The following is a 56020-nucleotide window of genomic DNA, read 5'->3' as shown; positions in this document are numbered from 1 at the left end:
AGCGGCTCGTCCATCCCGACGATCGCGGAGCGCACGCTGTCGAGGACGCGGCGCCCGAGATCGGCGATGTCTTCGGCGGCCGGGGTGGATCGGACAGGCTCGGAAAGCATCAACGCTCCTGGTTCAGTGGGGAAGGAAGGCGGTCGATCGCGCTCATGACGCGTTCGAGGTCGGTACGTGTGACCTCGGGGCGGGCGAAGGTCTCTCGGATGCCCGCGCCGAGCAGGGCGTCCACCGCGTCGCTCTGCCCGGGATCGTCGAGGTCGACTCCCAGGCGGGCGAGGCGGTGGCGCAGGACGCGCTGCACGCGGCGCACGATCAGCAGCCCGGCTTCACCCGTGCGGGCGTTGATGTTCCAACTCAGCCGCGAGACCTCCGACCCGCGGGGCCGTCGCTCGGGGCGCGGCGGCGGCCAGGCGTGATCGTCGAGGTGCACCGCGCGGCTGAGCAGTCCGACCGCGACGATCAGCAGCACCCACGCCACGGCGAAGGCGATCGGAACCCCGAGTGCGCCGAGACCCGCCACGATCCCCGCGCCGGCCACGACGCCCAGCACGAGCAGCAGCACCCGCTTCACGCTCATCGCCACTCCCGTTCGATCCGCTCCAGCAGACGCCGCGCCTCGGCTCGATCCGCCTCGGTCGCGCTGTAGCCGCCGAAGCGCACGCGTTCGTACAGCGCGAGCAGCCGCCGCGCGTCCTCGGCGATGGCGGACCGCCGGGCGATGATCCGCACGGCGAACTCCCCCGGCGTCTCGCTGACGCCGCGCACGACACCCGAGTCGGCGGCGGCCTCCTCGACGCCCCACCAGGCGGCGACGATGGCGTCGCCGGGCTCCGCGGGGTCATGGATGCGCCGCAGCGCCGCTGCGATGCCCCGCTGGATCACCGCCGCGTCCGGCTGTGCTTCGGCAGTCGCTGCCGTGGCGTTCGTCGGAGTGACCGCCGCTCCCTCTCGCTCACGCAGAGCGCGGCTCTGCCAGGCACGGCGGAGCGCCCGCACCACAGCGACCACGAGCAGCGCCAGCAGGGCGGCCGCGACGAGCCAGAGGATGAGCACGATTAGCTGGCCCGCGGCTGCGGGATCGGCGTCGCCGGGTGGTTCCGGAAGCGGTTCGCCGGTCGCGCTCGGCTCCGGGACGGGTTCGGTGCTGCGCGTCGCCTGGGGCAGCGGGACCGCCCGGAACCGCGGGACGCCTTGCACGCCGGCGAGCACCATGATCAGCGTCGACACCAGGACCACCCCGGCCGCGACGACCAACCCGCGCGCGAGGCCGGTCCGCTCCGGTCGGGAGCGGAGCGGGGGTGTCATTCCCCCACCCTAGAGCCGCCCGGCACGCGAACGGGGCCCCCGCATCCGTGGATGTCGGGGGCCCCGTCGCGTGATGGCCGGCTACTTCACGGTCACGATCACCGTCTCGCTCGTCGACGGCTTGACCGTGTCGCTGCCGCCGTACACGACGTACAGCGGGTGGGTGCCTTTGCCGAGCTTGGGCAGCTTCACCTGGACGACGCCGCCGTTGCCGGCGGTCAAGGTGACCGTGGCGATCGCATCGTCGCCGTCGTAGATCGTCGCCTCGCCGAGGGCGGGTGTGCCGTCCTCGGTGGTCACGGTCGTCGTGTACTGGATGACGCCGTTGCCCTTCGAGTTCGCGAACGTCTTGTTCGGCACACCGACGGTCGTGCTGTCGGCTTTGTCGACCGCGACCGGGACGACGACCGACGTGCCCGTCTGCGCACCCGTCAGCGTCAGCTGCACCGTCGTGCCACGGACGGCAGTGGTCGGAAGCGTCACCGACACGGCGGCCGTGCCGTAGTTGTCGTACACGGCGGTGCCGATCGTGTTGTCGACCGGGAACGAGCCGAGGGCCACTCCGTCCAGCGAGACCGCGATCTCGCTGTCCTTGACGTCGGCGGCCGTCGACATCGCCCACGACTTCACCCCGAAGGCGACGGTCGCGCCCGGGTCGTACGCGCTGGGTGCATCCGCCGGGAACGCGACCTCGACCGCGTGCTGGGCGTAGTCGACCGGCAGCGGCGTCGATGCGGCGAAGGTCGCCATGTAGTCGACCATCGCGGCGAGGTCGACCTTGCCGGTGTCCCGCTGGCTCGTGCCTTTCGCCAGCTCGAAGAAGTTGTCGCCGCCCGTCGAGAGGAACGAGTTCACGGTGACCGAGTAGGTCGCCGCGGTGTCGATCGGCTCGCCGTTCAGCCACATGCCCGTCACCGTGCCCTTCGGTGCGGTGTACGAGATGGTCGACTCGTCGACGTCGGCGGTCTTCGGGTCGTCCTTCTGGAACTCGGTGACGTCCTTCTGGCTGTACGTGTACGTGAAGCCCTCGGAGACACCCAGCCGCAGGAACGGACGCGTGGCCACCTTGTTGAGGCTGTCACGCTGCCACTGCTGCTCGAGCACCGTCTTGATCTGCGCGCCGGTGAGCTGCATGTTCACCAGTGTGTTCGCGAACGGCTGGACGACCGCGGCCTGCTGGTAGGTCAGGGTCGCCGGGTAGCCCGCGGCGTTGCTGCCGACCATGTCCTGACGAAGACCGCCGGGGTTCATGAACGCGATCTGCGCGGAGCCGGACTCCGGCGCCTCCGTCGCCCAGCGCTGGACTTCGGCCACCAGGTTGCCGAGCGTGGACTCGCCGCCGCGGTTCTCCACCGTCTTGGCAGGGTCCTTCGAGTCGACGGCGACCGCGCGGTTGAAGGCGCCGGCGATCGTGCCCAGCGGCACGGCGCCGAGCACCTTCGCCTGGTCGGCCGCGGCCTTGGCGATCGCTGCGACGGTCGGGTCGGCGGGGTAGAGCGGGTCCCAGCGCGTCGTCGGCGTCGTGGCCGGCGGCACCGGAGGAACGGTCACCCCGACCTCCAGCGGGAGGATCTTCTGGGTCTTCGCCGTGACGTCGCCGGCCTCGTCGACCGAGAAGATCAGCTGGTTGAGATTGGTGCCGTACTGACCGGCGGACACGACGGGGCGCTCGGTGACCGCGCGACCCTGCGACTGCCAGGCAGCGACGGGGAACGAGCAGTTGTATGCCAGGTGCGTGTGCCCCGACACGATCGCGTCGACATCGGGCGAGACGTTGTTGACGATGTCGGCCCACGTACCGGAGTCGTCCATCGTCCCGCAGTCGGTCGAGGTGGCGCCCTCGTGGACGAGCATCACGACGATGTCCGCACCCTCGGCGACCAGGTCGGCCGCCTCGGTGTTGACCGAGGTCACGATGTCTTCGACCGTGATGTCGGCGATCCCGCCGGGGCTGACGAGCGTGGGCAGGTCCTCGGTGACAGCGCCGACGAATCCGACCTGCACCCCGCCGACGTCCTTGACCCACGTCGCAGGAACGGCCGGGTCGCCCGTCGTCTTCATCTTGAGGTTGGCGGCGATGTACTGCCACTGCGCGCCGCCGAACGGGTTCGTGGTGGCGTCGTACGGCGCCATCACGCGGTTCACGAGGTCGTTGTAGCCCTGGTCGAGCTCGTGGTTGCCGACCGCCGAGACGTCGAGTCCCGCGGCGTTCAACGCGTCGATCGTGGGCTTGTCATGCTGGATGAAGGATTCGAACGTCGATGCGCCGATGAGGTCGCCCGCTGCGGCGAACACCGTGTTCGGGTTTGCTGCGCGCAGCTGCTCGACGGCGCCTGCCAGCACCGCCGCGCCCGCCTCGCCGTTGCTCGTGTTGTCGAGGATGCGGCCGTGGAAGTCGTTGGTCGCGAGGATCTGGACGTCGGTCGTGGCGGCATAGGCCGCCGGGACGGCGAGGCCGCCCGTTGTCAGTGCGGCGACCGTGAGAGCCGAGGCACCGAGCGCGAAGCGACGGCGGAGAGACGGGGGTGCGGAACGCGGACCAGAGCGCATGGGTCGTGCTTCTTTCTCGTATGCGATGCATGACAGTGCGCCGGGTCGGGCCGGGTTCGGGAGGACCGCATCGCACCGAGTTCGAGACTAAGAGAATCCTGGGCGTTCGCCTAGCACCAAGATGAACGGTCCTGCAACGGTTCGGAAACGACCTCTCGCGCGGCGGCCGAGGTCAGCGCGCTCCGGCGAACGGACGCAGCGCGTCGCGCAGGGCGAGGAGCGCGCGCGCATCAGTCCCGACACTCGCCATCACCTTGCCCGGCACCTCGAGAGCCTGCTCACGCAGCCTGCGGCCGGCGTCGGTGAGCCCGACATCGAGCACGCGCTCGTCGTGCTCGCGACGCGAGCGGGTGACGAGATCCTGCGCCTCCAGCCGCTTGACCAGGGGCGAGAGGGTGGCCGGCTCGAGCGCCAGCTCGGTGGCGAGCTCCCGCAGCGACCGGGGCGATCGCTCCCAGAGCGCCAGCATCACCAGATACTGCGGGTGCGTGAGCCCGAGCGGCTCCAGGATCGGCCGGTACAGACCCACGACGTTGCGCGCAGCGGTCACCAGCGCGAAGCACACCTGGTTGTCGAGTGCGAGCAGGTCGTCGCGGGTGAAGTCGGCATCCGTCACGCCGACATCCTATCTGCACGAATCGTTAGTACACTAAATAACATGCCTGAATCGGATGCCGCACCCGCCGCCCGCCGCCCGCTCCGTGCACGCGTGCGCGAAGCCGGTGGGTGGTACGCCTATCTCAACGCCAACCTGATCCGGGTCGCAGGGCCGGCCGCCGTCGGACCCTACGAGACGGCTCCGCCGCCCACTGCTGCCGAACGCGCCGAACGGGCGTGCCCGCTGTGCGGCGCGCCGATCGCACAGCACACGTTCGATCGGTCGGGCCCGAAGCCGCTCATGCACTGCCCCTGATCAGCACTGATCACGGCAGTCCGAGCGCGCGCCGGGTCAGGCGTGACCGGCGCGCTCCATGGCGCGCAGCTCCTTCTTGAGGTCCTGCACCTCGTCGCGCAGCCGCGCCGCGAGCTCGAACTTCAGTTCGCCGGCCGCCGCGAGCATCTGCTGGCTGAGATCGGCGATCGTCGCCTCCAGCTGCTCGGCGCCCTCGGCCGCGATCCCCTCACGTCGCAGCTGCGGCGTCGGGCTCTTGCCCATCCCGGACTTCGTCTTCGCCGCCGCCTTGCCACGCAGCATCCGATCCGTGTCCGAGGCCTCGCGGGCGAGCACCTCGGTGATGTCGGCGATGCGCTTGCGCAGCGGCTGCGGGTCGATGCCGTGGGCCGTGTTGTAGGCGATCTGCTTCTCGCGGCGCCGGTCGGTCTCTTCGATCGCCTTAGCCATCGAGTCGGTGATCGTGTCGGCGTACATGTGCACCTGACCCGACACGTTGCGCGCCGCGCGGCCGATCGTCTGGATCAGCGAGGTGCCGCTGCGGAGGAAGCCCTCCTTGTCGGCGTCGAGGATCGACACCAGCGACACCTCGGGAAGGTCCAGACCCTCGCGGAGGAGGTTGATGCCGACGAGGACGTCGTACACGCCGGCACGCAGCTCGCTGAGCAGTTCGACGCGGCGCAGCGTGTCGACGTCGGAGTGGAGGTAGCGCACGCGCACGCCGTGCTCGCCGAGGAAGTCGGTGAGCTCTTCGGCCATCTTCTTCGTCAGCGTCGTGACCAGCACGCGCTCGTCGCGGGACGCGCGCAGGCGGATCTCTTCCAGCAGGTCGTCGATCTGACCCTTCGAGGGCTTCACCACGATCTCGGGGTCGATGAGGCCGGTCGGACGGATGATCTGCTCGACGACGCCGTCGGCGATGCCCATCTCGTAGCGTCCCGGCGTCGCGGAGAGGTAGACCGTCTGGCCGACGCGGTTCTTGAACTCGTCCCACCGCAGCGGCCGGTTGTCGAGCGCGCTCGGCAGGCGGAAGCCGTGCTCGACGAGCGTCCGCTTGCGGGAGGCATCCCCCTCGTACATCGCGCCGATCTGCGGGACCGTGACGTGCGACTCGTCGATCACCATGAGGAAGTCGTCGGGGAAGAAGTCGAGCAGCGTATGGGGCGGCTCGCCCGGAGCCCGGCCGTCCATATGGCGGGAGTAGTTCTCGATGCCCGAGCAGAAGCCGAGCTGCTGCAGCATCTCGAGGTCGAACGTGGTGCGCATGCGCAGCCGCTGAGCCTCGAGCAGCTTGTTCTGCGACTCCAGCTCCTTCAGCCGCTCGGCGAGCTCGTCCTCGATGGTGCCGATCGCCCGTTGCACCGTCTCGGTGCCGGCGACGTAGTGCGATGCCGGGAAGATCGGGACGCTGTCGAGCCGCTGCACCACATCGCCCGTGAGCGGATGCAGCATGAACAGCGCCTCGATCTCGTCGCCGAACATCTCGATGCGGATGGCGTACTCCTCGTACACCGGGATGATCTCGATGGTGTCGCCGCGGACGCGGAAATTGCCGCGTGAGAAGTCCACATCGTTGCGGTTGTACTGCATCGCGATGAACTTGCGGATCAGCGCGTCGCGGTCGTACACCTCCCCCACCTGCAGGGCGACCATCGCGCGCAGATACTCGTCGGGGGCGCCCAGGCCGTAGATGCACGAGACGGTGCTCACCACGATGACGTCGCGGCGGCTGAGCAGCGAGTTGGTCGTCGAGTGCCGCAGTCGCTCGACCTCGGCGTTGACCGAGGAGTCCTTCTCGATGAACGTATCGGTCTGCGGGACGTAGGCCTCAGGCTGGTAGTAGTCGTAGTAGCTGACGAAGTACTCCACCGCGTTGTGGGGCATGAGCTCGCGGAACTCATTGGCCAGCTGAGCGGCGAGCGTCTTGTTGTGCGCCAGCACGAGGGTCGGCCGCTGCACGGCCTCGACGAGCCAGGCCGTGGTCGCGGACTTGCCCGTTCCGGTCGCGCCGAGCAATACGACGTCGGTCTCGCCCGCGTTGATGCGCGCCGCCAGCTGGGCGATCGCCTGCGGCTGGTCGCCCGAGGGGACGAATTCGCTCACGACCTCGAACGGCCGCACGGATCGAGTGGTCTGCACCGTTCCAGCGTAGGCGGCGCCTCCGACATCGGGGCGGCGTTCGCGACGAGCGGATGCCGCGACCCGCGAACGCGCGGCGTTCAGCCTCCGAAGCCCCCGCCTCCGCCGTCGAACCCTCCGCCGCCGAAGCCCCCGCCGTCCATGCCTCCGAAGGAGCCGCCGTCGAATCCGCCTCCGCCGGCGTCGTAGCCGCCGCCTGCACCGCCGTCGAACCCCGAAGCACCCGGATCGTAGGTGTCGCCCACCCACGCGGGCTCCGAGCCGATGGCGAGCGAACCGGCACCGACCGTGTAGTACGCCGCCACGGAGCTCGAGAGCAGGAACTGGTTGGCGACGATCGTCATGACGCCGGCGTTCAGCAGCATCGCCTGCACGTCGACGCGGTCTCGGGGATCACCCGGGTCGCCGTCGTCGCCCGCGACCGCGACCGCCGTACGTGCAGGATCCTCGGCGGCGCGGGCCGCGGCATCCGTCTGCGCCCTCGCCGCACGCGCCGCACGATGCTCGTCGGCTCGGCGGACGAGACGCGCGATCACTGTGGGGTCCTCCGCCGCGGCGTCGCGCTCGGAATCGGCCAGGAACGGACGCAGCTGCTCGAACAGCTCGCGGCGACGCTGCGGCGGCAGATCCTTGAACGCCGAGGCGTGCGCGCTCTCGATCACCGATGCCGGAAGCGTGTTGAGGAGATAGACGTAGCGCGCGATGCGCTCTTCGTCCGAGCCGGCACGGTACGGGGCGGCGCGACGGCGCCGGAACCACGAGAGCACACCCACGCGACACCTCCATCGGTCTGCCTCCAGGGTAGCCCGCACTGCCCGTGTGCGGGCCGACGGCGGGCCCGCCGGTCAGGGCCGCGTCGCGCGCCCGGCCACGTGCTCGTCGAGGCGGTCCCAGAGCTCGTCCACCTGGCGGATCGTCTGATCGAGGCTGCCCGAGGTGTCGATCACCACGTCCGCGATCCGCAGCCGCGCCTCGTCGGGCACCTGAGACGCGATGCGCGCCGCCGCATCGGCGGGACTCAGCCCTCGCAGCTCGACGAGGCGCTGGGCGCGCACGTCGGCGGGCGCGTGCGCCACGACGATGAGGTGCCACGGGTCGTCCACGCGCGCCTCGACGAGCAGGGGCACGTCGTACACGACGACCGCATCGGGGTCGGCCGCGAAAGCCTCGGCGAAGCGGCGAGCGGACTCGGCCCGCACAGCGGGGTGCACGATCGCATTGAGCCGGGCGATCGCGGCAGGATCTCCGAACACCCGGGTTCCGAGGGCGGCGCGATCCAGCGACCCGTCGGGGCGCAGCATCCGCTCGCCGAACGCGTCGACGATCGCCGCCAGCACCGGTGCACCGGGCGCCTGCACCTCGCGCACGAGCTGGTCCGCGTCGACGACGACGGCCCCGCGCTCGGCCAGGCGGCGGGCGATCGTGGACTTTCCCGAGGCGATGCCTCCGGTGAGGGCGACGAGCGGCATGCAACGAGCATGCCATGCAGAGTCCTTGACGGCTTCCTGAGGCGGGCCTGAGCCCGCGCTGAGGCCGCGGCGATAGCCTCGGGTCACCCGAAGGACAGTCCACCCGTGCAGCTGGGGAAGGGCGCAAGTGAACGCGACACGCGACACGGCGTACAACCGCTCCGCGTCCTGCTGCACGCATCGCGCCCGTCATCCTCGAGATGGCGGGAGCAGGCGGATCGTCCAGAGGTGCGGACCGGCAGCCCGCGTGGGGACGACGGCAGCCATTGTCCGTGCACCGAGGACGCGCGCAGGGCGGGATATGGGGAAATCTCCCGCCCTCCGCGCGTCCCGCATGTTCGCCGAGGCATCGCCCGTGGGCGACCTCGACGCTCGGGCGCCACGCCCGTCCGGACGCCTCGCGTGACCGGCGGCGCGCCGCCTTTCCCATTCCGCGGCGCGTTCTGGGATATCCTGACCGACGTCCAGGACCCGTCGACACCCCCGGGTCCGGAGGGTGCATCGGTGGAAGAAGCGCGCGTCGCCGTCGTGATCGAGGACGAAGAGGACATCCGTTCGCTCCTGTCGACGGTCCTCGCCCAGGCGGGGTTCGAGGTGCACGGCGCGGCCAACGGCGCCGACGGCGTGGAGCTGGTGCGTGCGCACAGGCCCATCGTGACGACGCTCGACGTCAACATGCCCGGCATCGACGGTTTCGAGACCGCCAAGCGCATCCGGGCGATCAGCTCGACCTACATCGTGATGCTGAGCGCCCGCAGCGAGGAGATCGACGCGCTGCAGGGACTCGAGGCCGGCGCCGACGACTACGTCGCCAAGCCGTTCCGCCCGCGCGAGCTCCGTGCCCGGATCGACGCCATGCTGCGTCGACCGCGCCATGTCGCGGTTCCCGATGGCGAGGCGCCGGTGGCGTCCGGCCCCGCCGACGAGGTGTGGCTCGAGCACCACGGCCTGCGGCTGAACGCCGCCGCCCACCTGATCACCGTCGACGGCAACGACGTCGAGCTGACGCGCAGCGAGTTCGACATCCTCGCCGATCTGCTCGTCGCCGGCCGTCGGGTGCGCGCGAAATCGGATCTCGCGCTGATGCTGCGTGGCGACCAGTACGCCGTCAGCGACTTCGTCTCCGACAGCGATGCGCGCGCCATCGAGGTGCACATGGCGAATCTGCGCCGCAAGCTCGGCGAATCGCCTGCCCAGCCGCGCTGGATCGAGACGGTGCGCGGCGTCGGCTACCGACTCACCGCGTGACGCGTCGGCCGGCGGTGCGGGAAGCCGGCCCTCCGCGCCCCGGCGCTACTCGCCGTCGTCGAGCAGCACCGACGTCTCTACGTCGACGGCCGCACGGCTGGCCGCCTCCCGCGCCGCGCGGATGAGCGCCGCCGGGTCGTAGCCGGCGGTCTCGCTGAGCGCGACGCCGACGCCGACCACCGGGATCACTCCCCCGCCGACCTTGCCGAGGTCGTCGAAGAGGCCGCGGTAGAGGGCGCCGGCCTGACGTCGCGCCTCCTGTGCGGAGGCGACGGCGGCGCCGACGACCAGACCGGTGGGCCCGTCCTGCCCCACGACGGCATTCGTCGGCGCGTGCTGGCGCACGCCGGTGCGCCAGGTGGCCGACACGGATCCCGCCACGTCGCTCCCGAAGGCGGTCGAGATGGGGTCCAGGTCGTCCAGGCGGATCGCCGTCACCGCGACCGTTTCGTTGCGTCGCGCCGCGCGCCGACAGGTGCCCTCGAGGACGACCGCGAACGTTTCGGCGCTCACGATGCCCTGCTCGTCGTCGACCCGCTGCGCGTCGCGCAGGTAGCCGCGCATCGGCGCCCGGCTCGCCCGCAGCACCGAGGTGACGACCACGGCCACGATCGTCAGCGTCACCGTGAGGAAGCTCGTGCTGACGGTGCCGAAGGCCGCCTGGAACAGGGCGCTGTCGGGGCCGGACGTCACGAATGCGGTCGTGCGCGACACGTAGAACAGCGACTGGAACCCGAGCACCGCGCCGAGCACCCAGGCGGTCCGGGATTCGCGCATGTCGCCGCGCAGGCTCTCGACCGAGCCGGCGGCGGCGAAGGCCAGCAGCGGGATGAACATCCACAGCGCCCCTGCCCAGTCGCCGCCGTCCGGGCCCTCGACCGCCACGCCGACCGCCGCCCCCACGACGGCGACCGCCACCACGATCGACGACCATCGCATGCGCCGCCGGTTGAAGCGGCGGCATCCCAGCCACATGCATCCGGTACCGGCGACGAAGGCGGCGTTGCCGACGGCGATGGCCCACCAGACGTCGGACTGCACCCAGACGGTGTACGCCAGGGTCGTCAGCATCGCCGAGAGGAACGCGATCGACCAGATTCGTCCGGCCCCCTCGTCACGGCGCAGCAGCGTCTCGACGATGAACAGGACGCCGCTCACGTTGACCACCAGTGCGGTCATGATGAGCACGCTCGCCAGATCCAGCGTCATGGCGCGTCTCCTTCCGGGGCGATCGCGGGCAGCTTCACGATGAAGGTCGAGCCGATCCCGGGGGCGCTGTGCAGGGCGAGCTCGCCGCCGTGGGCGCGCACGATGTCACGGGTGATCGAGAGCCCGAGACCGGTGCCCGCCCGCCGATCCGTCCCCGCCTTGTAGAAGCGCTGGAAGAGGCGTGAGCGATCGGCGTCCGAGATGCCCACCCCGGTGTCGCGCACCAGGATCCAGCTCGACGTGCCGTCGGTCGTCGTGCCGACGAAGACGGTGCCGCCATCCTTGTTGTAGGCGATGGCGTTCGAGACCAGATTGTCGACCACCTGCCGCAGCCGGAGCGGATCCGCCCACGCAGTCGCCGGCTCCAGGCCCGTCTTGTCGATGGTGATCGCGCGCGCGGCGGCGCGCGGCAGCGCATCGGCCGCGGCGGCGGCCACGACTTCGCGCGCGTCGACCTGCTGTGGGGCGAGGGATGCCTCGACCGACGACGGCGACGAGCTCGACGCGGCGAGGATGTCGGCGACGATGCGCAGCAGCCGCTCGGCGTTGCGCTCGGCGATATCGAGGCTGGCGCGCACCGCATCGGGCGTGTCGGGATCTTCGATCGCGAGGTCGAGGTAGCCGAGGATCGCCGTCAGCGGGGTGCGCAGCTCGTGCGACACAGAGGCCACCAGCTCGTCGCGCGCGCGCAGCGCCGTCAGCTCCGCCGTGACATCGCGTGAGACGACCACCGCACCCGCGTCGGCGCCGTCGGGATCGGTGAGCCGGCGGGCGGTGATGGTGAGCGCGCGGCGCGGACCCGGCTCGGCCCCGAACCAGACCACCTGGTCGTCGAACGACTCGCCTCGGCGCGCCCGCTCGAGCGGGAGTTCGTCGGGCGGCAGCGGAGAACTGCCGTCGTCGCGGAAGGCGGGAACCTCGGCGCTGTCGTCCTCGGGCTCCGCGCCCAGCTGCAGCCGGCCGTGCGCCCCATTCGTGACCGCCACCCGCCCGGCCGGACTGATGCGGACGACGCCGAAGTCCACGGCATCCAGTACCTCCGTCACCACCTGCTCCTGCCGCCGCGTGCGCGCCAGGACGCTCTGCAGCAGCTGCGACTGCTTGGCCAGCAGCATCCGCTGCGCATCCGACCGGCGGGCATTGAGGTGGCTCGTGGCGGCGACGGCGATCAGCACGAGCGGCAGCAGCAACGTGCGGTAGGTCACCTCGGTGGCGCTGAGCGCGGTCAGCACGCTGACGATCCCGGCGATCGCGACGATCACGCCGAACAGACCGAGGAGGCCGAACCCGCCCGCGAGCCAGGTCGTGGGAAAGATCCAGAGGAGGCCCAGCACCGTGTCGGGCGCCGCGATCTGCATGAGCGTGATCGCGAGGATGTCCACCGCGGGCACGACCGCGACCCAGCCGTACGGGAGTCGGCTCCAGGGGACGACGAGCGTCGCGGCGGTGACGACGACGACGATGACGACGCCGCCGAAGAACAGCAGCGGCTCGCCGCCGAACGGTCCGACCGCCACCAGCACGCCCAGCACGAACACCACCGCCGCAAGCAGCAGCTGGTTGAGCATCGCGGTCCGCCCGCGGGTGCGGTCGGCGGCCTCGGGCGCGGTCACGCCGTGGCGGGGGCGCGCCGCGGGCGCACCCGAGTCGCCCGGCATCGCGGCGGTCATACCGCGACGGTAACGGATGCCACGGCCCCGGGTGGGCAGGGCGCGCTCGGCGTCGTCGATCACCCCTGTGCCGCGAGCGCCTCACTCCGCCACCGGGCGTGGAGCTGCCACGGATCGTCGACGCCCGCCGCGAGCACCGCGATGTGCGCCATGAGCGCTTCCGAACGGCGGAACCACTCCGTGCGCGGATAGCGGTCGGCGGCGAACTGCACGTGTCGTCGGTGCTCGAGCCCGCGGCCGCCGCGCTCGAACGCCAGCAGCTCGTCGTGCCAGAGCGCTCCCAGGCGCTGCCGCGGGTTGGCGCTCGTGCCGATCTTCACCCGGTCGGCGTACCCGAGGTAGTAGACCACGTCCACTCGCGGCGGCGCGATCTCGGCATCGGGGATCTCGCCGTGCCGCCACTCGCACACCGCACAGAGCCACCCCGACGGGTAGTGCACGCCGAGCCGGGATCCGCAGAGACGGCACGGCGACGGCAGCACGTCGGTGAGCCCGTCGTGCGCGGCGCCCCAGTCCGCCGCCGCAGCCAGGTGCCTTTCGCAGAGCGGGATCGGAGCGTCTTCGGGCACCGGGCCGCGGCATCCGTCATCGTCCACCACGCAGTGCACGGGGAGTCGGTTCGCAGGCACACCGCGAGAGTACCCGCCACCACCGACGCGCCGGCCGGCGGGAACGCCGCGGATACGCCGGGGGTACGCGAAAGGGCCGCCGCCCGCCGACCTTGCGGTCGGGGGCGGCGGCCCGTTCGGAACCAGCGGTTCAGAGAACCGGCGGACTCAGCTCAGATCAGCGACCCGAGAGCTTCTCGCGCAGAGCGGCGAGGGCCTCGTCGTCCGCGAGCGTGCCACCGGAGCCGCTGTCGGACGAGTACGAGGACGAGCCGCTGTCGGCCGGGGCGGCTGCCTCGGCCTCGAGAGCCTTCGTGACGGCGGCCTTGTGGGCCTCCCAGCGAGCGTGGGCAGCGGCGTACTCCTGCTCCCACTTCTCGCGCTGCTCGTCGAAGCCTTCGAGCCACGCGTTGGTCTCGGGGTCGAAGCCCTCGGGGTACTTGTACTCCCCGTTCTCGTCGTACTCCGTGACCATGCCGTACAGCGCCGGGTCGAACTCGGTGCCGTTGGGGTCGACCGACTCGTTCGCCTGCTTCAGCGAGAGCGAGATGCGGCGACGCTCGAGGTCGATGTCGATGATCTTGACGAAGACCTCTTCGCCGACCGACACGACCTGCTCAGCGAGCTCGACGTGCTTGCCCGACAGCTCCGAGATGTGCACGAGGCCCTCGATGCCGTCCGCGACGCGCACGAACGCGCCGAACGGGACGAGCTTGGTGACCTTGCCCGGAGCGACCTGTCCGATCGCGTGCGTGCGGGCGAAGACCTGCCACGGGTCCTCCTGCGTCGCCTTGAGCGACAGCGAGACGCGCTCGCGGTCCAGGTCGACCTCGAGGATCTCGACGGTGACTTCCTGACCGACCTCGACGACCTCGGACGCGTGCTCGATGTGCTTCCACGAGAGCTCGGAGACGTGCACGAGGCCGTCCACGCCGCCCAGGTCGACGAACGCACCGAAGTTGACGATCGACGAGACCGTGCCCTTGCGGACCTGGCCCTTGTGCAGGTTGTTGAGGAACGTGGTGCGCGACTCGGACTGCGTCTGCTCGAGCAGGGCGCGGCGCGACAGCACGACGTTGTTGCGGTTCTTGTCGAGCTCGAGGATCTTCGCCTCGATCTCCTGGCCGAGATACGGCGTCAGGTCGCGGACGCGGCGCAGCTCGATGAGCGAAGCCGGGAGGAAGCCGCGAAGGCCGATGTCGACGATCAGACCACCCTTGACGACCTCGATCACGGAGCCGGTGACCACACCGTCGTTCTCCTTGATCTTCTCGACGTCGCCCCAGGCACGCTCGTACTGCGCGCGCTTCTTGGACAGGATGAGGCGGCCTTCCTTGTCCTCCTTCTGGAGAACGAGGGCTTCGACCTCGTCGCCGACCTTGACGACCTCGTTGGGGTCGACGTCGTGCTTGATGGAGAGCTCGCGCGAGGGGATGACGCCCTCGGTCTTGTAACCGACGTCGAGGAGCACCTCGTCGCGGTCGATCTTGACCACGGTGCCCTCGATGAGGTCGCCGTCGTTGAAGAACTTCAGGGTCTTCTCGACCGCGGCCAGGAAGTCCTCGGCAGATCCGATGTCGTTGATCGCGACCTGCTTGGTGGCCGGGGCGGTCGTTGCGGTAGTCATGTAGTGGGTTGTCCTTGTTGGGGTGGTGTCGGGCTCCGGCTTTCAGCGGCTTCCATCGCGCAAGGGCGAACGGATGCCTCGAGCCGAGGCGAAGCGGATTTTTTCTGCGATGTCACCCGGATCCTGCGGATCCGGAAGGCCGGTGCGAACCGGGACCTGAGCGTGGCGAAACAGCCACACGAGTGACACTCCAGGGTAACAGAACGCGCGGGTCGCCCGCGATGTTCCCGCGGGACCCGGAATCGGCGCCATTGCGGGCCGCGCCGCGGGTGCCGCACGGCCCTGGCCGGGACGCTGCGCAGTGCGCTCAGCGGGGCAGCTGGATCGGCGCGGTGTTCGTGCGGTCGGGATCGAAGGGCGCCTCGCCGTCCGACGCGGGCTCCCCCCGCAGCTGTGCGAGCCGCTCGTCCTCGCGGCGCTGGGCGTCAGCGAGCCAGTCCCATCCGGACGAGGTCGCCACCGGCCGCACCTCCGGCACCGGCGCCGTGGGGTTGTCGTCCCGGCGCACCTCGGTCGTGGTGACGGACACCTCCGGCTGGGGGGCCATCGGCGGCACGATGTGCGCGCCGCCGAACTGATCCGCCCGTCCTGCCGCGCCGCGGAGGCCGGCCTGCTGGATGACCCGCTGGATCGTGAGTCCGCGCTCGTCCGGATCGCCCACGTAGCGGATCTCGCGGAGCCCCTGCTCCTGCGCCGCCGACTCGAAGACGAAGTGGCCGTATCCGAAGATCCGTCCCACGACCGGCTTGTAGACGGAGATGTCGAGGATGCGCGCGAGGGGCATGGTCGCGATGCGCTGGGAGAGGATGCCGTGCACGCGGAACACGCGCATGTTGGTGATCACGAAGCGGTCGGTGTGCTGTTCGAAGTACCGCCAGATCGCGTGGCCGGTCACCGCGGCGCCGAGGAGCGCCGGCACCCACCACGCCTGGGCGGGCACGAAGAACGCGAAGAGGAGGACGACGATGCCGCCGAACATCTCGAGCACCGCCGATACCGTGGCGGCCCAGTGCTTGCGGACTTCGTCGACGACGTGCTCGCCCTGATCGGTGATCAGGTGCTTGTCGATCCGCGGATCGAACATGCTCAGCCCGCGGCGAGAGCCATGAAGAAGTCGACCACGGCGGCGCCGGCGCCCCAGACGGCGCCGATGGCGCCCTGCACCGCATTCGCCGCATCGTGCGGGCGGGTGATGAGGTAGAACGCCGCGAACGCGATGACGAGCACGACGACGATGCGCTTCACGAGCTTCACGGTCCGGGGTTCCCTTCGACTTCTGCTGTTCTACCGCACGGGGGGCGATGTGTGCGCAGGCGCGCGGGCGCGTCGCCATCCTGCGGCGGCTGGATCGCCGCCCGCGCGTCGACCAGCGACGCGCCTTGAGGGTAACCCGAGGGTCCTCCCTCAGCGGTGGCACCATGGAGCCATGTGGATCGGGTGGATGGAGTTCGACCTGCTGCTCGGCGACACCCGCTCGTTGAAGGAGAAGCGCAGCGTGCTGCGACCGATCATCGCCGAGCTCAGCCGGCGCACCGAGGTGGCGGCCGCCGAGGTCGGCGAGCACGATCTGCACCGGCGGGCGGGCATCGGCGTGTCGATCGTCGCCGCGGACGCGACGCACGTGCGCGACGTGCTGGACCACGCCGAACGGCTCGTCGCGGAGCGTCCGGAGGTCACCCTTCTGTCGGTGCGGCGCGGGCTGCACTCGAGCGACGACTGAGGCTCAGCCCGCGATCGCGTGGCCGATCGGCTCGCCGCCGCCGCCGAACCTGATCGTGCGCCCGATGGTGCTGTCGTCGGCGATCGTCGCGGCGATCACCGCCGCCACGTCCGCGCGCGATACCGCCCCGTCGTCCACCGGATCGAGCGCGATGCGGCCGCTCGGCGGATCGAGGGTGAGCGTGCCGGGCGCCAGGATCGTCCAGTCCAGCGCGCTGCCGGCGAGATGCGCGTCGGCCGCCCACTTGGCGTCGGCGTACGGGAAGAACGACGAGTCCGCGGCGACACCGTGGTCGGCGCGCGAGCCGATCCACGACACCATGACGTAGCGCAGCGCGCCGGCTGCGGCCGCCGCGTCCATCGAGCGCACGGCGGCGTCGCGGTCCACGGCGTACGTGCGCGAGGGGCTGCCGCCGCCCGCGCCGGCCGACCACACCACGACGTCGTTGCCCGCGATGAGGTTCGTCAGCTGGTCGAGATCGAGGATCTCGACGTCGGCGACCACCGGCTGCGCCCCGGTCGCGGCGACCTCCGCCTCCTGTGCGGATTCGCGGATGACGGCGGTCACGGTGTGGCCCTGCGCGACGAGCAGGGGCTCGAGGAGCAGGGCGACCTTGCCGTGTCCGCCGAAGATCAGGATGCGCGCCATGGGGGCTCCTTCCGTCGCACGACCCACGCTAGCCGCGGTCGGGTCGCCGCGCATCAGGCGACCAGCTCGTCCAGCGTGTCCGCGGCGACCGGTTCGGGAGCGACTGGGGCATCTGGGGCGAGTGCCGACGACGATGCGCGCTGGTCGGCCATGATCGCGCGGACGGCGTCGCGACCGGCGCGATTGGCACCGACCGTCGACTGCGAGGGGCCGTAGCCGATGAGGAAGAGGCGCGGCTCGTCGATCGAGCGCCCGTTCTCCACGCGGAAGCCGCCCTCCGGCGTGCGCAGGCGCAGCGGGGCCAGGTGGTCGAGAGCGGGCCGGAACCCGGTCGCCCACAGGATCGCATCGGCCGGCTCGAACGAGCCGTCCGGCATCCGCACGCCGTCCTCCTCGATCGAGGCGAACATCGGATGCCGCACCAGCACCCCGCGCGCCTGGGCAGCCCGCGCCCAGGGCGTCCAGTGCATGCCGGTCACCGAGATGACGCTCCCCGGGGGCAGGCCGCGGCGCACGCGGTCCTCGACGCCCGCGATCGCGGCCACGCGCGCCGGGATGTCGAAGTCGGCCTCGACCCACTCCGGCTCCCGCCGCGTCACCCAGAACGTCTCGGCGACGTGGGAGATCTCATCGAGCAGCTGCACGGCCGAGACGCCGGCGCCGACGACGACGACGCGCTGTCCGCGGAATTCCTCCGCCGAGCCGTAGTCGGCGACGTGCAGCTGCCGGCCGCGGAAGCGCTCCTGTCCGGGATAGTGCGGCCAGAACGGCCTGGTCCATGTGCCGGTGGCATTGATGACGAACCGCGCCGACCAGCGTCCTCGATCGGACTCGACCAGCAGCCTCCCGTGCGGGTCGTCGTCGGCACGGCGCACTGCTGTGACGTTCACGGGCCTGAGCACGTCCAGCGCGAAGAGCGCCTCGTAGTCGGCGAAGTACGACGGCAGGATGTCGCGGCTCGCCGCACGCGGATCGGCCGGCGGAACAGCGAACCCGGGCAGTTCGTGGATGCCGTTGACCGTGGCCATCCTGAGGGACGGCCACCGGTGCTGCCATGCGCCGCCGGCACGGGGCGCAGCATCCAGGACCAGGAACGTCGGCTCCGCGCCGGTCGCCCGCCGCAGCGGCACGAAGCCGCGGCGCTGCAGGTGGTAGGCGGCCGAGAGGCCCGCCTGTCCCCCGCCGATCACGATGACGTCGACGGCTGCGGGCTCCATGCCGGCCTCAACAGCGTCCGGCCCGCGGGGATTCCCGCGGGCCGGACGCGACGATCGCACGATCGCCGCCGTGTGCGCAGAGCTCAGTTGAGGGCGCGCGTGGATGCCGGGATCACGCCGTCGCGGTAGAGGTCGGCGGCGACGTCCTGCAGCGCGGTGAGCGCGACGCGCTGCGGCAGCGGGCCGTAGGAGACACGAGCGACGCCGAGAGCCTCGTACTCCCCCGCGGTCAGCGCACCGGGCAGACCGATGACGCTGATCTTGCGCTCGCCGATGCCCTCGACCAGGCGCCGGGTGATGTCGGCATCGAGGATGCCCGGCACGAACACCAGGTCGGCGCCGGCGGCCAGGTACGCGCGGCCGCGTTCGATGGCGTCGGCGATCGATTCCTCGACAGGGCGCTTGCCCGCCCGGACGAAGGCGTCGGTGCGGGCGTTCAGGACGAAGGGCACGCCTTCGGCGGCGCCGGCGGCGACGATCGCATCGACGTCCGCCACCGCCTCGTCCAGCGGCCGCAGCCGGTCCTCGACGTTCGCACCCACGACACCCTTGCCGATCGCCCGCCGCACCGTCTCACCGGCGTCGCCGTACCCGCCGTCGAGGTCGCTCGTGACGGGAAGATCGCCCGCGGCCTCCACGATCCGGCCCAGCATGTCCAGGGTGATGTCGAGGGGGATCTCGCCGTCGGGATAGCCGAACGTCGCGGCGATCGCGTGGCCCGCCGTCGCGATGGCGCGGGTCTCGGGAAGGGCGGCGACGGCGCGGGCCGACACGGCGTCCCAGACGTTCACGACGCGGAGGATCTCGGGCGCGGCGTGCAGCCGGGCGAGGGTCTGTGCTTTCTCAGCCTGAGTGGTCATGCCTGTCACGCTATCGGCGCGGCACATGGCCGAGGGCCGCTCAGGACGGGCGGATCTCGCCGTCCAGGTACCACCAGCGTCCGCTTCGTCGCAGGAACCGGCTGCGTTCATGCAGTGCGCCCGTTTCGCCTCCGTGGCGCCAGGTCGCCCGGAACTCCACCACCCCGCGCGTGTCGCCCTCCGCGCCCGCATCGACATCCACGATCTCGAGTCCCGTCCATCGCTGGGCGGCGTCCAGGACCAGCTCGTCCGGGCGCGTCCCTGGATGCCATGTCTCCTCCAGGTACCGCTCGTCGCCGACGACGAACGCCGTGTAGCGCGACCGCATCAGCGCCTCAGCGGTCGACGGCGGGGATCCGCGCAGCGCGGGGGCGCAGCATCCGTCGAAGCGCGCCCCGCTGCCGCACGGGCAGGCATCACCGTCCGCGACGCGCGGGAAGCCCTCCGGCGCGGCGCGCGAGGCCGCGGCACCGAACGACACGTCAGACGCCGGCCTTCTCCGCGCACGTCACGCAGCGGGTCGCGAACGGGCGTGCACGCAGACGCGCGATGGGGATGCCGCGGCCGCAGTCCACGCAGATGCCGTAAGTGCCGTCCTCCCAGCGACGGACGGCCTCGTCGATCTCGACGATCTCGCGGCGCGCGGCCTCTTCGAGCGCAATCGCGCGGGACCATTCGCCCGACAGCGTCACGCCCTCGGGATCGTGCTCGTCGTCGGCGACGTCGCCGCGACGGTCGGCGCGCAGTTCGGCCAGGTTCTCGTCGATGGCCACGACGCGCGCCGTCGCGGCGTCGTGCAGCTCGTCCAGGAGCGCTCGCAGCTCGGTGCGGCTCGCGGCGGTGGTCATCGCATGAGGATACGCCCGCGTGTCAACACCCCGCGGTAGCCGGCACCGGGATGTCGGGGCCGACCACTTCGTTGCAGCACAGCGGCTGCACGGCCGGCGTGGGGCGTTCATGCGGGCCGGCGATAGGGATCTCCCAGGTGTGGTGCGGAACCTTGGTCCATCGCGCAGCGAGCTCCCGATCTCGCTCGCGTACCCAGGGCGACGGTTCGCCGGGACCACTCCTCGTGCCCTCCCCGAAGGGCACGAGGGGCGGTCCCACCGGACCCGCCCGGAGCCGGCGATCCGCAACCCCCGGGCGCGATCGCCGGCTCGCTCGTCGGCCCGCTCGCAGGACTGTGGATAACTCGGTCGGCGGGTCGGCACCACCGGTTACCTTGGGGGCGTGAGGACTCGGATCACGGCAGCGGCGCTCAGCGCCCTCCTGGTGCTGGCGCTCGCGGGCTGCACCACGCCGGAGCCGCCGGAGCCGACACCGACGCCCGCGTTCTCCTCCGAGGAGGAGGCGTTCGCGGCCGCGGAGGCGACCTACCGGGCATACGTGGACGCGCTGAACCAGTGGCACGCGGACCCGATGGCCGACCCCGTACCGACCGACTTCCTGGTCGGCTCAGCCCTGGACTCAGAACTCGAGACTCAGCGCCTGCTTGAAGAGCAGAATCGCGCCATCGTCGGAACCGCAACTGTCTCAAGGTTCGTTGGAAAGGAAACGTCAGCGGATTTCGGTGACGTCACCGCAATGGTCTGCCTGGATGTCGGGGCGTCGCGGGTTGTCGATGACGAGGGTACCGATGTGACGCCGAGCGACCGCCCCAGCCTGTTGGGATTGAGTGTGGAGTTCGTGGACGTTGAGGGTGGTTTGGCCATTTCCAGCAGTGCCGTGGCGGACGACCAGACATGTTGATTCTTACGGCACTCACTGCACTGGCGATCACGCTCATGCCGATGGGCGGAACTGGTCACGCCACGGGATGCACTGCTTCACAGTTGCAAGCTGGCCTCTGTTCCTATGCGACGGAGGATGAAGTCGTCGTTTCCGGCAATGAAACGCGGGAGGGAGCCACCGGAAATGCCAGCGCGCCGGACCCAAGAAATGGCGTCAATCATCCAGCCCCACCCCCCTCACCCCGCGACTGCGGCCCGATGAACCGCTGCGGCGGCTTCACCGTCGCCACCGATGCCGCGCCCGACGTGACGCTCGCCGACCTCGCCTCCTTCCGTCCGACACCTCCGACGCTCGCGGGCGAGCCGGCCGGGTTCGGCGTCGTCGGCATGCCGACGAACCTGCTGGCGGCGGCATCCGAAGAGCGCATTCCGGGCACGGTCCTCGGCTGGGACGTCACGGTGCGCTTCGTCCCGGTGGCGTACGTGTTCGACAACGGCGACGGCACGACCACGCGCGCGGCCACCGGCGGGTCGTCGTGGACGGCTCTCGGGCAGGGGCAGTTCACCCCCACGCCCACCAGCCACGCCTACCGCGACCGCGGCACCTACCCGGTGTCGGTCACCGTCGAGTACGCGGCATCCGTCGACTTCGGCAGCGGAACGTGGCGACCGGTGGCCGGCGTGGTCCGCGCCCAGGCGGCGGGCTACGACGTGCGCGTCGTCGAGGTGCGCACCGCGCTGGTCGATCGGACCTGCGTCGAGGATCCGACCGGCCCCGGCTGCTGAGCCTCCCCCGCGACGACGCGGCGCACCCGGTGCAGCAGACGCGCGACGCCGCGCAGCGGCACGCCCACCGCATACGCGAGGGCGCCGGCCGCCGAGGTGTCGGCGCGCCCGAGGGCGATCCGCCGCTCCCATGCGTCGCGCAGCGCGCCGCCGCGCCGCACGAAGCCGGTCCGCCGGGGCAGCCGGCCGGCCGACCGCTGGGCCGCGAGATCCGCCACCTGGTCGGTCCAGTCGTCGTCCTCGGGCGGGTGGAAGTAGTTCTCGTCGAGCCACTCCGGATCCGGATGCCGGAACCGGCGCGCGACGACGTCCGCCTCGCCCGCGAGCAGATCGGCGTCGGCGAGGGTCTCGTTGATGAGCTGCGGCGAGACGCCGTACGTGTCGAGCGCGATGACGGGGATGCCGCGGGCGATCGCCTCGATCGCGGCGGTGGAGCTGACCGTGACGAGGCCCTCCGCGGTCGCGAGCGCCTTCCGCATCGGCGCCGTCGAGGTGACGAGGTTCGGTGGCAGCGTGCCGAGTGAGGCGAGCAGCTCGGGGTAGCCGTCCTGCTCCACGTGCGTCTGATGCTCGCCGGTCGCGGCGCGGAGCTTGACCACGACGCGCCGCGACGGGTCCGCCTCCGCGGCGCGCACCAGCATCCGCGCCACGGCCAGGCGGTCCGCTCGCTCCGCCGGGACCTTCGCCTGCGCGGCGAACACGAGGTCGCCGCCGTCTTCGGCGCTCGCCGCGGTGCCCGACCCCGCCAACCGGGCGCCCCGCGCGAAGGGCAGGGTGGCCAGGGCGTAGCGGTGCGCGTACCCGGTGCGCGCCGACAGCGCCCGGAACTCCCGCACCTCGCGCCGAGAATGCACGACGAACAGGTCGCACTGCAGCCGGTAGACGACGGCCCGGCGCGTCGCCGGGATCGAGATGCCGGGCAGTCCCGTCACGACGACCGGCCGCTCCGGCACGGCGGCGATGTCGCGGGCGAGCACGCGCACCAGTGGTCCGCGCGCCCCGATGACGACGACGTCGGCCCGCAGCTCCGTCAGCCGTGCGATCAGCCGGCTGTACGCGATCCGCTCCACCCGATCCCGCGGCAGGCCGCTGCCGCTGAGCGCCGAGGCGAGCTGGCCGTCGCTCACCACCAGGGGCGTCTCGAGCACCAGCAGCGCGGCATCCCACCGCTCCCCCGTGCCGCCGGCCATCAGCCCGCCGAGGAGCGCCGCCGACCACTTCACATACGAGTCGGTGTCGGCGATCGCGACGACGCGCAGCCTGCCGTCGCCGTCCGCAGGCGGCCTCACGCGGGAACGCGGCGCAGCTTCGCCATGGGCGCGAGCTCACCGGGGTACACGCGCTTGACGCCGTCGCCCAGCGCCGCCTCGATGACGCGGATGTCGCGCACCAGGTGCTGAAGCCCTGCCGGCTCGAGCGATGCGGCGTGGTCCGAGCCCCACATCGTGCGGTCGAGGGTGACGTGCCGCTCCACCGCCACGGCGCCGAGTGCGACGGCGGCGAGCGAGATCTGCAGGCCCCGTTCGTGGCCCGAATAGCCCACCGGCACCCCGGGGTAGCGATCGCGCAGGGCCGGGATCATGCGGATGTTCGCCTCCTCCGGCTCCATCGGGTACGTCGAGGTGGCATGCATCAGCACGAGGCGATCGGTGCCCAGCACCTCGATGGCCGCATCGATCTGCTCGCTCGTCGACATGCCGGTCGACAGGATGACCGGCTTGCCCGTGTCCCGCAGCGCCTCGAGCAGCTGGACGTCGGTCAGCGACGCCGAGGCGACCTTGTGGGCGACGACGCCGAGGTCCTCGAGGAAGGCGACGCTCGGCACGTCCCAGGGCGACGCGAACCATTCGAGTCCGCGCAGCAGCGCGTGGTCGGAGATCTCGATGTACTGATCGCGGTCGAACTCGACACGGTGGCGGTACTCGAGGTAGGTCATGCGTCCCCAGGGGGTGTCGCGCGGGATGTCGCGCATGTGCTCGGGGGTGGCGATCTCGGGCGTGCGCTTCTGGAACTTCACGGCGTCGGCACCGGCGTCCGCGGCGACGTCGATGAGCCGCTTGGCGAGCTCGACGTCGCCGTTGTGGTTCAGCCCGATCTCGGCGATGACGTACGCGGGGCGTCCGCCGCCGATGACGCGGGATCCGATGGTGACGGTCATGAGGCCTCCAGTGGTGCGGTGGGGTGATCGGTTGCTGCGCCTCGCCCGGCCGGTTCGCCGGCTCGCGGCGCCCCCGTGGCCGCCGACGAGGCCCCGGCGAGCACGCGTTCCGCGAGATCGCGCACGGCGCCCTCGCCTCCTGGGCTGTCGAGCACGGTGCGTGCGGCGGACAGGACGAGCGGGTGGGCATCGGGCACCGCGACGGGCCACCCGACGAGCTCGAGGCAGGCGAGGTCGTTGACGTCGTTGCCGAGGTAGGCGATGCGCGACAGCGGGATGCCGCGATCCGCGGCCCATTCGCGCAGCACCGCGGCCTTGTCGGCGGCGGCCTGCCGCACATCGACGCCCAGCTTGCGCGCACGCGCGGCGACCACGGGGTTGGACTCCGTCGAGAGGATGAGGAAGGGGATGCCGGCGGCCCGCAGCAGCGAGACCCCCATGCCGTCCGATCGGCTCACCGTCACCGACTCGAGGCCGTTCTGGTCCACGCGCACGGTGTCATCGGTGTGGACGCCGTCGAAGTCCGTCACCACTGCGTCCACGGAGATCGCGCGGTCACGCGCGCCCCCGTCGACGAGCGGAGCGAGGCGCCGTGCGAGCTCCAGCTCGTGCGGGCTGTCGATCTCGATCGCCGTGCGGGGGTCGACCTCGGCGATGCCGACGCTGCCGAAGAACCGGTGCTCGGCCGCGCGGAAGCCCGCGGCACGCACGACGTAGAACGCGCCGGTCTCGAGATAGTGCGGCTCGCGGTCCTGCCGGCGCGGGCGCACATCGATCTCGTGGTTGACAGGCTCGGCGGCCCCGCCGAGTCCCTTCTCCCACAGGAACCCGTATGTCTCGACCGCCGAGAAGACGCTGTCGCGGCGTCGCGAGCGCACGAGCTGCACCGCGGCGGTGAGTGCCTCGACGTCGATGAACGGCGAGGTGGCCTGCAGGAAGGCGACCACGCTCACGTCGAGCTTGCGCGCTTCGAGGGTCTCGAGCGCGTGCAGCAGTGCCGTCTCGCTGCGCGCCTCGTCGCCCGAGAGGTCCACGGGCCGATCGACGACCTCCGCGCCCCATTCGGCGGCGACCGCCGCGATCTCGGCGTCGTCGGTCGTCACCACGACCCTGTCGAGCGCGGGGCACCGGCGGGCGGCCTCGATCGCGCGTGCGACGAGCGGCACTCCGCCGACCCGCTGCAGGTTCTTGCGCGGGATGCCCTTCGAGCCGCCGCGCGCCGGGATGATCGCCACCACCTCGCTCATGCGGCTGCCGTCCGTGCCGAGGGGCGTGCCCGCCCGTTCCGCCCGACGACATCGGTGAACACCGTCGCGCCGGTCCCCGCGAGCACCAGCGGGAGGGTCGTCGTGGTGCTGGACGGCAGCGTGCGCACGTCGAGCGGATGCCGCGCCCCGGCCAGCACGAGTTCCACCGGCAGCCCGGTCTGGTGGATCCGCAGCCCGGGCACCGTCGCGACCGCATCCAGCTGCTCCGCCGTCTCGCGGCGGTGCGGGAGGTACACGGCACCGCCGGCCGCGGCATCCGTCACCCACCGCATGTAGTCGACCAGCATCATGCGCCCGTCGACCGGCAGTGCGCTGCCGAGCACGATCCGCCGGCCCAGCGTGGCCGCGGCGGGCGCGGAGGCACGCGTCCACGAGAAGTCATGGCGACGGATGCCGAACCCGCGGTCGACGAGAGCCTCGAGGCGGTCGGGGCCCAGGTCGAACGCGGTGAACATCTCGACGTTCCGGGCCGTGGCCCGGCGGTGGACGAGTTCGGCCGCGAAGGGGGCGACGAGCGTGGTCAGACCCCGCTCTGCGACGTGCGGGCGGGCGTAGGCGCGGCGACCGAGGAGCGCGTCGGCGTAGGCGATCGCGTACGCCCCGTCGTCGAGGAACGTGATGCGGTGCGGCCGGAGTACGGCGGCGGCGAGGCGGAACTGGCCCGAGAACCCGTCCCCCACGAGCCAGTGGCCATGCCGGGCGAGCAGGTTCCACGGGATGCCGAGGTAGGGCTCGAGCTCGCCGAAGCGCGCGCCGCGTGCGAGCAGCTCGTCGGCCGTCGCGGAGATCTGCGGCGTCAGGCGCCCGGCGACGGGCACGGTGGTCCGGTGGGCGGCGGCCCACTCTGCGGCGCCGATCAGCTGCAGGGGCGACTCCACCCAGGCCAGCACGTCTTCGCGACCCATGACGCCTCCTCTCCCAGCCGTGCCGCCACGGACGGCTCACTGCTGTCTCCCCACGGTGGGCGCGATACGTGAACGCGACGGGTCCCGCCGTGCGACCGGCATCCGTCGCGCAGGTGAACGGCGGGTGTCGCGTTCCGCCGCCGCGCGGGTCGGAGCCGCATGCCAGGATGAACGCGTGACCGACCGCCTGATGCTGCTCGATTCCGCATCCCTCTACTTCCGCGCGTTCTACGGCGTGCCCGACACGGTCCGCGCCCCCGACGGCACGCCCGTCAACGCGGTCCGCGGATTCCTCGACATCATCACGCGGCTCGTGACGACGTACCGGCCGACGCACCTCGTGGCGTGCTGGGACGACGACTGGCGGCCGCAATGGCGCGTCGACCTCATCCCCACCTACAAGACGCACCGCGTCGCCGAAGTGGTGGCCGTCGGCCCCGACGTCGAGGAGGTGCCCGATCCGCTCGAGGTGCAGGTGCCCGTCATCCGCGAGGCGCTCGACACACTGGGCATCCGCATCGTCGGCGCCGCCGAGCACGAGGCCGACGACGTCATCGGCACGCTGGCGAGCACCGCCACCATGCCCGTCGACATCATCACCGGCGACCGGGACCTGTTCCAGCTCGTCGACGACGCGCGCGACGTGCGGGTGATCTACACCGCGCGCGGCATGAGCAACCTCGAGGTGCTGACCGACGCATCGGTCGTCGCCAAGTACGGTGTGCTGCCGTCGCAGTACGCCGACTTCGCGACCCTGCGGGGCGACTCGTCCGACGGCCTCCCGGGCGTCGCCGGCATCGGCGAGAAGACGGCGGCCGGCCTGCTGGCGACGTTCGGCGATCTCTCCGGGATCATCGCGGCGGCCGAGCAGGGCGAGGGGATGACGGCGGGCGTTCGGTCGAAGGTGCTCGCCGGGCTGCCGTATCTCGCCGTCGCGCCGCAGGTGGTGGCCGTCGTCCGCGACCTGCCGCTGGAGGTGCCCGATGCCCGCCTGCGTCCGCTCGCGGACCAGGCGAAGACGGATGCCGCGGCCCTCGCCGAGCGGTGGGCGCTCGGCACGGCGATGACCCGCATCATCGACGCGCTCGACGCCGTCTGACCGCGTCGCCGTCCCACCCCGTCTCCGTCTGGCCCCGTCGCCGTCCAACCCGGTCATCGTCTGACGCCCGCGCAGGCCCACCCGGTCGCCGTACTCCCGCGGGAGTACGGCGAGGGCTCCCGCGGTCAGATTCCTCACAGAGGCCCGCGGCGTAGCATCGGGCGCATGATCCGGCCCGCGCGCGACGACCCCGCGACGCGGCCTCCCCTCGGCCACCCCGAGGGCCGCACCGTGCCGGCGGACGACGCCTGGCCGCGGTACCGGCCGCCCGCCGCGGTCGTCCTGCTGGTCCCGGTGTTCGTCTCCTTCTTCGTGCAGGTGCCGGGCACCATCGCCCTGTCGTGGTGGCAGCGCGTCCCGCTCGCCTCGGCTGTGACGAGCGTCGTGCTGGCCGCGGCATCCGCTCTGGTCCTCCTGGCGGCGCGTCGCCTGCCGGGTCCGACTGTCGCCGCCGTCGCGGTGCTCGCCGGCGCCGACCTCCTGATCGCGCCGTTCGGCGGGCCACCGCCGGTCGCGCTCGTGTTCGCGATCGTCGGTGCTGTCGTACGCGGCGCCCGCGTGTGGGCGCTCGTGTCGGTCGGTGCCGTGTGGCTCGCGGTGGTGGTGGGCGCCGAGTTCGTCGGGGTCGACTGGCACCCCGCTCGCATCGCGCTCGCGACGGTCGGCCTCGCCCTGTGCTTCGTGATCGGCGAGGGAGTACGCGCCCGCCGGCGGGGCGCCGAGGAGCGCCGCACGCAGCTCGCGGCCCGCCGCCGCACCGTCGAGCAGGAGGAGCGCACGCGCATCGCTCGCGAGCTGCACGACGTGCTCGCCCACTCGCTGAGCCAGATCGCGGTGCAGTCCGGTGTGGGACTGCACCTGTTCGATCGGGAGCCCGAGCGTGCGCGCGAGGCGCTCGCGAACATCCGCGGCCTGAGCGCGACCGGACTCGACGAGGTCCGCGGTGTGCTCGCGTTCCTGCGGGGAGACGAGACCGGCGCGCCTGACACCGCGCCGCTCACGCCGCAGCCCCAGCTCGCGCAGCTGCCCGCTCTGGTCGCCGCCCGCAGGGGACTCGGGCTCGAGGTGGTGCTCGACGACCGCCTGGGCGGCGACGCGCCGCCCAGTGCGGTGCAGACCACCGCGTACCGCATCGCGCAGGAGGCGCTCACGAACGTCGTGCGCCACTCCGCGGCGTCGAACGCGACGGTAACCGTGGAACGCGAGACCGTGGAGCGCGAGACCGTGGAGCGCGAGACCGTGGAGCCGGAGGGCGTCGCACACGACGGCATCGCCCATGACGGGGGCGACCTCGTGCTCACCGTCACGGACGACGGCGCCGGCATCCCCGCGACCGCTGCCGAGCGCGGCGGTCTGCGGGGAATGCGCGAGCGCGCCGAGCTCGCGGGCGGGCGGCTGACGGTCGAGAGCGGCCCGCGCGGCACCACTGTCGTGGCCCGTCTTCCGTGGCGGGGTGCGGCATGATCCGCGTCGCCTTGGCCGACGACCACCAGCTCGTGCGGGGCGGCTTCCGCGCCCTGCTCGACTCCGAACCCGACATCGAGGTCGTCGCCGAGGCATCCAGTGGACAGCAGCTCTTGACGGCTCTCCGCGACACTCCCGTCGACGTCGCCCTTGTCGACATCCGCATGCCCGACGGCGACGGGCTGTGGGCGGCAGAGCGGATCGCCGCGGACCCCGCGCTGGCAGGCGTTCGCGTGGTCATCGTGACGACGTTCGAGCTCGACGAGTACGTGGTCCGCGCGGTGCTCGCCGGAGCGAGCGGATTCCTCGTGAAAGACACTGAGCCCGCGGAGCTCATCCGGGCCGTCCGGGCCGTCGCCGCCGGCGATGCACTGCTCTCCCCCGGCGTCACCCGGACGCTGCTCGATCGCGTGGCGCCCCAGTTGCGCGCGGTCGCCGATCCGCAGCTCCTCGCGCCGCTCACCGAGCGCGAGGTGGAGGTGCTGCGACTGGTCGCCGAGGGACTGACCAACGACGAGATCGGCGCCCGCCTTTTCCTCTCGCCCCTCACGGCGAAGACCCACGTCTCGCGAATCATGCAGAAGCTCGGCGCACGCGATCGGGTGCGCCTCGTGATCGTCGCGTACGAGTCCGGTCTGGTCGGCTCCGGGCCGGCATAGAGCACGGGTACTCCCGCAAGAGCAGTCGGAATCACTCCCCTGGGCAGATTCGCGGATGCCGCGTCCCGCGTTGACTCGAGGCATCCGGTCGCCCATCCGGCGCGGCCGGCCCGAGAGAGGAACCCCGCATGTCCACTGCACTCGCCACCGCACTCGATGCCGGCTCAGGGATCGTCGCCGCGCACCCCATCGGCCCCTGGGGCTTCGGATGGTGGTTCCTGCTGATCCCGCTGTTCTGGATCGGGCTCATCGCCCTCCTGTTCGGCCTCTTCGGGCGTCGCTGGCGCCGCAATGCCGCCGAGAACGGCTACGGCCCCTACGGGCGGACGCCGGCGCGCCGGGCCGAGACCACCCTCGCCGAGCGCTTCGCGCAGGGCGACATCGACGAGACCGAGTACCGCGCGCGACTGGAGGTGCTCCGCGCCAACGCGGCGCAGTGACGCCGACCGGGCGCGGCGGCGACGGCCCGGATCGCTCGGGCGGTCAGCTGTCGCGTCCGGTCCACTCTCGCAGCCGCGACAGCGGCCAGGTCGTCACGATCCGCTCCGGTGGCACTCCCAGCCGCTCGGCCCGCTCCGCGCCGTAGTCGAGCAGCGACAGCTGCCCGGGCGCATGCGCGTCCGAATCGATCGAGAAGAGGCATCCGATCTCCAGCGCGAGGGCCATCAGCTCATCGGGCGGGTCCTGACGCTCGGGCCGGGAGTTGATCTCGACCGCCACGCCGTGCGCTTCGCACGCCTCGAACACGGCCCGCGCGTCGAACGTCGACGGCGGCCTCGTGCCGCGAGAGCCCTCGACGAGCCGTCCGGTGACGTGGCCGAGCACGTCGGTGTGCGGATCCGACACCGCCGCCACCAGCCGTCGCGTCATCGGCCCGCGCTCCATCCGCAGCTTCGAGTGGGCGGAGGCCACGACCACGTCCAGCCGATCGAGCATGTCGGGCTCCTGGTCCAGCGACCCGTCCTCCAGGATGTCGACCTCGATCCCCGACAGCAGCGTGAAGCCGTCGCCGCTCATTCCGGCGACCACATCGAGCTGCGCGCCCAGCCGTTCCGACGAGAGCCCGTTCGCCACGCGCAGCCGCGGCGAGTGGTCGGTGAGCGCGAGGTACTCGTGGCCGAGCGCACGGGCGGCCTCGACCATGAGGTCGATGGAGGTCAGGCCGTCGGACCAGTCGCTGTGGGCATGCAGGTCTCCCCGCAGGAGGGGGCGCAGCGTCGAGGCGCGCTGCACACCGGCGCGCTCGCGCAGATCGACCAGGTAGCCCGGAACGTCGCCCGCCAGCGCCTGCTGGATCACCGCGAACGTGGATTCTCCGATGCCCTTGCGCCGGCGCAGCGCGGCGGAATCGCGCAGCTCTGCGTCACTGAGCCCCGCGATGGCGTCCGCGGCCGCCCGGAAGGCCTTCGACTTGTACCGCGACGATCGCTCCCGCTCGAGAAGCGTCGCGATCTCGGTGAGGGCGTCGTGGGGGTTCACGGGGTGTGTGGCCGCCTGGTCAGACGACGTTCGCCCTCTTGATCACCACCGGCACGCTCGCGAGGCGGTGGATCGCCCAGCCGAAGAGGATGGCGAGCACGCCCATACCGGCCGCGAACAGCGCGACGCCGTACGCGACGACCGAGGTGAACAGCGAGGCGCGCAGGAAGGATGCCTGCATCACCGTCGCACGCACCGGGTCGTCCTGGTCGAGCTCGGCGTAGGTCTTGCCGCCGGATGCCTCGAGGGCGTGGTGGTTGATGATGTCGGCCTGCACGAACGCGGTGAACGGGCCGGTCACCTGCTGACCCTGGAATGCGGCCGCGTCGTCGGGGATCGTGATGTTCTCGGCCGTCAGCTGATTCGTGACGCCGATCCATGCGATCACGCCGACGAGGATCAGCAGGATGCCGCCCACGATCCCGAGGATGCCGATCGCCTTCACGAGGCCGACCTTCTTCTCGGGGGGCTCGATCACGTCGGCGGTGCGGGGCTCTTCCACGCTCATGGGTTCTCCTCGTTCACGGGTGCGTCGTGGCACACGCTATCGGCGCCCGCCGGTCCGGCGGAAGAGAGCGCGCCGTGCGACGCCGAGCCGGCCTCAGCCCGCGAGCGCCTTCGTCGCCTGCACCCAGCGCTCGAGGGTGGCGGTGGCCGCACCCGAGTCGATCGCCGCGGCGGCGTCGTCGCGCGCCTCGGCGAGGCGCTCGAGAATCGGCCGCTGCACCTCCGCGGCGTTGCGGAACAGCCGGTAGGCGACGATCCCCGCCGCCGCGTTCAGCAGCACGATGTCGCGCACCGCCCCCTGCTCGCCGCCGAGCACACGGTGCACGACAGCGGCATTGTGGGCGGGGTCACCGCCGAGGAGGTCGTCGATGTCGGCCAGCGGAATGCCGAGATCGCGGGGGTCGAGGTCGTGCTCATGGATGTCGCCGCGGCTCACCTCCCACAGCCGGCTGTGTCCGGTCGTGGTGAGCTCGTCGAGGCCGTCGTCGCCGCGGAAGACCAGCGCTGTCGCACCACGCGTCTGGAACACGCCGGTGATGAGCGGCACCCTGTCCAGGTGCGCGACGCCCACGGCGTTCGCCTCCGCGCGGGCAGGGTTGCACAGCGGTCCGAGGAAATTGAACACCGTCGGCACGCCGAGTTCGCTCCGCGTCGCGCCGGCGTGCTTGAAGCCGGGGTGGAACGCCGCGGCGAACGCGAACGTGATGCCCGCCCGCGAGAGGGTCTCGGCCACCGCGTCCGGTGACAGGGCGAGGTCGATGCCGAGCGCGCCCAGCACGTCCGACGAGCCCGACGACGAGCTGGCGGCCCGGTTGCCGTGCTTGACGACGGGGATTCCGGATGCCGCGGCCACGAGCGCCGCCATCGTCGAGACGTTGACCGTGCCGAAGCGATCGCCCCCGGTGCCGACGATGTCGAGCACCGCGGCGTCCACGGGGAGCGGCAGCGCCGCCTCGAGGATCGCGTCGCGGAAGCCGACGATCTCGTCGACGGTCTCCCCCTTGGCGCGCAGGGCGACCAGGAATCCGCCCAGCTGGGACGGCGTCGCGCTGCCCGACATGATCTGGCGCATCGCCCACGTCGACTCCGAGACGCTGAGGTCGCGCCGCTCGAGCAGCGTGGTGAGGATCCCCGGCCAGTTGTACAGCTCCGCCATAACCGAGAAGCCTAGCCGCGCGCAGGAATCGGAACGTTTTCGTGACACGGCGTCCCGCCTCGTGCGATTCTGCGTCTTCACCACGTGTTCACGGCAGAGTCGCAGCGTCCTCTTAGGCTCCCCTAAGTTCCCGCACGGCCGAAGACATGCCCTCCGATGCGAAAATCGCGGCCCTGAATCGGCCATAATGGGGAGCGTGACGACCTCGACAGCGACCTACTCCCAGGCCATGCGGTCCGTCAAGCGGCCGGATCCGGTTGCTGTCGGAACCATCGTGTGGCTCGGCAGCGAGGTGATGTTCTTCGCGGGCCTGTTCGCGATCTACTTCACCCTGCGCAGCACCTCGCCCGAACTGTGGGCGCAGGAGACGCAGCTGCTGAACATCCCCTACGCGACGGCCAACACGATCATCCTCGTGCTGTCCTCCGTGACCTGCCAGATGGGCGTGTTCGCCGCCGAGCGCTTCCAGCCCTACTCGCTGAAGAAGCGCGGCTGGCTCGGCTGGGGCATGGTCGAGTGGTTCTGGCTCACCTTCGCGCTCGGCGCGATCTTCGTCTCGGGCCAGGTGTGGGAGTACGCCCAGCTCGTCACCGAGGGCATGCCGATCAGCGCGAACTCCTACGCGTCGGCGTTCTACCTCACCACCGGGTTCCACGCCCTTCACGTCACCGGCGGCCTCATCGCCTTCCTCCTGGTGATCGGTCGCGCGTACGCCGTCAAGAACTTCGGGCGCAAGGAGATGACCTCCTCGATCGTCGTGTCGTACTACTGGCACTTCGTCGACGTCGTCTGGATCGCCCTCTTCCTCGTCATCTACTTCCTCAAGTGAGAGCGGAGCTGTAACCCGACATGGCACGAGAGACCACGCGCCGCTCGAAAGGCCGCCGCAGCCCCTGGGCTGCAGCCGCACTGATCGGCATCGGCCTGCTCATCACCGGCGGCGTCTACGCCGGGGCATCCGCCGCGATGGCGGCGACGACCCCCGAGACGGCGACGAACTCCGCGCTCACCGTGGAGGACGGCAAGAAGCTGTTCCAGGCGAACTGCGCCACCTGCCACGGCCTGAATGTGCAGGGCACCGAGGACGGCCCGTCGCTGTACGGCGTCGGCGAGCTCGCGGTGCACTTCCAGATGAGCACCGGTCGCATGCCGCTGCAGATGCAGGGGCCCCAGGCACCGCAGAAGCCGCCGCAGTTCACCGAGGAGCAGATCGCGGCCGTCGGCGAGTACGTCCAGTCGATCGCACCCGGCCCGACCTACCCCGACGACGAGGTCCTCGACGGTGGCGGCAGCGCCTCCGAGGGCGGCGAGCTCTTCCGCATCAACTGCGCGATGTGCCACAACGTCGCCGGCGCGGGCGGTGCGCTCACCGAAGGCAAGTACGCGCCGAACCTGCACACGACGAGTCCCCTCAACATGTACGCGGCGATGGTGACCGGCCCGCAGAACATGCCGGTGTTCAACGACATGACGCTGACCACCGAAGAGAAGCGCGACGTCATCACCTACCTGCTCTACCTGCAGGACAACGAGTCGGCGGGCGGATTCACGCTCGGCTCGCTGGGCCCCGTCTCGGAGGGCCTCTTCATCTGGATCTTCGGGATCGGTTCGCTGATCGCCATCACCGTGTGGATCACGGCGAAGTCCAACTGATCTACGTACGACACACGCAACACTGACGAGGAGCAGCATGGCCCACGAGGACGACCCGCTCGAGCACGAGAGGGCTTCCTGGAAGCCCTCCCCCGGGCTCGCCGTCGCGGTCCCCGACCCGGTGCACAACCCTGGCCTCCCCCCGCACCGCGAGCGGATGACCGACCAGGACCCCGCTTCGATGAAGCGCGCCGTGCGCGGCGTCTACACGCTGTTCTACCTTTCGATCGCCGGCAGCATCTGGGCCATCGCGGCATACATGCTGTTCCCGATCGAGAGCGGGCGGATCGTCGACATCCGCAACAACAACCTCTTCATCGGACTCGGCATCGCGCTCGCGCTGCTGGCCATCGGCGTCGCCGCGATCCACTGGTCGAAGGCCGTCGTGTCCGACAAGGAGTTCGTCGAGCCGCGCCATGCCACGCGTGGCCGCGACACGACGCGTGAGGCCGCGATCAAGGCGTTCGCAGACGCGAACGAGGAGTCCGGCTTCGGTCGCCGCGTCATGGTCCGCAACTCGATGATCGCCGCGCTCGTGGCCTCGGTCGTTCCCGGCGTCGTGCTGTTCCGCGGGCTCGCGCCGTTCGACTCGCCCGACAAGCCGCACGCGGGCGACCCCGTGTACCTGCTCGAGCACACCATGTGGAAGAAGGGCATGCGCCTGGCGCACGACCCCTCGGGCGAGCCCATCCGCGCCGCGGACCTCACGCTCGGTTCCGCCGTGCACGTCATCCCCGAGGCCCTGGCCGCGGTGTCGCACAGCGAGGGATACCTCGAGGAGAAGGCCAAGGCCATCGTGCTTCTCGTCCGCCTGCTACCCGAGGACCTGGTGGAGTCCGAGGAGCGCAAGGAATGGTCCTACAACGGCATCGTCGCCTACTCCAAGGTCTGCACCCACGTCGGCTGCCCGGTGGCGCTGTATGAGCAGCAGACGCATCACCTGCTGTGCCCCTGCCACCAGTCGCAGTTCGACGTCACGGACCACGCCAAGGTCATCTTCGGCCCGGCCGCGCGTCCGCTGCCGCAGCTGCCCATCACCGTCGACGACGAGGGCTACCTCATCGCGAGGAGCGACTTCAACGAGCCCGTCGGCCCGAGCTTCTGGGAGCGTCATTGAGCACCTCAACCGTCACCGAGCAGCCTGAGGCTCCCGTGGCGCCCGTGTCACCGAACGGGCGCGACAAGCCCCTCGGCGGCCGCTTCATCGGCGCGACCGCGAACTACATCGACGAGCGCACGAGCCTCTCGGGCTTCGTCAAGGAGCTCGGCCGCAAGATCTTCCCCGACCACTGGTCGTTCATGCTCGGCGAGATCGCCCTCTGGGCGTTCGTCGTCATCCTGCTGACGGGTACCTTCCTGACGTTCTTCTTCCAGGCGTCGATGGTCGAGACCCACTACAACGGGGCGTACCTCCCGATGCGCGGCATCGAGATGTCGGCAGCCATGGCGTCGACCCTCGAGATCTCGTTCGACCTGCGCGGCGGCCTGCTCGTGCGCCAGATCCACCACTGGGCGGCCCTCGTCTTCGTGGCCGGCATCGGCGTGCACATGCTGCGCGTGTTCTTCACGGGCGCGTTCCGCAAGCCGCGCGAGCTGAACTGGGTGATCGGCTTCATCCTGTTCATCCTCGCGATGGGCGAGGGCTTCACCGGCTACTCGCTGCCTGACGACGTGCTCTCGGGCAACGGCCTGCGCATCATCGACGGCATCATCAAGGGCATCCCGCTGATCGGCACCTGGACCTCGTTCCTGCTGTTCGGCGGTGAGTTCCCGGGCTCGGCGATCGTCGGCCGTCTGTACACGCTGCACATCCTGCTGCTGCCGGCGATCCTCGTCGGACTGCTCGTGGTCCACCTCATGCTGATGGTGATCAACAAGCACACCCAGTTCGCGGGCGCGGGGCGCACCAACAGCGTCGTCGTCGGCTACCCGATGATGCCGGTCTACATGTCGAAGATGGGCGGCTTCCTGTTCATCACGTTCGGCGTGATCGTGCTCATCGCCTCGCTGTTCACGATCAACCCGATCTGGAACTACGGCCCGTACGACCCGTCCCCCGTGTCGGCGGGCACCCAGCCCGACTGGTACATCGGCTTCGCCGACGGCATGCTGCGTCTCATCCCGCCCGGGTGGGAGGTCGTGTTCCTCGACCGCACGTGGTCGTTCAACATCCTGGTGCCGCTCATCGTCATCGGCATCTTCATCGTGCTGGTCCTGATCTACCCGTTCATCGAGGCGTGGGTCACGGGCGACAAGCGGGAACACCACATCGCACAGCGTCCGCGCAACGCCGCGACGCGCACGGCGATCGGCGCCGCCGGTGTGACGTTCTACGCCGTCATGTGGGCCGCTGCCTCCTCCGACATCATCGCCACGCACTTCTGGCTGACGATGGAGGGCGTGATCCACACGCTGCAGGCGCTGCTGATCCTCGGCCCGATCGTCGCGTACTTCGTGACCAAGCGCATCTGCGTCGCACTGCAGAAGAAGGATCGAGAGATCGTCCTGCACGGCTACGAGTCGGGCCGTATCGTCCGTCTCCCCGGCGGCGAGTACATCGAGGTTCACCAGCCCGTCGACGAGTACGAGCGCTTCAAGCTCGCCGACTTCGACACCTACGAGCCGCTCGTCGTACGCCCGAACGCCCAGGGTCGCATCCCGTGGCACGAGAACGTGCGGGCCTCGATCTCGCGCTGGTTCTTCGAGGACCGCCTCACCCCGGTCTCGCAGGGCGAGCTCGACGCGGCACTGGCTCACCAGCACCACGAGCTCGGCCACATCGCCGAGGAAGAGGATCTCGAGCTGCAGGGTGCCCACGAGCGTGCTGGTGTGCCGGACGCGCCGCACACGCCCATCGACGACGGCAGGAACAGCGAGGTGCCGGTGCGCCCCTCGAACGTGATCGTGCCCGAGCCCGAGGCCGGCACCAAGTCGCCGAAGAACCGCGAGAAGGAGACCGACCAGTAGGTCGCAGCCCTTCCCTGACGGATGCCTCGGCATGATCTTCACGATCGTGCCGAGGCATCCGTCGTCCGGCATCGGCAGGAATCGTACGCGGTATGACCGGGGATCCAGGGTCCGGTGCTCGGGCCCTGTCGTAGCGTGGACTCATGACCGATGCGCTCTCGTACTTCTCCGCCAAGCTCGCCCTCGAGACGGATGCCTCCGACGTGTACGCCGCGCAGAAGGACGGCGAGCCGTTCGTGCTGGTGGACGTGCGCGGCGACGACGCGTGGGCCCAGGGGCGCATCCAGGGAGCCATCCACATGCCCTATCGGGAGATCGCTGAGCGCGCACCGCGCGAGATCGATCCGTCGACTCGCGTCGTCGTGTACTGCTGGAGCTCGGGTTGCAACGCCGGCACGAAGGGCGCCGTCGAGTTCGCGAAGCTGGGCTACTCCGTCAAGGAGATGATCGGCGGCTACGAGTACTGGGTGCGCGAGGGCCAGCCCACCGAGAACGACGAGGGCGCACTCCCCCGCGTGTTCGACCCGCAGGTCATGGTCGTGCGCTCGAAGGTCGCCGGCTGAGCGCCGCGCGACCCCGGCTGAGCGCCGCATGACGCCGGCTCAGGCCGACTCGAGACCCTCCATGTATCGCGCCGCGGCGGCACCGTAGAAGGACGTCGCCGCCGGGGCGTCACCGTGGATCCACGAATCGACGACGTCGCACACGACGACGGTGACGTTGTCGCGACTGCCGGCGTCGAGCGCCCGGCTGACGCACGCTTCCGCGGCCGCCTCCGCGTCCTCGATGCCGGTCAGGATGGCGCGGATGTCGGCATCCGGAACATAGTCGGTGAGCCCGTCGCTGCAGAGCATCCAGCGGTCGCCGACCGGAGCATCGAAGGCCGTCACCGTTGCGGCGTCGCGCTCCGCGCCGCTCAAGGAGGCGGTGATGAGGTTGCGCCGGGGGTGCGAAGCCGCCTCCGCGATCGATACGAGTCCCTGATCGACCAGCGCCTGGACGAGGGAATCGTCGCGACTCATCTGTGTCAGCGCTCCGTCGCGCAGTCGGTATGCGCGCGAGTCGCCCGTGTGCGCGAGCAGGATGCCGCCGTCGCGGTCGATGAACAGCCCCGTGAACGTGGTGGCCATGCCCTGCAGCGACGGGTCCCGCTCGACGTGGGCGCGCAGATCCCAGTTCGCTGACCGCACGCTGTCCGCGAGCTGGATGGGCTCGAGTCCATCGAGTCGCCCCGCGGCGAGACGATGGACGAACGTCGAGGAGGCCAGATCGCCGGCCGGTCCCCCGCCCACGCCGTCGGCGACGGCCGCTCCCCACGTGGCTGTGAACGCGGCATCCTGGTTGGTGGCGCGGTGCGGACCGATGTCGGAGAAGGCGGCCGCACGCAGACGTGCCCGGGCGCCCGTCATGGACGGGCACCCGGGCACGCGACGTGGCAGGCCACGCGAGGCGTCAGTCGGCGGATCAGCGAGCGAAGTACCCGCGGTAGTACTCGTACACCCAGCCGACGATCGCGACGACGAAGACGCCGATTCCGATCGGCATGAGCCACGCGCCGACCGCCAGGCCGATCATGCCGAGGGCTGCAGAGAACGCGAGCACGATCGGCCACCAGGACCACGGGCTGAACTCGCCCAGCTCCGGGTCGCCGTCGTCGATGTCAGCGGTGAGCAGATCCTCGGGCAGCTCGCCGCCCTGCGCGTGGTGCACGCGGCCGATGTAGAAGGCGATGAGCGCGCCCATGAGCGCGGTGAAGAGCAGAGCGACGCTGCCGACCCATTCCACGCCGTGGTACCACGGCACGTCGGGGTGGGCGATGATGTTCCAGCCGGTGTAGACGGCCGCCACGAACAGGAAGAACGTGGACAGCAGCCACCAGAGTCCGGTGTTGGTGCGCACTTACTTCACCTCTCCATCGGCGAGGTCGGAGACCGGTGCTTCGGGAGCGTCCTTCGCAGGGCCGACGCCGACCGGGATCCCCGCCTCGGGGTGGTTCAGGTCGAATGCCGGCCGCTCGCTGCGGATGCGCGGGATCGACGTGAAGTTGTGCCGCGGCGGCGGGCACGACGTCGCCCACTCGAGCGACGCGCCGTAGCCCCACGGGTCGTTGACGGTCACCTTCGGCGCCTTGCGCGACGTGATCCAGACGTTGAAGAGGAACGGGATCATCGAGGCGCCGAGAATGACGGCGCCGATCGTCGACACCTGGTTCTGCCACGTCCAGCCGTCGGCCTCGGAGTAGTCGGCGTAGCGGCGGACCATGCCGTCTACACCCAGCCAGTGCTGAATGAGGAACGTCATGTGGAAGCCGATGAACAGCATCCAGAAGTGCACGTAGCCCAGACGCTCGTTCAGCATCCGTCCCGTCCACTTCGGCCACCAGAAGTAGAACCCGGCGAACATCGCGAACACGACGGTGCCGAACACGACGTAGTGGAAGTGCGCGACGACGAAGTACGAGTCCGACAGGGCGAAGTCCAGCGGCGGCGATGCGAGGATCACGCCGGTGAGGCCACCGAAGACGAACGACACGAGGAAGCCGAGCGCGAAGACCATCGGCGTCTCGAAGGTGACCGAGCCTCGCCAGAGGGTGCCGATCCAGTTGAAGATCTTCACGCCGGTGGGCACCGCGATCAGCATGGTCATGAGCGCGAAGAACGGCAGGAGCACCGCGCCCGTGACGTACATGTGGTGAGCCCACACCGCCACCGACAGCGCCGCGATGGCGATCGTCGCGTAGACCAGGGTCTTGTACCCGAAGATCGGCTTGCGGCTGAACACCGGGAAGATCTCGGAGACGATGCCGAAGAACGGCAGCGCGATGATGTACACCTCAGGGTGCCCGAAGAACCAGAACAGGTGCTGCCACAGCAGCACGCCGCCATTCGCCGGGTCGTAGATGTGCGCGCCGAGCACGCGGTCTGCGGCGGCGGCCAGGATCGCCGCGGCGAGCACCGGGAACGCCATCAGGACCAGGATGCTGGTGATCAGCGTGTTCCAGGAGAAGATCGGCATGCGCCACATCGTCATGCCGGGCGCGCGCATGGTGATGATGGTCGTGATGAAGTTCACGGCACCGAGGATCGTTCCGAAACCGCTCATGCCGAGGCCGAGCATCCAGAGATTGCCGCCGGCGCCGGGTGAGAAGCTGGCGTTCGCGAGCGGCTGGTAGGCGAACCATCCGAACGACGCCGCACCCTGCGGGGTGAGGAAGCCGGCGACGGCGATCGTCGAACCGAAGAGGAACAGCCAGAAGGCGAACGCGTTCAGACGCGGGAACGCCACGTCGGGCGCGCCGATCTGCAGCGGCAGGATCGCGTTCGCGAAGCCCGCGAACAGCGGGGTCGCGAACATGAGCAGCATGATCGTGCCGTGCATCGTGAAGAGCTGGTTGTACTGCTCTTTCGTCGGGATGATCTGCATGCCGGGCTCGAAGAGCTCGGCGCGGATGATCAACGCCATGACGCCGCCGAGCATGAAGAACACGACGGACGAGATGAGGTACAGGTAGCCGATCGTCTTGTGGTCGGTGGAGGTGATCCACTTGACGATGATGTTGCCCTTCTGCTCGACGCGCGATGCGCTGAGCAGTGCGGCCTGACGCGGCGGCAGGGTCGTGGGGCGACCCTGCGTCGTCTCCTGGAGCGGAAGCGTCGTCGCCATGATCAGTGGTCTCCCTCTTCGTCTGACGCCTCGCCGGACGCACCCGTACCCGGGTAGTTCTGCAGGCGGTCATAGGCGTCGTCAATGTCACCGGTCTGGCCGGCGTCGCGGAGCGAGTCGAGGTAGTCCTCGTACTCGTCTTCGCTCACGACCTCCACGTTGAAGAGCATCGCCGAGTGGTACTCGCCGCACAGCTCGGCGCACTTGCCGGCGTACGTGCCCTCCCGGGTCGGCGTGAAGGACCAGTAGTTGTCCTTCCCGATGTACATGTCCTTCTTGTAGAGGAAGTCGATGATCCAGAACGAGTGGATGACGTCGCGCGACTGCAGCTTGATCTTGACCGTCTGGTCGACCGGAAGGTACAGAGTCGGAAGCGCGGCCTGGTCGATGTCGCCGTTGGGAGCAGGCTGAGCCTGGACGCCCATGCTCCAGACGGTGTCGTTGTCGGTCTCGCCGTTGTACTGGAAGTCCCACGCCCACTGCTTGCCGATCGCCGTGATCGAAACGTCCGGCTCGTCGTACTGGGTCTCGAGGACCGCCTGGTCACGCGCCGTGAAGGCGAAGAACCCGATCACCAGGATGAGCGGGACGATCGTGTAGAAGATCTCGATCGGCATGTTGTAGCGCAGCTGGACGGGAAGACCCATCTGACCCTTGCGCCGGCGGTAGGCGATCGCGGCCCAGCCCATCAGGCCCCACGTGATGACGCCGACGGCCAGCAGGACGATCCAGGAGTTGACCCAGAGACCGGCGACCATGTCGGTGTGGTTGGTGGCCGCCTGGCCGTCTTCGGTGAACCCGGGGAGGAAGCCGTGCAGCTCGGTCGGGGTGCATCCGGCGAGGACTGCTGCCGTTGCGATCCCGAGCGGGAGAACGGCCCAGCGGATACGGCGTTTCGAAGGCACTGTGCACCTTTCCGATCACGAACAGGACTCCCGCCAGTCTAGGGCAAGCGTCCAGGGGATTCAGGCCATCCGCCCAGGTTGGATCGTGTCCGACACGTTGAAAAAGGCGGGCCCGGCGGCCATTCGTGGCACGCCGGACCCGCCGGAAAAGTGTCGGATCGCCGACCCGTCAGTGGAAGCTGTCGCCGCAGGCGCACGAGCCCGCCGCGTTGGGGTTGTCGATCGTGAACCCCTGTTCCGAGATGGTGTCCTTGAAGTCGATGGTGGCGCCGTCGAGGTACGGGACGCTCATGTCGTCGATGATCACCTCGACGCCGTCGAAGTCGACGGTCTTGTCGCCGTCGAGATAGCGCTCGTCGAAGTACAGCTGGTAGATCAGGCCGCTGCAGCCGCCGGGCTGCACGGCGACGCGCAGACGAAGGTCGTCGCGACCCTCCTGCTCCAGCAGGTTCTTGACCTTGCCGGCGGCGGCGTCGGTCAGCAGCACGCCATGCTCACGGGCGGTCAGCTCGGTCGTCAGTGCGGTGTCGGTCATGGCACTCCTCCGGAAGGGCCGCCCGGATCGATCATCCACTGCAGGCGGCGGGATGCCTCGATTCTACGCGTGCGCGCCGGGAGGAGGCTCCGGGATCGGCGTGTGTGCGCCGATCCCGGAGATCGCCTACGCCTCCGAGGTGCGCGCGTCGAGCCTCTCGAGCAGCAGCGCCTCGGCCAGGACGGCGTTGCGGAAGGTCTCGAGGTGCAGCGACTCGTTCGGGCTGTGCGCCTTCGCGTGCGGGTCCTCGACGCCCGTCACGAGGATCTGCGCTCCCGGGAACTCGCGCACCAGGTCGGCGATGAAGGGGATCGACCCGCCGACGCCGATGTCGACCGACTCCACGCCGTAGCCCTCGTGCAGGGCTTCGCGCGCGGCCTCGACGGCCCAGCCCGAGGTGTCCACCAGGAACGCGTCGCCGAAGTCGTGGTCGCTGAACTCGAGCTGCGCGCCGAACGGCGCGTGGGCGAGAAGGTGGGACTCGATCGCGGCGTACGCGTCGCGTGCCGCCTGGCCCGGCGCGATGCGGGCGCTGATGACCACCGAGATCTCAGGGCTGAGTGTGTTGGAGGCGTTGACCACGCTGGGCGCGTCGATGCCGGTCACCGTGATGGACGGCTTGTTCCAGATGCGGCTGAGGATCGTGCCGCGGCCGACCGGCGAGACGCCCGCGGGAAGCCCTGCCTCGTCACGCAGTGTCTCCTCGCTGTACGGCGGGGTTTCGGCATCCCGTTCCGTGAGTCCCGCCACGGCGACCGCGCCGTCGTCGTCCCACAGCGTCGAGAGCAGCTTGACGGTCGCCATCATGGCGTCGGGTACCGCGCCCCCGAACATGCCCGAGTGCGACGCGTGCTCGAGTGTGCGCACCCGAAGCGTGAAGCGGGTGTTCCCGCGCAGCGAGACGGTCAGCGCCGGCGTCTTCGCGTCCCAGTTGCCCGAGTCTGCGACCACGATCACGTCGGCGCGGAGCGCGTCGGCGTTGTCGGACAGGAACTGGGCGAACGAGCGGGAGCCGGCCTCTTCCTCGCCCTCGAAGAACAGCACGACACCGAGATCGAAGTCGTCGCCGAGCGCCTCCTTGAGCGCCCGGAGCGCTGCCAGGTGCGCCATGACGCCCGCCTTGTCGTCGGCGGCGCCGCGACCGTACAGGCGGCCGCCGCGCACCGTCGGCTCGAACGGCGACGACTCCCACAGCGACTCGTCGCCGACCGGCTGCACGTCGTGGTGTGCATAGAGCAGGATCGTCGGGCGACCGTTGCGGGCGGCGCGCGTGGCGAGCACGGCGGGGCTGCCCTGCTCCCCCGTCGCCGGGATCACCGCGGTGCGGATCTCGACCGTCTCGAAGAGACCGGTCTCGCGCACCAGCCCGGCGACCGCGTCGGCGCTGCGCTGCACCTCCGCAGGGTCGAACCCGGGGAATGCGACGGACGGGATGCGCACCAGCGTCCCGAGATCGGCGAGGGCGGAAGGGATGCCGGATGCCGCGGCGTCGCGCACAGCATCCTGTCGGGAGAGGTCAGAGGTCATGCGGGTAATCTTAAGTGCACCCCTACTCCGTACATCGAGGATCATCCGTGGCCAAGACACCTGCAGCACCTTCGTCCAACGGCGCACCGTCGGAGGGCACCGCGCTGAACGGCGTCCCCCTCGGCGGTCCTGCGCCCAAGGGACGCCCCACCCCCTCCCGCGCCGAGCAGGAGGCCGCGCGCAAGCGCCCCCTCGTCGCCGACACCAAGGAGGCGAGGGCTCGCGCGAAGGCCGACCTCGCCACGCAGCGCGAGAAAGCCCGCATCGGCATGGCCAACGGCGACCAGCGCTATCTGCCCGCTCGGGACCAGGGTCCCCAGCGCAAGTTCGTGCGCGACTGGGTCGACGCCGGCTGGCACCTCGGCGAGGCGGTCATGCCCGCGATGGTCGTCGTGATCCTCGCCACGTTCCTCCCGCTCCCCGCCGTGCAGTACTACGCGTTCGTGGGCCTGTGGATCTTCATCTTCTTCGTCATCGGCGACATGGTGATCACCTCGATCACGGTCAAGCGGGCCGTGAAGAAGAAGTTCGGCGAAGGCCGGGTGGAGAAGGGCCTCGGCTGGTACGCGGCGATGCGCACCGTGCAGATGCGGTTCCTGCGCCTGCCGAAGCCGCAGGTCAAGCGCGGTCAGAAGCCGGCCTGAGCCGCCCGGCGACGCACGCCGTCAGCGCTGCGTCGCCAGTCCGCGGTTGATCTGGCGGGCCCAGAGCGGACCGCGGTACAGGAAGGCCGTGTAGCCCTGCACCAGCGTGGCGCCGGCATCCAGCCGTTCCTGTACGTCGGCGGCGGTCTCCACCCCGCCGACGGAGATGACGCAGAACTCTGCGGGCACCGTCTCGCGCAGCAGTCGCAGCACCTCGAGCGCGCGCTTCTTCAGCGGGGCGCCTGACAGGCCGCCGTCGCCGGCGGCCGCGATCACCGCGGCGTCGGTGACGAGTCCGTCACGCGAGATCGTGGTGTTCGTGGCGATGATGCCGGAGAGGCCGGCGTCGACCGCGAGCCGTGCGATCGCGACGACCTCGTCGTCGGACAGGTCGGGGGCGATCTTGACGAGCAGCGGCGTGGTGCCGGCCGCCGCTCGCACGGCGTCCAGCAGCGGCCGCAGGGTCTCGACCGCCTGCAGTCCGCGCAGACCAGGAGTGTTCGGCGACGACACGTTCACGACGAGATAGTCGGCGAGCGGCGCCAGCAGCGTGGCGCTGCGCACGTAGTCGGCTGTCGCGTCGGCGACGTCGACCACGCGGCTCTTGCCGATGTTCACTCCGAGTACGGTGCGACGCGCGCGCCGGCGCAGTCTGCGCAGGCGCCCCGCGGCGGCCTCGGCGCCGTGGTTGTTGAAGCCCATCCGGTTGACGACGGCGCGATCCGGGATCAGGCGGAACAGGCGCGGGCGCGGATTCCCGTCCTGCGGGATCGCCGTCACCGTGCCGACCTCGACGTGGCCGAATCCCAGCGCATGAAGGCCGGCGGCGCCCGTGACGTCCTTGTCGAACCCGGCCGCCACGCCGAACGGCGAGTCGAACGCGAGCCCGAGCGCCCTCGTCGCCAGCTGCGGGTCGGGGCGGGTGATCGCGCGGGCGACCCACGAGAAGGGCGGGACCCCCAGCATCCGGATCACGACCATCGCACTGTGGTGGGCGGACTCGGGATCCATGCGCGACAGCACGGTGCGGAAGAGGAGGGGATACATCCCTCCTAGGCTATCCGGTCACTCCGCCGCGGCTGCGGTCGTCTCGTCCTGTGCGCGCGCACGGCCGTGGTCGACGCGCAGCTGCTCGATCGCCGACTCGAAGTCGTCCAGGGAGTCGAAGGCCTGATAGACGCTCGCGAAGCGCAGGTAGGCGACCTCGTCCAGCTCGCGCAGCGGCCCCAGGATCGCGAGCCCGATCTCGTTGGCATCGAGCTGCGACGCACCGGTCTGGCGGATGCTCTCCTCCACCGTCTGCGCGAGGACTGCGAGGTCGGCCTCGGTCACCGGTCGTCCCTGGCAGGCCTTGCGCACGCCCGACATGACCTTCTCGCGGCTGAACGGCTCGATCACGCCGGAGCGCTTGATGACGTTCAGGCTCGCTGTCTCGATCGTCGTGAAGCGTCCGCCGCACTGCGGGCACTGGCGACGGCGACGGATGCTGAGACCGTCGTCGCTGGTGCGCGAGTCGATGACGCGCGAATCGGCGTGGCGGCAGAACGGGCAGTGCATGGCAGAGACAGCCTACGCCGGGAATCCGGTCTCAGTCCTCGAACCGGGCCGTGATCGCCTCGCCATGGGCGGGAAGCGCCTCGGCTTCGGCGAGCGTCACAATGGCATCGCGGACGACCGCGAGGGCGTCGCGGTCGTACTCGATGACCTGCTGCGGGCGCAGAAAGGTCGCGGCCGACAGACCCGCCGCATAACGCGCCTGACCTCCGGTCGGCAGAACGTGGTTGCTGCCGGCGAGGTAGTCGCCGAGGCTGACCGGCGAGTCCGGTCCGACGAACACGGCACCGGCGTGCACGAACTCCTCGGGACGGGGATCGGCGAGGTGCAGCTCCAGGTGCTCCGGCGCGTAGGCGTTGGAGAACCTCGTGGCCGCAGCGAGGTCGTCCACGAGCACGATCGCGGACTGCGGGCCGGCGAGGGCCGCGGCGACGCGCTCGGCATGCCGGGTCGCGGCCGCGCGCGGCGCGATGGCCGCCCGCACGTCGTCGGCGAGACGCTCCGAGGTGGTCACGAGCACGGCCGAGGCCTGCTCGTCGTGCTCGGCCTGACTGATGAGGTCGGCGGCGACGAGTCGCGCGTCGGCACTGTCGTCGGCGACGACGAGGATCTCGGTGGCGCCGGCTTCGGCATCCGTCCCGACGAGCCCGGCGACGGCGCGCTTGGCGGCAGCGACGAAGTTGTTGCCCGGGCCGGTGACGACGTCGACCGGTTCCAGGCCGAGCGACGCCACGCCGTGCGCGAGAGCGCCGATCGCGCCTGCCCCGCCCATCGCGTACACCTCGGTGACGCCGAGGAGCCGTGCGGCTCCCAGAATCACGGGATGCACGCGGCCGCCGAACTCGCGCTGCGGCGGCGACGCGAGGGCGATCTCGCTGACGCCGGCCACCTGCGCCGGCACGACGTTCATCACGACGCTCGAGGGGTACACGGCCTTTCCGCCGGGCACATAGAGCCCGACGCGGCGCACCGGCTGCCACCGCTGCGTGACGCGGGCGCCGGGCCCGAGTTCGGTGACGGTGGGCGCGGGCACCTGAGCGGCGGAGGCCCGGCGGACGCGCGCGATCGCGGATTCGAGCGCAGCGCGCACGGCAGGGTCGAGCGCCGTCAGCGCCTCGTCGAGGTGCGCGGCGGGAACGCGGATGTCGTGGCCCGTCGCCCCGTCGAACTTCTCGGCCTGCTCGCGCAGGGCGGTCTCGCCGCGCTCGGCGACGTCGTCGACGATCCGCGCCGCCGTCGCGAGGGCTTCCTCGCGTGCCGCGACGGCACGGGGAACTGTCGCAAGCAGTTCGGCGGGCGAGAGCGTGCGCCCTCGCAGGTCGATCGTCCGGAGCATCCGTCTACGGTACCGCGCGGGCGCGGGCGCTCAGCCGCGCGTGACGCCGGAGACGTCGTGCAGGTAGCCGATGCGGCCGTCCTCGTGGCGGACGACGAACACGTCGCCGCGATCCTCGATGACGAGGGCCCACGCGGTCGGCCCGATGCGGAACACCGGGATGCCGATCTCGTCGACGATGTCTCGATCCTCGGGGACGAGCGCCCAGAACGCCTGATGCTGCGGCGCGGTCGCTGCGGCCGGCTCGACCGTCGAGGACGGGTTCTCGACGTGCTCGAACGACTCGCGGGCGTGGGCGGGTTCCGTCGCCGCCGCGTCGGCGGCCGGGACGGGCTGGTCAGCGGCGGCCGCTGACTCCCGGCCGGCGTCGAGATCCTGCTGGTCGAGCGGGATGACCGTCGTCTCGGCGTCGTCCGCGGTCGCGTCAGGCGTTCGGTGGGCGTCGACCTCGGCGTCGCGGAGCGCTTCCGCATCCGAGGCGGGCGCCGGTGCGGCAGCGTACGGGGCGTCGGTGTCGTAGGGGGCATCGCTACCGTACGCGGGCGCGGCGGCGGGAGCGTCCGCGGTGTCATCGGCGTACGGTGTGTACTCGTCGGCGGCAGGCTCGGGCCGCACGAAGGCGGGGCGAGGAGAGACGGGCAGCACCGGGCGGGCACTGCGGTGCGCCGGGATCTCGGGCCGGCCGCGGAAGTCCTGCGCGAACGGTGCGATGAAGGGCGCCAGGACGGTCAGCAGCACGCCGGCGAGCATGAGGAAGAACTCGACCCACACCACCCAGGTCGCCAGGAAGACGGCCCCGCTCGCGAGCCGGACGAACGAGGTCCAGATGATCGTCAGCCACAGGACGGTGGCGACCGAGAAGGCGACCGACGCGAACTGGTCGATCCCGAGGGAGCCGACTCGGCGGATGCCCTGGGGCGAGAGCCGGCGCAGGACGATGAGGAACACCGCCACGGTCGGCACGCCGATGGTGAGGACCCAGTCGATCCCGCTGCTCCACACGGACGGGCCTTCGCCCAGGTCTCCATAGATCGGGAAGAACGACACGACGAACGCGACGAGCCACGTGCCCGCGAGGGCGACCTCGCGGATCGAGAACGGCCCCACTCCGTACTGCGGCGGCTCTTCGGTCGCAACCGCCTCGTCGATGTTCCCGTCCTGATTCTCGTCCGTCACGATCGTCCTTTCCGGCGGCCCCGAGGCCCGCGTCGACCCGATATTACCCACGCCGTATGAGACCGCGATGAGACCACGCCCGCCGCGGCCGGATCAGCCCGGACCCGCGCGACCCGGAGGTCACCCCAGGCACTGCGGCCCGAGAAGACCCTTCAGCTCGCCGTACAGATCGGGGGTGATGCGCACCGTGTGCGGCACCTCGAAGACTTTCGCCACCGAGCCGCTGTGGAGCTTGAGCGACACCTCGGTGTCGCCGGCGTGGCGGGTCAGGGTCTGCAGCAGTTCGCCCACGAGCGCCTCGCTCGCGCGCCGCTCGGGCATGACGAGCACCAGGGAGCTCGAGTCGTCTACCGTCCCCAGGTCCGGGGTGAACGCGGACTGGGCATGCAGGTTCATGCCGTCGTCGCGTCGCGACACCCGCCCGCGCACCACGAGGATGGAGTCGGCCACGAGCATGTGCTGGAACTCCGTGTAGGTCTTCCCCATGAACATCACGGTGATCTCACCGTCGAAGTCCTCGACGGTGATCATGCCGTAGGGGTTGCCGCTCTGCTTGGCGACGCGGTGCTGCACGCTCGTCACGAGCCCTGCGATCGTCACCTGATCGCCGTCGCCGACGTCTTCCGAGGCGAGCAGATCATGGATGCTGGTCGACGCGTGCTTGGCCAGCGGGATCTCGAGGCCCGCGAGCGGGTGGTCCGAGACGTAGAGCCCGAGCATCTCGCGCTCGAAGGCGAGCTTGTCCTTCTTCGTCCACTCCGGACGCGGCGGCACCTTCGGCGGCGCCACCTCTTCGACCGCGTCGTACAGGCTGTCGAAATCGAATCCGATGGCGCCCTGCGCCTCGTTGCGCTTCCGGTCGACGGCCGCTTCGGTCGCATCCTCATGCACCTCGAGCAGCGCGCGCCGGGTATCGCCCATGGAGTCGAACGCACCGGCCTTGATGAGCGATTCGATGGTGCGCTTGTTGGCCACATGCATCGGAACCTTGACCAAGAAGTCGTGGAACGACGCGAATTTCGCATCCTTGCGGGCGGTGACGATGCCCTCGACGACGTTCGCACCGACGTTGCGGACGGCGCCGAGCCCGAATCGGATGTCCTCCCCCACCGCCGCGAAGTACCGGATCGACTCGCCCACGTCCGGCGGCAGCACCCGGATGCCCATGCGGCGGCACTCGTTGAGGTAGACCGCCATCTTGTCTTTGGAGTCGCCCACGCTGGTCAGCAGCGCCGCCATGTACTCGGCGGGATAGTGGGCTTTGAGGTACGCGGTCCAGTACGACACCAGGCCGTACGCGGCCGAGTGCGCCTTGTTGAACGCGTAGTCGGAGAAGGGCAGCAGGATGTCCCACAGCGCCTTGATGGCGTCGTCGCCGAAGCCGCGCTCCTTCATGCCGCCGGAGAAGCCCTCGTACTGCTTGTCCAGCTCCGACTTCTTCTTCTTTCCCATCGCGCGGCGGAGGATGTCTGCCTGACCGAGCGAGAAGCCTGCCACCTTCTGCGCGATCGCCATCACCTGCTCCTGATAGATGATCAGGCCGTAGCTCGTGTCGAGGATGTCCCGCAGCGGCTCTTCGAGCTCGGGGTGGATCGGCGTGATGTCCTGCTGGCCGTTCTTGCGCAGGGCGTAGTTGATGTGCGAGTTGGCGCCCATCGGGCCGGGCCGGTACAGCGCGATGACGGCCGAGATGTCTTCGAAGTTGTCGGGCTTCAGAAGGCGCAGCAGTGACCGCATCGGGCCGCCGTCGAGCTGGAACACGCCGAGGGTGTCGCCACGGGTGAGCAGATCGTAGGCATCCCTGTCATCGAGCGCGAGGTGCTCCAGGTCGAGCTCTTCGCCCCGGTTCATCCTGATGTTGTCGAGCGCGTCGGAGATGATCGTGAGGTTGCGCAGCCCCAGGAAGTCCATCTTGATGAGTCCGAGCGTCTCGCACGACGGGTAGTCGAACTGCGTGACGATCTGGCCGTCCTGCTCACGGCGCATGATCGGGATGATGCCGAGCAGCGGTTCGCTGGACATGATGACGCCGGCGGCGTGCACGCCCCACTGACGTTTGAGTCCCTCGAGCCCGAGCGCGCGGTCGAAGACCGTCTTCGCATCCGGGTCGGTGTCGATGAGCGCGCGGAACTCGCTTGCCTCCTTGAACCGCGGATGCTGCGGGTCGAACATGCCGTTCAACGGCATGTCCTTGCCCATCACGGCGGGCGGCATCGCCTTCGTGAGACGCTCCCCCATGCTGAAGGGGAAGCCGAGCACACGCCCCGCGTCCTTGAGCGCCTGCTTGGACTTGATCGTTCCGTAGGTCACGATCTGCGCGACGCGCTCGGAGCCGTACTTCTCCGTGACGTAGTCGATCACCTCGCCGCGGCGACGGTCGTCGAAGTCCACATCGAAGTCGGGCATCGAGACGCGGTCCGGGTTGAGGAACCGCTCGAAGATGAGGCCGTGCTCGAGCGGGTCGAGATCGGTGATGCGCATCGCGTAGGCCACCATCGAGCCGGCGCCGGAGCCGCGGCCGGGACCGACCCGGATGCCGTTGTCCTTCGCCCAGTTGATGAAGTCGGCGACGACGAGGAAGTAGCCGGGAAAGCCCATCTGGAGGATGATCCCGGTCTCGTACTCGGCCTGCTTGCGAACCCTGTCGGGGATGCCGTCGGGGTAGCGGTAGTGCAGCCCCGTCTCGACCTCTTTGACGAGCCAGCTGTCTTCGGTCTCGCCGTCCGGCACCGGGAAGCGCGGCATGTAGTTCGCGCTCGTGTTGAACTCGACCTCGCATCGCTCGGCGATGAGGAGGGTGTTGTCGCACGCTTCCGGATGCTCCCGGAAGATCTGCCGCATCTCCTGAGCGGTCTTGATGTAGTAGCCGTCGCCGTCGAACTTGAATCGGTTCGGGTCGTCGAGCGTCGAGCCGGACTGCACGCAGAGGAGGGCAGCGTGCGCGTCGGCCTCGTGCTGGTGGGTGTAGTGCGAGTCGTTGGTGGCCACGAGCGGGATGCCGAGATCCTTCGAGAGGCGGATCAGGTCGGTCATCACGCGGCGCTCGATCGAGAGCCCGTGGTCCATGATCTCGGCGAAGTAGTTGTCCTTGCCGAAGATGTCCTGGAACTCCGCGGCCGCCGCGCGCGCGGCATCGTACTGACCGAGCCGCAGACGCGTCTGCACCTCCCCCGACGGGCAGCCCGTCGTCGCGATGAGCCCCTTCCCGTAGGTCTCGAGCAGCTCCCGGTCCATGCGCGGCTTGAAGTAGTACCCCTCCATGCTCGACAGCGAGCTCAGCCGGAAGAGGTTGTGCATGCCCTCCGTGCTCTGGCTCCACATCGTCATGTGGGTGTAGGCGCCCGAGCCCGACACGTCATCGCTCTTCTGCTCGGGTGAGCCCCATTGGACCCGCGACTTGTCGCTGCGATGCGTGCCGGGGGTGACGTACGCCTCGAGTCCGATGATCGGCTTCACACCCGCGGCCTTGGCGGCGTTGTAGAACTCGAACGCGGCGAAGGTGTTGCCGTGGTCGGTGACGGCGATCGCCGGCATGCCGTAATCGGCCGCCGCCTGGGTCATGGCGCCGATCTTGGCGGCGCCGTCGAGCATCGAGTACTCGCTGTGCACGTGCAGATGAACGAAGGAGTCGGATGCCACGCATCGAGTCTATGGATCGTCACGGACACCGAAGCCCGGTCGGCTGGGTGTCGCCGACAGCGACGGCCGAGCTCGCCTGACCTTGAAGTTGAACGTCACAGTTGCGCCACGGACGACGGCGCCGAGCGGATGCCTCCACTCGGCGCCGTCCCCGCTGCATGGGGCGAATGCGCCGATCACCCAGGCGCGCCGCTCGAACGGCTCCGCGAACACGGAGGGTGCATCGAAGGACCGGCGGATGATCTCGCTGTCTGTGCTCACATCGGGTGTTGCCGGATGCTGCGACAGCGGTTCGCGGTTTCTCAGAAGTCGTTCCTTCAGAAGTCCTCATCGAGCGCGTACTGCTGCTGCCAGGTGTGGGGCCGGTCGATGCCGAGCCCGTACAGGTACCGGATCAGCTGGCCCTGATGCATCGTCTCGTGCTCGAGGAGGGCCAGGACGTAGCGGAGCGAGTCCTCGTCCGCCGGGTCGATGCCCGCAACCCACTCGTCGATGTCGGCCGCGGTCTGGACGAAGGCGGCACGCACCGCCGCGGCATCCGATGATCCCTCCCGCGCGACGGGGCTGGAGAAGCCCTGCCACTCCCCCGCGCGCGCGGCCTTGGGAAAGCTCTCGCGGGCGCCGAGCACGCACCAGAGCTGATGTCCGATCGTGTCGGACGGCAGATCACGCAGGTGCGAGCCGAGGTGCTCGGGCGGGATCGTGTCGAGGAAGTCCAGGTAGAGGGTGTTGGACCGTTCGAGACGTCGCTGCAGGAGGTGGTTCACGCGTCCACGCTAGAGCTCGCGCCGCATGAGCACACGCGGAAACCCCGACAGCACCGAGTCGGTGTCGGCGGCCTTCACGAAACCGGCCTGCTCGAAGAGCCGTTGCGTGCCGACGTACGCCATCGTGAGGTCGACCCGCTGGTCTCCGTTGTCGACCGGGTAGCCCTCGACCGCCGGCGCACCCCTCTCTCGCGCGAAGTCGACGGCCCCGTCGACCAGCGCATGCATCACACCTTTCTTGCGATGACCGGGCCTCACGCGGAAGCACCACAGCGACCACACGTCGAGATCGTCGACGTGCGGGATCTTGCGGAAGGTGGCGAAATGCGTCTTGGTGCGCGGAGCGACCGCCGCCCAGCCGACGGGTTCCTCGCCGTCGTACGCCAGCACCCCGATCGGTCCCTCCTCGTGCATGAGGCGCCGCACCCGGTCCGCCCGCTCCGGCCCCCGCAGCGCCGTCGCCTCCTTCGCCGGGAGGCGGTAGCTCAGGCAGAAGCACACGCTCGACTCGGGCTTCTTCGGCCCGATGACCGCCGCCACATCTTCGAACACCGTGGCGGGTCGCACCTCGATCACCATGCGCTCAGTGTGGCCGGGGCCTCCGACATCCGCGACCGTCCGAAATGGGCGCCTTTCGGCGGGCGAGGACGCCGTACGCGCCGTCGCGCGCATACGGTGAGTGCATGCCGACACCCGACTTCATCCTCGACCTGCGCCGATTCGTCGGCACCCGCCCCCTGCCGCTGGTCGGCGTCACCGCTGTCGTCGTCCGCGACGGCGACGTGCTGCTGGGGCGTCGCAGCGACAACGGCCATCTCACCCCGGTGACGGGAATCGTCGACCCCGGCGAGGAGCCGGCCGACGCCGCCGCGCGCGAGACGCTGGAAGAGGCCGGTGTCGTGTGCCGCGTGGAGCGCCTGGCGTGGGTGCACCAGATCCCCCGCGTGACCTACCCGAACGGCGACCAGTCCGATTACCTCGACCTCGTCTTCCGCTGCAGCTGGGTGTCGGGCGAGCCGTACCCGGCCGACGGCGAGATGACCGAGGTCGGCTGGTACGACGCGCGCTCGCTGCCCGAGCTCGAGCTGCCCGACATGCGTCGCCGCATCGAGCACGCGCTCCGCGACGAGGACGCAGCCCGGTTCGAGGGCGGCCGCTGATCTCAGCGGCCGGTGACGCGGACCGCGGCGAGAGGAGCGGTCAGTCGCCGCGCAGGACCTCGAGCGCGTGGGCGAGATCGGCGGGATAGGGCGAGGTGAAGGTGACCCACTCCCCCGTCGACGGGTGCGCGAACGACAGCTCGTGCGCGTGCAGCCACTGGCGGGTGAGGCCGAGCCGCGCCGACATCGTGGGGTCGGCGCCGTAGAGCGGGTCGCCCACGCACGGATGCCGATGCGCGGCCATGTGCACGCGGATCTGATGGGTGCGGCCGGTCTCGAGATGGATCTCGAGCAGCGAGGCGCCGGGAAAGGCCTCGAGCGTCTCGTAGTGCGTGACGGAGTCCTTGCCGTCGGGCGTGACGGCGAACTTCCACGAGTGCGCAGGATGCCGCCCGATCGGCGCGTCGATGGTGCCGGCGAGCGGGTCCGGATGCCCCTGCACGACAGCGTGGTAGATCTTCTCGACCTCGCGCTCCTTGAACGCGCGCTTGAGCGCGACGTAGGCGGACTCGGTCTTGGCGACCACCATGAGCCCGCTCGTGCCGACGTCGAGGCGATGCACGACGCCCTGCCGCTCCGCCGCGCCGGTCGTCGCGATGCGGTAGCCGCCCGCGGCGAGGGCGCCCAGCACGGTCGGCCCCTCCCATCCGAGCGACGGATGAGCGGCGACGCCGCTGGGCTTGTCGACCACGACGATGTCGTCGTCGTCATAGACGACACCGAGGTCGGGCACCTCGACGGGAATGACGCGCGGCTCCTCCTTGGGCGTCCATGCCACGTCGAGCCAGGCTCCGCCGCGGAGCTTGTCGGACTTCGCGAGCGTCCGCCCGTCCATCGACACGCCGCCGGCATCGGCCACGTCTGCCGCGAAGGTGCGTGAGAACCCCAGCATCTTCGCGAGTGCGGCGTCGACGCGCGTGCCGTCGAGCCCGTCGGGAACGGGAAGGCTCCGCGACTCCACGTCAGATCTCGGCGTCGCGCCCGGGACGGCGCGGCTCCGGATCGGCCTCGTACTCCTCCGCCTCGCGCTCGGCCTCTTCCTCGACCTCGAGCTGCTCGCTCTCGCTCAGCGGCGGCAGTCCGCGCTCGTCGGCGGGGATCCCGGCCTCCGCGTCCGCCACGGGGAACTCGCTCCCGAAGCCGGCCACGGCGCCGCCCGGCGCGAACTGGTCGCCGTCCTCGCCCAGGAGCGTCTCTTCGTTCTCCTTGCGGCCGCCTTCGCGGTCTTTACGGCCGCTGTCGCGCGTACCGTCCATATGCACCCCCACGAGTACCAGCAGTGCGATCGCGATCATGTCGCACACGATGAAGATGTCGGCGACGTTGTAGATCGCCGGCGACATGCCGGGGAAGAACCACATCCACGGCGTGTTGATGAAGTCCACCACGTGCCCGACGCCGAATCCAGGATCGCGGAAGAGCCGGTCGGTGAGGTTGCCCAGGACGCCGCCGAGAAGGAGCCCCAGAGCGACCGCCCACAGCCGGGAACGCACCCGGGTCGCGGCGAGCCAGACGATGACGCCGGCGACGGCGGCCAGCGCGATGGTGAAGATCCAGGTGACCCCCTCGCCGAGCGAGAAGGCGGCGCCGGGATTGCGCGTCAGGTAGAAGCTCAGGAAGTCGCCCAGAACCTCGACGGGCTCCTGGTACGGCAGGTTCTCGAGCGCAAGATACTTCGCCAACTGGTCGGCGGCCAGCACCGCCACCGCGAGAATCGCGATGATGGTGCCGGCCGCCGCCTGACGAAGGGGAGGTCGACGCGTCAAGGCCTAGAGGCCCAGCGCGGAGACCGGCTGTGCGCCGGACTGCGTCGCCGTGGTCTCGAGGTCGCGCAGCTTGCCCTCGATGTAGCTGCGCAGCTGAGCGCGGTAGTCGCGCTCGAAGTTGCGCAGCTCGGTGATCTTGCTCTCGAGCCCGACACGCTCGCGGTCGAGCTTCGCGAGCTCTTCGCGACCGCGGGTCTCGGCCTCGGACACGATCGAGGCGGCCTGCGACTTGGCGTCGGAGATGAGCTGGTCGCGCTGCGCGATGCCCTCGGCGACGTGCTCGTCGTGCAGGCGCTGGGCCAGCTCGATGATGCCTGCGCTCGCGGCGGGGGCGGCACCGGTGACCGGG

Annotated in this window: 56 protein-coding genes and 2 pseudogenes (1 of these 58 cut by a window edge); 16 read left to right on the top strand and 42 right to left on the bottom strand. The window is 70.3% G+C overall.

The genetic code is table 11. The annotated features are described in order from the left end of the window. From ACI3KY_RS09250 to ACI3KY_RS09230, 5 genes are all read right to left on the bottom strand, one after another. A protein-coding gene (locus ACI3KY_RS09250) for an AAA family ATPase (protein WP_404929881.1) crosses the window boundary here: on the bottom strand, positions 1-110 show its 5' portion. 880 nt of this gene lie to the left of the window's left edge; only the first 110 of its 990 coding nucleotides appear in the window; it begins with the start codon at positions 108-110; the stop codon falls past the left edge of the window. Continuing rightward, positions 110-583 (bottom strand): hypothetical protein, encoded by a 474-nt coding sequence (locus tag ACI3KY_RS09245; RefSeq protein WP_404929880.1) that lies wholly within the window; start codon positions 581-583, stop codon positions 110-112. Before ACI3KY_RS09245 ends, ACI3KY_RS09250 begins: the two co-directional genes overlap by 1 nt. After that, entirely contained in the window at positions 580-1311 is a 732-nt protein-coding gene (locus ACI3KY_RS09240; RefSeq protein WP_404929879.1) for a DUF4129 domain-containing protein, read from the bottom strand. The genes ACI3KY_RS09245 and ACI3KY_RS09240 overlap by 4 nt, the downstream gene beginning before the upstream one ends. An 81-nt stretch (positions 1312-1392) precedes the next feature. Then, the gene (locus tag ACI3KY_RS09235) at positions 1393-3861 is read right to left on the bottom strand and encodes a 5'-nucleotidase C-terminal domain-containing protein (protein ID WP_404929878.1); all 2469 of its coding nucleotides are present in this window, start codon (positions 3859-3861) and stop codon (positions 1393-1395) included. Between the two features lie 172 nt (positions 3862-4033). Continuing rightward, positions 4034-4477, bottom strand: coding sequence for a MarR family winged helix-turn-helix transcriptional regulator (locus tag ACI3KY_RS09230; protein ID WP_404929877.1), 444 nt, complete (start codon positions 4475-4477; stop codon positions 4034-4036). Between the two features lie 42 nt (positions 4478-4519). Between ACI3KY_RS09230 and ACI3KY_RS09225 the strand changes: the two genes are divergently transcribed. After that, a complete protein-coding gene (locus ACI3KY_RS09225) occupies positions 4520-4774 on the top strand; it encodes a hypothetical protein (protein ID WP_404929876.1) in 255 nt (84 codons plus the stop codon). Between the two features lie 36 nt (positions 4775-4810). On the opposite strand, the gene uvrB is transcribed toward ACI3KY_RS09225, so the two are convergent. The 3 genes from uvrB to coaE form a co-directional block, all read right to left on the bottom strand. After that, complete coding sequence (gene uvrB / locus ACI3KY_RS09220; RefSeq protein WP_404929875.1) at positions 4811-6892, bottom strand: excinuclease ABC subunit UvrB; 2082 nt, start codon at positions 6890-6892, stop codon at positions 4811-4813. Between the two features lie 80 nt (positions 6893-6972). Further along, on the bottom strand, positions 6973-7665 hold the full coding sequence (locus ACI3KY_RS09215) for a hypothetical protein (protein ID WP_404929874.1): 693 nt from the start codon (positions 7663-7665) through the stop codon (positions 6973-6975). A 72-nt stretch (positions 7666-7737) separates the two neighbouring features. Beyond that, entirely contained in the window at positions 7738-8361 is a 624-nt protein-coding gene (gene coaE / locus ACI3KY_RS09210; RefSeq protein ID WP_404929873.1) for a dephospho-CoA kinase, read from the bottom strand. 504 nt (positions 8362-8865) lie between these two features. Between coaE and ACI3KY_RS09205 the strand changes: the two genes are divergently transcribed. Then, positions 8866-9609, top strand: a complete 744-nt coding sequence (locus ACI3KY_RS09205) for a response regulator transcription factor (RefSeq protein WP_404929872.1) — start codon at positions 8866-8868, stop codon at positions 9607-9609. Positions 9610-9654: 45 nt separating this feature from the next. Here the strand turns inward: ACI3KY_RS09205 and ACI3KY_RS09200 are convergent, their stop codons facing one another. The 6 genes from ACI3KY_RS09200 to ACI3KY_RS09175 form a co-directional block, all read right to left on the bottom strand. Beyond that, complete coding sequence (locus ACI3KY_RS09200; RefSeq protein WP_404929871.1) at positions 9655-10818, bottom strand: hypothetical protein; 1164 nt, start codon at positions 10816-10818, stop codon at positions 9655-9657. Further along, complete coding sequence (locus tag ACI3KY_RS09195) at positions 10815-12488, bottom strand: sensor histidine kinase (protein WP_404929870.1); 1674 nt, start codon at positions 12486-12488, stop codon at positions 10815-10817. The genes ACI3KY_RS09200 and ACI3KY_RS09195 overlap by 4 nt, the downstream gene beginning before the upstream one ends. Positions 12489-12547: 59 nt before the next feature. Continuing rightward, a complete protein-coding gene (locus ACI3KY_RS09190; protein ID WP_404929869.1) occupies positions 12548-13117 on the bottom strand; it encodes a GIY-YIG nuclease family protein in 570 nt (189 codons plus the stop codon). Positions 13118-13274: 157 nt separating this feature from the next. Next, positions 13275-14723, bottom strand: coding sequence for a 30S ribosomal protein S1 (rpsA, locus tag ACI3KY_RS09185; RefSeq protein WP_404929868.1), 1449 nt, complete (start codon positions 14721-14723; stop codon positions 13275-13277). A 307-nt stretch (positions 14724-15030) separates the two neighbouring features. Beyond that, positions 15031-15807, bottom strand: a complete 777-nt coding sequence (locus ACI3KY_RS09180) for a PH domain-containing protein (protein WP_404929867.1) — start codon at positions 15805-15807, stop codon at positions 15031-15033. A gap of 2 nt (positions 15808-15809) precedes the next feature. Continuing rightward, positions 15810-15977 (bottom strand): hypothetical protein, encoded by a 168-nt coding sequence (locus ACI3KY_RS09175; RefSeq protein ID WP_194415721.1) that lies wholly within the window; start codon positions 15975-15977, stop codon positions 15810-15812. 172 nt (positions 15978-16149) lie between these two features. On the opposite strand from ACI3KY_RS09175, the gene ACI3KY_RS09170 reads away from it, so the two are divergent. Then, the gene (locus ACI3KY_RS09170; protein WP_404929866.1) at positions 16150-16443 is read left to right on the top strand and encodes a DUF503 domain-containing protein; all 294 of its coding nucleotides are present in this window, start codon (positions 16150-16152) and stop codon (positions 16441-16443) included. A 3-nt stretch (positions 16444-16446) separates the two neighbouring features. On the opposite strand, the gene ACI3KY_RS09165 is transcribed toward ACI3KY_RS09170, so the two are convergent. The 5 genes from ACI3KY_RS09165 to ACI3KY_RS09145 all read right to left on the bottom strand — a co-directional run bounded on the left by ACI3KY_RS09165 (position 16447) and on the right by ACI3KY_RS09145 (position 20016). Then, positions 16447-17091 (bottom strand): SDR family oxidoreductase, encoded by a 645-nt coding sequence (locus tag ACI3KY_RS09165; RefSeq protein ID WP_404929865.1) that lies wholly within the window; start codon positions 17089-17091, stop codon positions 16447-16449. Between the two features lie 53 nt (positions 17092-17144). Continuing rightward, complete coding sequence (locus tag ACI3KY_RS09160) at positions 17145-18308, bottom strand: NAD(P)-binding domain-containing protein (RefSeq protein WP_404929864.1); 1164 nt, start codon at positions 18306-18308, stop codon at positions 17145-17147. A gap of 83 nt (positions 18309-18391) precedes the next feature. Beyond that, positions 18392-19168: an isocitrate lyase/phosphoenolpyruvate mutase family protein gene (locus ACI3KY_RS09155; protein ID WP_404929863.1), complete on the bottom strand. Its 777-nt coding sequence runs from the start codon at positions 19166-19168 to the stop codon at positions 18392-18394. A gap of 40 nt (positions 19169-19208) precedes the next feature. Next, a complete protein-coding gene (locus tag ACI3KY_RS09150) occupies positions 19209-19649 on the bottom strand; it encodes a YchJ family protein (protein ID WP_404929862.1) in 441 nt (146 codons plus the stop codon). 1 nt (position 19650) lies between these two features. Then, positions 19651-20016, bottom strand: a complete 366-nt coding sequence (locus ACI3KY_RS09145; RefSeq protein ID WP_404929861.1) for a TraR/DksA family transcriptional regulator — start codon at positions 20014-20016, stop codon at positions 19651-19653. A gap of 382 nt (positions 20017-20398) precedes the next feature. Between ACI3KY_RS09145 and ACI3KY_RS09140 the strand changes: the two genes are divergently transcribed. Both ACI3KY_RS09140 and ACI3KY_RS09135 read left to right on the top strand, forming a co-directional pair. Next, positions 20399-20917: a hypothetical protein gene (locus ACI3KY_RS09140; RefSeq protein ID WP_404929860.1), complete on the top strand. Its 519-nt coding sequence runs from the start codon at positions 20399-20401 to the stop codon at positions 20915-20917. A 239-nt stretch (positions 20918-21156) separates the two neighbouring features. After that, complete coding sequence (locus ACI3KY_RS09135) at positions 21157-21684, top strand: hypothetical protein (RefSeq protein WP_404929859.1); 528 nt, start codon at positions 21157-21159, stop codon at positions 21682-21684. Here ACI3KY_RS09135 and ACI3KY_RS09130 read toward each other — a convergent pair. Genes ACI3KY_RS09130 through ACI3KY_RS09115 form a run of 4 tightly spaced genes read right to left on the bottom strand, consistent with a single transcriptional unit; the run spans position 21603 to position 26015 of the window. Next, positions 21603-22973 carry a DUF6716 putative glycosyltransferase gene (locus tag ACI3KY_RS09130; protein WP_404929858.1) on the bottom strand — a complete coding sequence of 457 codons (1371 nt, stop codon included), beginning with the start codon at positions 22971-22973 and terminating at the stop codon, positions 21603-21605. The genes ACI3KY_RS09135 and ACI3KY_RS09130 overlap by 82 nt on opposite strands. Beyond that, on the bottom strand, positions 22970-23842 hold the full coding sequence (locus ACI3KY_RS09125) for an N-acetylneuraminate synthase family protein (RefSeq protein ID WP_404929857.1): 873 nt from the start codon (positions 23840-23842) through the stop codon (positions 22970-22972). Before ACI3KY_RS09125 ends, ACI3KY_RS09130 begins: the two co-directional genes overlap by 4 nt. After that, on the bottom strand, positions 23839-25089 hold the full coding sequence (locus tag ACI3KY_RS09120; protein WP_404929856.1) for a cytidylyltransferase domain-containing protein: 1251 nt from the start codon (positions 25087-25089) through the stop codon (positions 23839-23841). Before ACI3KY_RS09120 ends, ACI3KY_RS09125 begins: the two co-directional genes overlap by 4 nt. Further along, positions 25086-26015, bottom strand: coding sequence for a hypothetical protein (locus ACI3KY_RS09115; protein WP_404929855.1), 930 nt, complete (start codon positions 26013-26015; stop codon positions 25086-25088). The genes ACI3KY_RS09120 and ACI3KY_RS09115 overlap by 4 nt, the downstream gene beginning before the upstream one ends. Positions 26016-26190: 175 nt before the next feature. Between ACI3KY_RS09115 and ACI3KY_RS09110 the strand changes: the two genes are divergently transcribed. The 4 genes from ACI3KY_RS09110 to ACI3KY_RS09095 all read left to right on the top strand — a co-directional run bounded on the left by ACI3KY_RS09110 (position 26191) and on the right by ACI3KY_RS09095 (position 29677). Next, on the top strand, positions 26191-27114 hold the full coding sequence (locus ACI3KY_RS09110; RefSeq protein ID WP_404929854.1) for a 5'-3' exonuclease H3TH domain-containing protein: 924 nt from the start codon (positions 26191-26193) through the stop codon (positions 27112-27114). Positions 27115-27279: 165 nt separating this feature from the next. Next, positions 27280-28578 (top strand): sensor histidine kinase, encoded by a 1299-nt coding sequence (locus tag ACI3KY_RS09105; RefSeq protein ID WP_404929853.1) that lies wholly within the window; start codon positions 27280-27282, stop codon positions 28576-28578. Further along, on the top strand, positions 28575-29237 hold the full coding sequence (locus ACI3KY_RS09100; RefSeq protein ID WP_404929852.1) for a response regulator: 663 nt from the start codon (positions 28575-28577) through the stop codon (positions 29235-29237). The genes ACI3KY_RS09105 and ACI3KY_RS09100 overlap by 4 nt, the downstream gene beginning before the upstream one ends. A 128-nt stretch (positions 29238-29365) precedes the next feature. Next, positions 29366-29677: an SHOCT domain-containing protein gene (locus ACI3KY_RS09095; protein WP_404929851.1), complete on the top strand. Its 312-nt coding sequence runs from the start codon at positions 29366-29368 to the stop codon at positions 29675-29677. Positions 29678-29720: 43 nt separating this feature from the next. Here the strand turns inward: ACI3KY_RS09095 and ACI3KY_RS09090 are convergent, their stop codons facing one another. The 3 genes from ACI3KY_RS09090 to trpD all read right to left on the bottom strand — a co-directional run bounded on the left by ACI3KY_RS09090 (position 29721) and on the right by trpD (position 32379). Next, positions 29721-30716: a PHP domain-containing protein gene (locus ACI3KY_RS09090; RefSeq protein WP_404929850.1), complete on the bottom strand. Its 996-nt coding sequence runs from the start codon at positions 30714-30716 to the stop codon at positions 29721-29723. Positions 30717-30735: 19 nt separating this feature from the next. Next, positions 30736-31224: an aromatic ring-opening dioxygenase LigA gene (locus ACI3KY_RS09085; RefSeq protein ID WP_404929849.1), complete on the bottom strand. Its 489-nt coding sequence runs from the start codon at positions 31222-31224 to the stop codon at positions 30736-30738. Between the two features lie 93 nt (positions 31225-31317). After that, complete coding sequence (gene trpD / locus ACI3KY_RS09080) at positions 31318-32379, bottom strand: anthranilate phosphoribosyltransferase (protein WP_404929848.1); 1062 nt, start codon at positions 32377-32379, stop codon at positions 31318-31320. Between the two features lie 187 nt (positions 32380-32566). On the opposite strand from trpD, the gene ACI3KY_RS09075 reads away from it, so the two are divergent. The 5 genes from ACI3KY_RS09075 to ACI3KY_RS09055 all read left to right on the top strand — a co-directional run bounded on the left by ACI3KY_RS09075 (position 32567) and on the right by ACI3KY_RS09055 (position 37562). Continuing rightward, the gene (locus ACI3KY_RS09075) at positions 32567-33208 is read left to right on the top strand and encodes a heme-copper oxidase subunit III (protein ID WP_404929847.1); all 642 of its coding nucleotides are present in this window, start codon (positions 32567-32569) and stop codon (positions 33206-33208) included. A gap of 20 nt (positions 33209-33228) precedes the next feature. Then, a complete protein-coding gene (locus ACI3KY_RS09070; protein ID WP_404929846.1) occupies positions 33229-34032 on the top strand; it encodes a c-type cytochrome in 804 nt (267 codons plus the stop codon). A 37-nt stretch (positions 34033-34069) separates the two neighbouring features. Further along, positions 34070-35149, top strand: a complete 1080-nt coding sequence (locus ACI3KY_RS09065) for a Rieske 2Fe-2S domain-containing protein (RefSeq protein WP_404929845.1) — start codon at positions 34070-34072, stop codon at positions 35147-35149. Continuing rightward, complete coding sequence (locus ACI3KY_RS09060; protein ID WP_404929844.1) at positions 35146-36999, top strand: cytochrome bc complex cytochrome b subunit; 1854 nt, start codon at positions 35146-35148, stop codon at positions 36997-36999. The genes ACI3KY_RS09065 and ACI3KY_RS09060 overlap by 4 nt, the downstream gene beginning before the upstream one ends. Before the next feature lie 143 nt (positions 37000-37142). Continuing rightward, positions 37143-37562, top strand: a complete 420-nt coding sequence (locus ACI3KY_RS09055; protein ID WP_404929843.1) for a rhodanese-like domain-containing protein — start codon at positions 37143-37145, stop codon at positions 37560-37562. Between the two features lie 39 nt (positions 37563-37601). Here the strand turns inward: ACI3KY_RS09055 and ACI3KY_RS09050 are convergent, their stop codons facing one another. The 6 genes from ACI3KY_RS09050 to ACI3KY_RS09025 all read right to left on the bottom strand — a co-directional run bounded on the left by ACI3KY_RS09050 (position 37602) and on the right by ACI3KY_RS09025 (position 43629). Next, positions 37602-38408 (bottom strand): PP2C family protein-serine/threonine phosphatase, encoded by an 807-nt coding sequence (locus ACI3KY_RS09050; protein ID WP_404929842.1) that lies wholly within the window; start codon positions 38406-38408, stop codon positions 37602-37604. Positions 38409-38463: 55 nt separating this feature from the next. Further along, positions 38464-38898 (bottom strand): cytochrome c oxidase subunit 4, encoded by a 435-nt coding sequence (locus tag ACI3KY_RS09045; protein WP_404929841.1) that lies wholly within the window; start codon positions 38896-38898, stop codon positions 38464-38466. Beyond that, positions 38899-40662 (bottom strand): cytochrome c oxidase subunit I, encoded by a 1764-nt coding sequence (ctaD, locus tag ACI3KY_RS09040; RefSeq protein WP_404929840.1) that lies wholly within the window; start codon positions 40660-40662, stop codon positions 38899-38901. It lies immediately after the preceding gene. Positions 40663-40664: 2 nt separating this feature from the next. Continuing rightward, positions 40665-41567, bottom strand: coding sequence for a cytochrome c oxidase subunit II (gene coxB, locus ACI3KY_RS09035; protein ID WP_404929839.1), 903 nt, complete (start codon positions 41565-41567; stop codon positions 40665-40667). A gap of 169 nt (positions 41568-41736) precedes the next feature. Next, on the bottom strand, positions 41737-42102 hold the full coding sequence (erpA, locus tag ACI3KY_RS09030; protein WP_331909443.1) for an iron-sulfur cluster insertion protein ErpA: 366 nt from the start codon (positions 42100-42102) through the stop codon (positions 41737-41739). A 126-nt stretch (positions 42103-42228) separates the two neighbouring features. After that, a complete protein-coding gene (locus ACI3KY_RS09025; RefSeq protein ID WP_404929838.1) occupies positions 42229-43629 on the bottom strand; it encodes a dipeptidase in 1401 nt (466 codons plus the stop codon). Between the two features lie 47 nt (positions 43630-43676). Between ACI3KY_RS09025 and ACI3KY_RS09020 the strand changes: the two genes are divergently transcribed. Continuing rightward, positions 43677-44273, top strand: a complete 597-nt coding sequence (locus tag ACI3KY_RS09020; protein ID WP_404929837.1) for a DUF3043 domain-containing protein — start codon at positions 43677-43679, stop codon at positions 44271-44273. Between the two features lie 21 nt (positions 44274-44294). Here ACI3KY_RS09020 and ACI3KY_RS09015 read toward each other — a convergent pair whose 3' ends face one another. The 7 genes from ACI3KY_RS09015 to ACI3KY_RS08985 form a co-directional block, all read right to left on the bottom strand. After that, positions 44295-45320, bottom strand: a complete 1026-nt coding sequence (locus tag ACI3KY_RS09015) for a quinone-dependent dihydroorotate dehydrogenase (protein WP_404929836.1) — start codon at positions 45318-45320, stop codon at positions 44295-44297. An 18-nt stretch (positions 45321-45338) separates the two neighbouring features. Then, on the bottom strand, positions 45339-45830 hold the full coding sequence (gene nrdR / locus ACI3KY_RS09010) for a transcriptional regulator NrdR (protein ID WP_404929835.1): 492 nt from the start codon (positions 45828-45830) through the stop codon (positions 45339-45341). A 31-nt stretch (positions 45831-45861) separates the two neighbouring features. Then, positions 45862-47163: a histidinol dehydrogenase gene (gene hisD, locus ACI3KY_RS09005; RefSeq protein ID WP_404929834.1), complete on the bottom strand. Its 1302-nt coding sequence runs from the start codon at positions 47161-47163 to the stop codon at positions 45862-45864. A gap of 30 nt (positions 47164-47193) precedes the next feature. Then, on the bottom strand, positions 47194-48339 hold the full coding sequence (locus ACI3KY_RS09000) for a hypothetical protein (protein ID WP_404929833.1): 1146 nt from the start codon (positions 48337-48339) through the stop codon (positions 47194-47196). Between the two features lie 120 nt (positions 48340-48459). After that, positions 48460-51930 carry a DNA polymerase III subunit alpha gene (gene dnaE, locus ACI3KY_RS08995; RefSeq protein ID WP_404929887.1) on the bottom strand — a complete coding sequence of 1157 codons (3471 nt, stop codon included), beginning with the start codon at positions 51928-51930 and terminating at the stop codon, positions 48460-48462. 365 nt (positions 51931-52295) lie between these two features. Further along, entirely contained in the window at positions 52296-52745 is a 450-nt protein-coding gene (locus tag ACI3KY_RS08990; protein WP_404929832.1) for a DinB family protein, read from the bottom strand. Between the two features lie 9 nt (positions 52746-52754). Further along, a complete protein-coding gene (locus ACI3KY_RS08985; protein WP_404929831.1) occupies positions 52755-53324 on the bottom strand; it encodes a GNAT family N-acetyltransferase in 570 nt (189 codons plus the stop codon). Between the two features lie 104 nt (positions 53325-53428). On the opposite strand from ACI3KY_RS08985, the gene ACI3KY_RS08980 reads away from it, so the two are divergent. Next, on the top strand, positions 53429-53905 hold the full coding sequence (locus ACI3KY_RS08980; protein WP_404929830.1) for an NUDIX hydrolase: 477 nt from the start codon (positions 53429-53431) through the stop codon (positions 53903-53905). A gap of 40 nt (positions 53906-53945) precedes the next feature. On the opposite strand, the gene ACI3KY_RS08975 is transcribed toward ACI3KY_RS08980, so the two are convergent. The 3 genes and pseudogenes from ACI3KY_RS08975 to ACI3KY_RS08965 form a co-directional block, all read right to left on the bottom strand. Next, positions 53946-54866 (bottom strand): RluA family pseudouridine synthase, encoded by a 921-nt coding sequence (locus ACI3KY_RS08975; RefSeq protein ID WP_404929829.1) that lies wholly within the window; start codon positions 54864-54866, stop codon positions 53946-53948. A gap of 277 nt (positions 54867-55143) precedes the next feature. Next, positions 55144-55671, bottom strand: a pseudogene (lspA, locus tag ACI3KY_RS08970) (signal peptidase II); the annotation flags it as partial. Between the two features lie 3 nt (positions 55672-55674). Then, a pseudogene (locus tag ACI3KY_RS08965) lies at positions 55675-56020 on the bottom strand (cell division protein); the annotation flags it as partial.

Origin of the sequence: Microbacterium sp. ZW T2_14, from assembly GCF_044987405.1 — a bacterium.
In the GTDB taxonomy this organism is placed as follows: Bacteria; Actinomycetota; Actinomycetes; order Actinomycetales; family Microbacteriaceae; genus Microbacterium.
This window is presented reverse-complemented; position numbering and strand designations above follow the sequence as displayed.

Coding starts and splice junctions, on each gene's coding strand:
- ACI3KY_RS09245 (WP_404929880.1), bottom strand. CDS start 583: ATGAGCGTGAAGCGGGTGCTGCTGCTCGTGCTGGGCGTCGTGGCCGGC.
- ACI3KY_RS09240 (WP_404929879.1), bottom strand. CDS start 1,311: ATGACACCCCCGCTCCGCTCCCGACCGGAGCGGACCGGCCTCGCGCGC.
- ACI3KY_RS09235 (WP_404929878.1), bottom strand. CDS start 3,861: ATGCGCTCTGGTCCGCGTTCCGCACCCCCGTCTCTCCGCCGTCGCTTC.
- ACI3KY_RS09225 (WP_404929876.1), top strand. CDS start 4,520: ATGCCTGAATCGGATGCCGCACCCGCCGCCCGCCGCCCGCTCCGTGCA.
- coaE (WP_404929873.1), bottom strand. CDS start 8,361: ATGCCGCTCGTCGCCCTCACCGGAGGCATCGCCTCGGGAAAGTCCACG.
- ACI3KY_RS09200 (WP_404929871.1), bottom strand. CDS start 10,818: ATGACGCTGGATCTGGCGAGCGTGCTCATCATGACCGCACTGGTGGTC.
- ACI3KY_RS09195 (WP_404929870.1), bottom strand. CDS start 12,488: ATGACCGCCGCGATGCCGGGCGACTCGGGTGCGCCCGCGGCGCGCCCC.
- rpsA (WP_404929868.1), bottom strand. CDS start 14,723: ATGACTACCGCAACGACCGCCCCGGCCACCAAGCAGGTCGCGATCAAC.
- ACI3KY_RS09180 (WP_404929867.1), bottom strand. CDS start 15,807: ATGTTCGATCCGCGGATCGACAAGCACCTGATCACCGATCAGGGCGAG.
- ACI3KY_RS09170 (WP_404929866.1), top strand. CDS start 16,150: ATGTGGATCGGGTGGATGGAGTTCGACCTGCTGCTCGGCGACACCCGC.
- ACI3KY_RS09165 (WP_404929865.1), bottom strand. CDS start 17,091: ATGGCGCGCATCCTGATCTTCGGCGGACACGGCAAGGTCGCCCTGCTC.
- ACI3KY_RS09160 (WP_404929864.1), bottom strand. CDS start 18,308: ATGGAGCCCGCAGCCGTCGACGTCATCGTGATCGGCGGGGGACAGGCG.
- ACI3KY_RS09155 (WP_404929863.1), bottom strand. CDS start 19,168: ATGACCACTCAGGCTGAGAAAGCACAGACCCTCGCCCGGCTGCACGCC.
- ACI3KY_RS09145 (WP_404929861.1), bottom strand. CDS start 20,016: ATGACCACCGCCGCGAGCCGCACCGAGCTGCGAGCGCTCCTGGACGAG.
- ACI3KY_RS09135 (WP_404929859.1), top strand. CDS start 21,157: ATGAACCGCTGCGGCGGCTTCACCGTCGCCACCGATGCCGCGCCCGAC.
- ACI3KY_RS09125 (WP_404929857.1), bottom strand. CDS start 23,842: ATGACCGTCACCATCGGATCCCGCGTCATCGGCGGCGGACGCCCCGCG.
- ACI3KY_RS09120 (WP_404929856.1), bottom strand. CDS start 25,089: ATGAGCGAGGTGGTGGCGATCATCCCGGCGCGCGGCGGCTCGAAGGGC.
- ACI3KY_RS09115 (WP_404929855.1), bottom strand. CDS start 26,015: ATGGGTCGCGAAGACGTGCTGGCCTGGGTGGAGTCGCCCCTGCAGCTG.
- ACI3KY_RS09105 (WP_404929853.1), top strand. CDS start 27,280: ATGATCCGGCCCGCGCGCGACGACCCCGCGACGCGGCCTCCCCTCGGC.
- ACI3KY_RS09100 (WP_404929852.1), top strand. CDS start 28,575: ATGATCCGCGTCGCCTTGGCCGACGACCACCAGCTCGTGCGGGGCGGC.
- ACI3KY_RS09095 (WP_404929851.1), top strand. CDS start 29,366: ATGTCCACTGCACTCGCCACCGCACTCGATGCCGGCTCAGGGATCGTC.
- ACI3KY_RS09085 (WP_404929849.1), bottom strand. CDS start 31,224: ATGAGCGTGGAAGAGCCCCGCACCGCCGACGTGATCGAGCCCCCCGAG.
- trpD (WP_404929848.1), bottom strand. CDS start 32,379: ATGGCGGAGCTGTACAACTGGCCGGGGATCCTCACCACGCTGCTCGAG.
- ACI3KY_RS09075 (WP_404929847.1), top strand. CDS start 32,567: ATGGGGAGCGTGACGACCTCGACAGCGACCTACTCCCAGGCCATGCGG.
- ACI3KY_RS09070 (WP_404929846.1), top strand. CDS start 33,229: ATGGCACGAGAGACCACGCGCCGCTCGAAAGGCCGCCGCAGCCCCTGG.
- ACI3KY_RS09065 (WP_404929845.1), top strand. CDS start 34,070: ATGGCCCACGAGGACGACCCGCTCGAGCACGAGAGGGCTTCCTGGAAG.
- ACI3KY_RS09055 (WP_404929843.1), top strand. CDS start 37,143: ATGACCGATGCGCTCTCGTACTTCTCCGCCAAGCTCGCCCTCGAGACG.
- ACI3KY_RS09050 (WP_404929842.1), bottom strand. CDS start 38,408: ATGACGGGCGCCCGGGCACGTCTGCGTGCGGCCGCCTTCTCCGACATC.
- ctaD (WP_404929840.1), bottom strand. CDS start 40,662: ATGGCGACGACGCTTCCGCTCCAGGAGACGACGCAGGGTCGCCCCACG.
- erpA (WP_331909443.1), bottom strand. CDS start 42,102: ATGACCGACACCGCACTGACGACCGAGCTGACCGCCCGTGAGCATGGC.
- ACI3KY_RS09025 (WP_404929838.1), bottom strand. CDS start 43,629: ATGACCTCTGACCTCTCCCGACAGGATGCTGTGCGCGACGCCGCGGCA.
- ACI3KY_RS09015 (WP_404929836.1), bottom strand. CDS start 45,320: ATGTATCCCCTCCTCTTCCGCACCGTGCTGTCGCGCATGGATCCCGAG.
- nrdR (WP_404929835.1), bottom strand. CDS start 45,830: ATGCACTGCCCGTTCTGCCGCCACGCCGATTCGCGCGTCATCGACTCG.
- hisD (WP_404929834.1), bottom strand. CDS start 47,163: ATGCTCCGGACGATCGACCTGCGAGGGCGCACGCTCTCGCCCGCCGAA.
- dnaE (WP_404929887.1), bottom strand. CDS start 51,930: ATGCTCGACGGCGCCGCCAAGATCGGCGCCATGACCCAGGCGGCGGCC.
- ACI3KY_RS08985 (WP_404929831.1), bottom strand. CDS start 53,324: ATGGTGATCGAGGTGCGACCCGCCACGGTGTTCGAAGATGTGGCGGCG.
- ACI3KY_RS08980 (WP_404929830.1), top strand. CDS start 53,429: ATGCCGACACCCGACTTCATCCTCGACCTGCGCCGATTCGTCGGCACC.